Consider the following 56,922-nt stretch of genomic DNA (forward strand, 5'->3'; position numbering starts at 1 on the left):
ACCGCCGGCGGCGACGAACCCGCGGATCTGCTCGCACTGCTCCTCCGACAGGGCCGCGGTGTTGGGGAGGACGAGCGTCTTGAACCGGCCGAGGACCTCCGGGGTCAGCAGCCGGTCATGCACCATCTCGAACGGGATCCGTGCCTCGACGAGGGCGTGGTACATCCCCAGGACGTGGTTCTCCACCCGGTCCGCCGCTGCCGGGCCACCGTAGAACTTCGCGGTCTGCTGGGAGTAGACGACCGCGACCCTCGCCAGCGGCTCCTGGGTACGGAAGTAGCGCTCCCAGCGGTGGTGCCACTGATAGATCTCCTCGACGACTCCGAGCCAGCGGCGGTCGTGCAGGACGCCGCCGAACTTCGTGAACCACGGGCGCATCCCGTTGGCGATGCTGTCGGCGACCCAGACCCTGATCTCCGCGGCGCTTTGGGTGGAGTCCTTCCAACGATGGGATCCCTCGATCCCGACGCTGAAGATGCCGCCGACGGCCTTGTCCCTCATGGTCGCGCGGTATTCCTTGGCGTTCTTGCCCGCCGCCCACGGGACGACGGTCCCGGAGCGTCCCTGCCGGTCGGCGAACGCCGTCTCCGCCACCTGTCCGAAGATGCTCATGTCCAGGTCGCTCAGGCTGCCGCCCCCGGAGTTGGGCACGAACCGGGAGTCCGGACTCACCTGTCGAATCGAGGTGTCCCACTTCTCGCACAGCTCGAAGAGTCGGTTCTGGCGCCAGAGGATGTACTCCCGGCGGGCGGGGTCGCGCGGATCGCTCGTCCGCGGAAGCTCCAAGCCGGTCGCCTCGCGGAAGGCCGACCGGCAGTGCTCGCAGTAGCACATGCCCGAGCCGGTCCATCGGTTGCTGAAGATCCCGTCGACGTTGTAGCGCGCCATGATCTCGAGGTTGACCTCGGTCATGTAGTCGAAGTTGTACGGTCCGAGCGCACAGGTCACCCAGGCTCCGGACATGGCCCAGTGCCGACGGTGGTTGCCGTCGGAGTCGACCGCGATCCACTCGGGATGCAGATCGAAGACAGGCTGGTGGACGGCGTGCGGGTCGGTGCGTGCCAGGACGGCCATTCCGCGCTCCCGGCAACCGTTCACGAGCTTGCCGAGAGGATCGTCGTCCTTCATCCAGGCGCTGCGATGATGCAGCGGAACCTCGGTGGGGTAGTAGGCGATGTAGCCGCCCGCGCTCAGACACACGGCGTCGCACTTGGCCCGCTCGAAGTAGTCGAGCCAGAAGTCCGGATCGTATTCCTGCGGGTCGTTCTCGACGAGGGTCAGTTGGCCCCACCGCATCACGCGTCCGAACCACTTGCCCTCGGCCACGTCTCCAGGGGTTCGCTGGTCTGTGGAAGTGTCGGTCATGCCGATCCAATCTGTTGGGCGGGTGAGACGTCAGGTACGGATGAAGAACTGCTCCGGATTGCTGGGAGCGGGATTCGGATAGATGTAGGAGGCCGGCATCGTCTTCGGCACGTTGTGGAAGTTGTTCCGGACAACTCCGTAACCGTTCGCCTGGAGACTGATGCCGATGACGTAGAACTCCTCGGCGGCGATCTGGAGGATCTGTGCCATCAGGTCCTTGCGCTGGGCGGCGTCTGGAGTGAGGAGGAGTTGCCGGTACAACGTCATCTGCCGCTGCGCGGCGGCCGGCGGCTTCTCCACGCCGGCACTGGCGTCCTCGCCGGACAGGTCGTTGTACCACGCCTGCCAGGCGGCGGCGTACATCGAGTTTCCGCTGGAGGGGAAGTAGTACCTCGGGTCGAGGACGACCGCCTCTCCACTGCCGCCACCGAAGCGGTGGATGGTCGCGTCGAAGTCGGCGTTGTCGCGGACCCGCTCCTCCCACAGCGACCGTTCCATCGAGGTGATGCTGACGTGGATGCCCACTGCTTCCCAGTAGTCCTTCACCATCTGCACCATGTCGACGAAGATGGGGCGACCGCTGTCGAGGTCGATGCCGATCGATATGCGTTTCCCGTCGGGGCCGGTGCGGAAGCCGCCACCGTCGCGCTCGGTGAAGCCCGCCTTGTCGAGGTGCTGGTTGGCCTTCGCGACGTCGTACTCCGTGTACTGCGTGGCCAACCGCTCGTTGTAGTACTCAGACTCCGGCCTTGGTGCCGCCTGCCAGGGCTTGCCCTGGCGCAGCAGGACGAGGTCGATGATCTCCTGCCGGTCCAGCGCGTGGGACAGGCCGATTCGAAAGTCCTTGTTCTGGAAGATCTGACGTTTGACCGGATCCTTGTGGGTGAGGTTCAGCTGGATGACGGCTTCGTTCGCCTCGGTGGGACTCGTCGCGTAGAGCCGGTAGTCGCCCTTCTCCATGCCGTCGGCGATGACCGACTTGTTCTCGGGGGTGGCGAAGAACTGGTCCTCCATGTCGATCTCGCCACCGAGAACCATGAGCGTGAGCGTGTTGGTGTTGTCGCCCTGGAGGAAGTTGTACTCGACCCGGTCGAGGTAGGGCAGCTGGCGGCCCTGTGGATCGACCTTCCAGTAGTAGGGGTTCCGCTCGGCGATCGCGTGGGAGGAACCCCCTCGTGGTGGTGAGGTGAAGATCCACGGATGCAGGAGCGGCTGACTCTTGATGCCGTAACGGACGCTGTCCTCGTCGGAGCCGCCCTTGTTCTGGAAGAGCTGGACCCAGTCGGAGAGGTTGTTCTCCTTCACCAGATCATCGATCCGGTCGTTGTACTTCTTGTGGAACTGACTCAGGTAGTGCTTCGCATAGCGCACCGGTGCGTCCGCGCCCGGCTGCGCGAGTTGTGCCAGGAAGAGACCATGTGGCTGGGTGAAGTCGAATCTGACGCTGAGGTCGTCGACCTTCGTCACGGTCCCGAGTTTGCCTCCGACGACCATCCAGGACGGGGGCACCGGCGTGATCTCGGTGTTGCGGACGACATCCTCGTACCAGAACAGGATGTCATCAGCCGTGAAGGGTTTCCCGTCCGACCACTTCATTCCCTTTCGCAGCTTGAAGGTGTACGACCTTCCGCCACCGCCGATCTCGAAGGCCTCGGCGACGTTGGGAATGGGGCTTGGTGACCAGTCCGGCGTCCATCGGACCAGGCCTTCGTAACCCTGGAACCGATTCAACTGCGAGAGTGATCCGGACCCTCCGGTAATTCCCATCCGCCAGGCACCGCCATAATCTCCGGCGGACTCGACAGGCTTGACCACGAGCGGACTGACCGGCAGGCGGTCCTTCAACGGTGGAATTTCCCCCTTGTCTACACGGGATTTCAGTGTAGGAGCCTCTTTCGCGCCGACTTGTCCGGGCGAGTCACCGGCCGCTCCCTTCTGCTTCGGCTGCGTGGAAAGCGCGTCGCACGCCGTGCCGGAGGCCAATGCGAGGACGCCAATGGCACTTGCTTCCATGAAGCGCCGCCGACTCAGTGATCGGCCGGCAATCTGGTTCTCGGTCACGTCCTGACTCCTTCGGCTCTCCCGAACTGCGGGCAGGGGTGAGCTTGTTTCGGACCACGTCCGCGGGCGGAGTTGGTGTCAGGCAGCACAGTGCTGTCTGGTCATACGGAGAACAGGTTTGCGAATCGGAGCACTGGCTGCGTCACACAAGCTCTCGTGCCGACGCCGTGGCCGCCGCTGACGGCGCGCGCTGCCGGCTTTCACCCCGTGGGCCGGTCGACCTGCCGGTGGCTGGTGGAGTTGTCGAACGACTGCTGTCGATCGCACCGGTGTCGTTCTCGACCCTTCTGGTGTCGCGGACGCTAGTTTCGGGCCAGTTAGCTGTCAAGCACTCGCGTCAGGCGTGAGTGCACGCATGACAACTTCCGGCCAATCGCCACTGCTAGTGCCCTTTCGGCGCCGGCCGGGATCGGCGTCGCTCACGACTCCCGCCATCTCCTCAAGCAGGGAAGGGATCTGTGGCAGGAGCGAGCCGAACAGCCTGCTGTGGCTGGTGTTTGACGTCCGCAAGGGGACGGCGACATGTATGGGTTGTGGCGGCGTCACCCCGGTAGAATCCGCGACGTTCGACGAATGGGGGAGGGGCGATGAGAGAAGCCGTCCGGCCGGTGTCGATCGTCGAGGCGGTCTGTGCGGCGATCCGGGAGCGCATCCTCACCGGAGAGCTCGAGCCAGCGACGGTGCTCTACGAGCAGGCGACCGCCGACATGTTCGGCGTGGCGCGTCCGACTGCCAAGGCCGCGATCGATCGTCTGGTGAGCGGCGGACTGCTTCGCCGGTCGGCCAACAGACCGGCATACGTCCCACGGCTCACCGAGGAGGATGTGCACGATCTGTACTTCAGTCGGTTCGCGATCGAGACCAGGGCGGTCTCGTTCCTCGCGTCCAGTGGCGAGCGACCGGAGCGGGCCGAGCAGGCGCTGCGGGAGTTCGACAGCGCGGTCAGGGGCACGTCCGTGCAGGGGATCGTGAGCTCCGACATCGCGTTTCACCATGCCCTCGTCGAAAGTGTGGGGAGCCCAAGAATGTTGCGCATGTACGACTCGATCATCGGCGAGGCCCAGATGTGCATGGTGTTGAAACAAACCCATCGGCTGCTCAGTTCTCGGTCGATTGCCAGAGAGCACCGGCAGATCTTCAACGCGATCGTCGCGGGTGATGCGGACGGGGCGCAGGCGGCGCTGGAGCGCCACCTGGTCCGGTCCGAGCGGGTCATTCGCTCCCACGTCCGGGCCGCCGATTCCACGGGCTCGGGGACTCGGTCGGTCGCGGACTGAGTCTGAACGTGGGTCGGGCGGCCGCCGGCGCGAGTCCGCGCGGACGACTCGCTCGAGTCAGACGGCTGGGCGGGCGGCGTCGACCGGCGCCAGGTGCAGTGACCGCGGGTCGGCCGGGGTGACGGATTGGAGCGCGGGCGTACCAACCACGATCGGTGCTCCGCGAGTGGCCCAGGAGTCTGAACGGACCTGGGTCGTCGCCCAGTACATCGCTGGCCGGATCAGCGCCTTCTGAAACAGCGAGACAAGCGGTGTGAGGAACAGCCAGGAGAGGAGGCGGTCAGCCAGTGGGACGCCCTTGCGGCCGATGACGTAGGTGAACGACTGGATGTAGAGCAGAGTGAGCCAGTACAGCACGGGGGTGAGGTCGACGGACCGACCGGTCAGCGGCATCACCGCGACACTGTTGAACATGAAGATGGGGTACGCGAGGAACATGCTGAGGTTCCAGAGCCGGAAGGCGATCGGCACGCCCCGCAGGTTGCGGAACTCCCACGGCATGTAGCGGAACGAGCCCTTGAACCACCGGGTGCGCTGGGTGAACACCGCTCGTGGAGTAGTGGGCATGTCGGTCTCCACCACAGCCTCGTCGACGCTGACCACCCGCCCGCGCATGAGGGCGTAGTGGGTGAGCCGCCGGTCGTCGCCGTAGGTGCCTGAGGAGAGGTAGTCAAGGATGTTGTCGAAGAAGATCTCGGCGCGGTACGCCGCGAACGCACCCGACGTGGGCAGTACCGCGCCCAGTGCGCTGCGGGCGCGGCGGAGGGTCAGGCAGCCGTAGACGATCTCCATGTCGGTGAGTCGGGTGATGAGGTTCCTGGTGCGGTTGCGGAGCACCGGCAGCCCGGCGGCGGCCTGGATCCGCGGATCGGAGAAGGCGCGCATCAGTTTCTCCACACCATAGGGTGCGACGACGGAGTCGCTGTCGACGGTGACGATGAAGTCGGCCCGCCCTTCCTCGGCCAGCAGTCCGGTCGCCTGGGCGTGCCGCTTCCCGCCGTTCGTGGTGCGCTTCCAGTGCACCCGGGGGTCACGTAGGACCGGTGCCCGAGTGGTGCTGCCGTCGTCGACGACATAGATCGCGTCGACAGGATGCGTCTGGTCGAGGAGGCTTCTGATGCACGCGTGGAGTGTGAAGGGGTCCTCGTTGTAGGCGGGCACCGCGGCCACGACCCGGCCTTTCGGAACTGGCTTGTCATCCCATGACTGGTTACGGCTCGCGGTGAAAAGGATGAACATCAAGAAGCCGCCGACCAGTACGAAGACGGCGGTGGCAGCGGTGAATTCCGAATAACGATGCCAGTACAGCGTGACGGCGAGTGCGGCCACGGCGACCCCGCGCCGGGCGAGCCCGGCGAGTTTGTCTCCACGCCTCGTACGACGTCGCTGTCTGGGGCCTTTGTGGGCTGCCAGATGACGCCCATTGGGACGTGCGGGACTTCGCTTGGACACAGGTCTTCTCCACCAGGGACATCGCAGAATCAGAAGGGTGAGATCGGTGGCTCGGGGCGCTAGGGACGTTCCGATCGGGGAGGCTCAGGCGCGGCATTACGTGACGTGACGCGACCGTCCTCGTTGTCTGGTTGCGGAATCGCGCACGCGGAGGGTCGCCCGCGGCCCCGGCGTCCCGTGAGCGTGGGCCTGCGTTCGGTGACGGGGGCCAGTCGGACGACCGGGCGGGCCAGCGTGGCTGGGTGGTGGCTCACCACCCAGTTGCCGATCCCATCAGCCACATGGCCCACCAGGCTGCCCCCGCACAGACCAGAAGGCCGACCAGGGACGCGAACGCCAACACCAAGCAACGCAACTTCCCCCCACACGGGCCGGCCGAGGTTTCCGGATGGAGTAACGGCGCTCGAAACGCTTTCGTCACGTGCCGTCCGGACACTGTTTCCTCGTCGATGTGAGGGAGGGTGGGGAGGCGTGCGCGTACTATGTCGGGGTTTGCTCCGACAACACGAGAGGCCCCACCAGCGTGCCGTCACGCATCGGCGCGCGAGGGTGACCAGTCGTCGATCGTGGCGCGGGTATTGGTTCGATTTCGAGCCGGATTGTCCGGTTTACGGTTGGGGGGGAAGATGTCCCGATCCGGGATGGGCCCGGGTGGTGGCGATGTCGAGACGCTTGCCGTCGCGGCGTCGCTCGGTGACAGCGAAGCGCTCGCGGAGTTGTACCGCCTCCACGCAGATCGGGTGTGGCGCCTTGCCTTCTACCGGCTCGGTGAGCATGCCGCGTCGGACGACGTGGCGAGCGAGGTGTGGATGCGCGTCGTACGTGGCATCGGCTCCTACCGTCCCTCGGGTGCGGGTTTCCCCGCCTGGCTCTACCGCATCACCACCAGGCAGATCGCCGACCACTGGCGGGCGGTCGGCCGGCGGCGCGAACGCCTCACGGCGGACATGATCGCCCTCGCCGACGCCGTACCCGGTGATGGTCCCGACGACATCGCGCGGCGGACGGAGGAGGCCAGGGAGTTGGCCGACGCCGTCAACCGCCTTCCGGACACCCAGCGTGAGGTTGTGACCCTGCGGTTCTTCGTCGGGTTGACCGTTCCCGAGTGTGCGGTAGTCCTGGGCAAGTCCGAGGGCGCGGTGAAACAGCTCCAGCTCCGCGGGGTGCGGGCTCTGCGCGTCGCGATGCCGTCCCCCGAACGTGACGTTACGGCCCCACGCACCGTTACTCCGGTGGCGCAGGCGTCGGGTAGTGGCCTGCCGGGGCCCGAAGGGGTGAGAACGTGACTCCGTTCAAGGAAGCCAGGGAGAGGTTGGAGCGGGCGCTGAGCGATCGGGACGCGCCTGTCCACGACGCCGTCAGCGCGGACGGTCGCGACATCGCGGACGCGCTGCGACCGTCGTCGGCGACCCGTCAGTCCGAACAGCAGCGGGCGCAGACGCTGCAGCGGATGCTGCTCGAGGCGCAACGCCTCGAGTCCGCCCCACGTGCGGAGGTTCCCACGACGCCGAACGCGGAGGTGGGCGGCCTGCAGCACGAGGTGGAGGTCGACACCCCAGACGGGCCGGTGCGGATCAGGCACGTCGAGGCGTTGAGCGACGAGGAAGCCCGCAGGGTCGCGGAGCGTGCCGCGGACGCTGCCCGGCGGACCCGCCGCGCGCACAGGTCCTGAGGAGCGGACCGTTGATCCCACGCATCGTCGTGGAGGACGTCGGTGCGGACGCCGTCCTCGTGGAGGTCAACGGCGAGCCCGTACTCGTACTGTCACCGCATCAGTCGTTCGCGTCCGCGGTGGGTGCCGTCGAGCGTTACGTGCCCGAAATCGACCAGGACCGAGCACGGGCGCTGGTCCGTGCCCATCTACCGGATGCCCCCGACCTCGAAGTCGCGGGGGATACCCCCTCGGTGCCCGCTGCCGACCGGGAGGAGCGACGCTGGGTGCCGGCGAAGCTGGTCATCGTCGTCGCGGCCGTCGCGGCCGCCGGGGGAATCGTCCTCGGCCAACTGGGCAACAACCAGGCAGGTCCCACCACTGCGCAGACCGAGCTACGGAGCGCGAGCTCGCCGTTCGCCAGCGACACTTTCCGCCGGCTGGCTGCCGAAGGTGATCTGATGTGTACGCCGATCGGCACGCTACGGGCACGCTGCACGGACTGGGACGGGTCGGTGATGCTGGCCGAAGCCAACGTCGGCCCGGAGAAACTCACCGTCATCTTCTCCTACGGAAGGGAGCGGATCGGCGTCGCCGTGTTCCCATCCGGAGCGGCTGCCCACGCGTGGGTCTCGGAGCCCGCGACCCGGGCGATGTACCCGAGCGCGGGAACTGAGGGCAGGTTCGTCATCTGGGGGACCGACCAGGAGAAGGTCGCCTCCTACCTGGCGCGGATCAGCGGTGTCACCGATTCGTCGCTCCAAGGTCCGGTGTCGAGCCGCCTTGGGGGGCCGACCCTGCCGCCGGTGCGGATGCGGGCGGTGCCGGCCAGCTTGGAGGGGATGCTGATGGGTGCGCTCGGTGTGACGCCGGAGCAGGTCGACCGGGCGATCAGCGCAGGGCTGGATCGGACCTTCTCCTCGGTGCAGGCGTCCGCGGTCGCCCTGCTGCTCGGTATGCCTCCGGCGGGCGAGTCGGGACGTGAGCGCTCGACAACGCCGACGTCGACGCCGACGGCGGAGCCTGAGGGGTCGAAGCAGACGGGGAGCCACGCCGGGTCGTCGATCCCGCCCGGGCACGGCCCGCAGAACCCGGGGCCGCCTGGGCACCTGCCCGGGTCGGATGGGTCACCGACGGCGGACCCATCAGGGTCACCGAGGCTGCACACGCCGAATCCGCATGCGCAGCAGTCCAAGAAGCCGAAGCAGGAGAAGCGGTCACCGACTCCGCGGCAGACGACCCCCGCGACGCCAGCCACCACGAACGGTCCGGCGCGCACCCCTGGGCACGGCGCGGGGTCACCCTCCCCGGAGTAACGGCGCGGAACGGTCAGTTACTGGTCAGCCGCCACAGCGACGTGATCTCCGCGCTGCGGGCGGCGTGGAGGGGATCAGTGCTGTCCCTGGCGCGTGGATGTCGTGGGCTGGTGTCGATCTTGTCCATTACGGACAGCTCCGCTGCCTCGATGGCCGCCAGGAGTTTGCCACGCGTCCTGAGTCCGAGACGCTCGGCCAGGTCGGACAGGACCAGCCATCCTTCACCTCCCGATCGGAGGTGCGCGGTCAGTCCGTCCAGGAAACCGCGGAGCGGGGTGTTGTTCTCGGTCCAGTGGATCGTGGACACGGCGTACTCCTCGTGATCGAACGTGCAGGGACACGAAGAGCACTTCGACGAGGAGCAGGAGAAGCCGCCGTGCCGCAGCACGAGCGCGAGGGTCAGGGCAGGTAGGGCTACCGCTCCCGCGTCGAAGCGCGAGCGGGGAAGTCGCCGAGAACCATGCCGAGCGTCATGACCAGCCCTTTCAAAGAGTCACGTGAGAGCCTCGCACAGCACTCTCGCCGCAGGCACACCAGCCCATGGGGTGGGCAGGAAGGCTCAACCTGAGGTCGGTCAGCCGCGCCGTCGAGCGGAACGGGTGGGCCGGAACAGCCCCGACAGGATCCACCACAGTGAGGCAAAGGCGGCGGTCGCGGCGGTGAGAACCACGGCGAACCCGGTGGGCACCAACCACGAAGCGGCCGCACCGACTCCGGCCAGCGAGGTGATCGTCCACACCCAGCAGAGCGCCGCCAGGATGCCGAACATCGCGGCGGCGGAGCCCGCGAGCGCGCTCGCGCGGCGTACGTCCTCCGTCGCGAAGCCCGCTCGGGCGCCCCGCGCGGAGGCGGTCGGCTCGCGCACGTGGCTCCTCCTTACAGCGCGGTCTGGACGTGTCGACGATCGTAGTCTCTTCGGCTCGTCGCCGACCTTGGCCAGGAGTCAACGCCCACATTGACGCTTTATGTAACCGAGTTTAATATCTGCGAAGATCTGCATTCCGCGCTTTGCGCGAGTCATACTCGGCGTTCCTTCGTTGTGGAGCGACTGCACCAGAGTCCTCCAGGGTCCTCATAGATTCCTCCATTACCGACAGCCTCGATCGACCTCTTCCAGTGTTTGAGCGAGAAGGCGGGTCCGATGGACACATACACGATGCGCGGGTCATCGAATCTCCGGCCGACGTCTCGGCGGGCATTCCTGAAGACTGCTGGCACGTTGGGAGGGCTCGCCTCGCTCGGGGTGTTGAGCGCCTGCAGCCGAGAGGGATCCGCCGGCGGTGCTGTCGTCCTGAGGGTCGGCCCAGAGGGCACCTTCGCCGCCATGCCCTCCAAGGCTGAGCAGAAGGGCAGCGTCACGCTGCAGGCCTACGCCGACGCGCTGCAGGAGTGGTACGACGCCAATCCGGGTGTCGAACTCAGGAAGACCAGCATCGACATCTGGGACCAGGAAGCCATGGTCACCGCGGTGGCCGGTGGGACGGCTCCCGCCATCTATCCGAGCAACCCGCTCGGTGGCTGGAGCCAGCCCGAGATCAACTCCGCGTTCAAGCAGGGGCTGGCCGCCGACGTCACCGAACGGATCGACAACAGCGGGCTCGTCGGGAAGCTCTCCGACTACGTCCGGCCGGCCTTCGAGAGTGCCTGGAAGGTAGGCGGGAAGTACTACGGGGTGCCCGGCGGCTACTCGGTCGGCGACGGCATCTTCTATCGGCGCGACCTGTTCGCACAGGCGGACGTCGCGGAGCCCACGCCGAAGTGGACGTGGGCAGACGTCCAACGGATGGCGCGTGCGCTGACGGTGAAGGACCGCAAGGGGATCGCCGAACCCGCGTGGGCGTTGTCGATGAGGTTCACCAGTGCCGGGTCCGGACTTTTGACCGACCTTCCGGCGCCCGACACCACGTGGCACTGGAGGTCTGACTACACCTCCATGGCTGACAGCTGGGTCACCATCATCGAGGACTTCCGCCGCATGATGTTCGAGGAACGCTCGATCGTCTCCGACATCTCCTACAACAGCTGGAACGAAGTCACCGCGGCGTTCCTGCGCGACGACGTGGCGATGCGACCCGGTAACTCCACCTCCTACTTCGACAGCCCCGACAGTGACACGAGCTTCGCCAGCCTGGCGAAGCGCCTCGACAAACCTGTCGGCGACGTCGTCGGCTGGATGAGCTACCCGCTCGGTGAGCAGGGTCAGTTCCCGGGGCGGCGCTCGTTCATCACGGCGTACTCCTTCAACCCCGACCTCGGTTCCGAGGCGCTCGACGCGTGCTTCAGCCTGTACTCGTTCATGATCGGACCAGGCCTGGTCCAGCAGGTCAACGCGGTCTATGAGAAGACCAAGGACCTGCGGCAGGTCTACGACGCGGGCACGTTGACTCCGATCCTCGCCGAGACACGGGGCAAGCTTCCGGGCAGCCCCGAGGAGGCGTGGGGGAAACAGTTCGTCGACGCCGTGCTCGGGGCCGGGAGCAGGATGGTGGTGCCCGAACGTTCGAGCTACCTGCCCCCCGAGGAGAAGGCGGGACCTTCCTCCAAGGCGAGCGAGGACGCGTTCTCCCGTTGGATGTACGAGCGCGGGGACCTCGACCTGCGCGCCGACGTGCGCAGGCTGGAGGCGACGCTCAACAAGCAGGCGGAGAGTTTCTCCTCCAGCGTGGGGAAGGAGGAGTTCGTCGCGGGGGCGAAGAAGTACTTCGCCGCCCACGACGAGTTCTGGCAAACGGATGCCCCCGAGTTCCACGAGCAGATCTTCCGGCCCTGGTACGAGGACCGCGTGCTGCCGGCCCTCGGGGAGTAGGCCTCCTACCGCAGTAGGCGCCAGGTCAGGTCCGGGTGGGGTCAGCGTCAGCCGGTGAACCTGGGTGCGTAGGTGTTGTGCAGGAGCAGGGAGGCCGCCCCGATCGCGCCCACGTCGCTCCCGGCGTCGGAGATCGCCACCCTGGTCTCGCGCTGGCCGGGAAGCGGCACCCGCTCGGTGAGAGTGCGGTGGATCACGCTTTCGTAGATCGGTCGGGCGGCCTCCAGCCCCGCGCCGCCGAGCACGACGAGATCGGGGTCCAGAACCGCCACGACACCGAGCAGTCCGAGGCCGAGCATCGTGGCCGCGTGGACGAGGGCGTCCCGTTCGACCGACGGTCCGTTCACCGCGACCCGGCAGACGTCGCCGTAGCTGGACGGTGTCGGTGCGGCGCCAGGGCGGGACGCCGTGTGCCGTCGAACCTTCGACCGCCGGCGGACATCCTCGAGGATCGCCGCCGGTGAGGCGTACTGGCCGACGCATCCCCGGCTTCCGCACGGACACAGGGGTCCGCCGGGATCGATCGGCACGTGGTAGAGGTCGCCGCCCAGCCCCGCTCCACCGCGGTAGACCTGGCCGTCGAGCACCAGGGCGGTCCCGAGGCCCCACCCGATGTAGACGAACAGCAGATTGCGCACGTCGTGTGCCTTGCCGTTCCAGGTCTCGCCGACGGCGGCCGCGACGGCGTCGTTGTCGACCGCGACGTCGCAACCGATGCGTTCGACCAGCATCTTCTTCAGATGGACCCGACCCCACTCGGGCATGCCGCCAGGATTGTCGAGGATCCCCTCGCCCGGATCGAGCGGACCGGGAGCACCGACGCCCACACCGAGGACCTGGTCGCGCTCGACGCCGGAGCGCTCGACCAACTGGCGGGTCACCCGGGCGATCTGGTCGGCGCTGCGGGAGGGACCACCGCGTCGTGGTGTCCGCCGACGCTCGCGTTCCACCACCGTCCCGGCGAGGTCCACCAGGACGTACGCCGTCTCGTCCCGGTCGATGTGCACGCCAAGGGCGTAGGCGGCGGTGGGGTCGATGCGCAGGACGGTCGGGGGCCTGCCGGTACGTGCCGCCTCCCTGCTGGTGTCCTCCAGGAGCAGGCCGGAGGCGACCAGTCGGCGCACGATCTTCGAGATCGCCTGGAAGGTCAGGCCGGTGCGTTGCGCGAGCTCCGCTCGACTGGTCGCGGTCCGCGTGCGGACGAGTTCGAGGACGACCTGTTGGTTGTAGTCGCCGAGCCGAAGTGCACGGGTGCCTGTACGCACGCTGTCTCTCCTCGCTCGTCCGACCACCGCACAGGTGGAGACGGCGGTGGCCAACGATATCGCCCAGGTTTCGAGCGTGTGGGTACGTCATTCTGTGGTTGACGGGTTTTGCAACCACGTTTAGTATCTCGCGACAGACGAGCCGGCCGGGTAGTTCCGCCACCTGCGTTTCAGGTCGCCGCCCCGCGCTCACGTGCTCGTCCGCGACGCGCCAGCATCTCGGGTTTCACCAGATGAAGGGACGGCTGATATGCCGTGGGTCAAGCGTGTCCTCATGTTCTCTCTCGCGGTCGCTTTGGTGTGGTCGTTGAGCGCCACGCATCCGCGCGAGGCCGAAGCGACGAAGATCGAGGCGAAGTGTTCGAACTCCTCCTCGGACGCGGGCATGATCAACGCGGCCATCTCCGGAAGTGAGGTCGGAGACGAGATCGTCATCGATGGTCCGTGTCGGATCGACCAGACCATCAAGCTGCTGGGTAACCGTTCCTACCGAGGAGAGAGCCGCACCGGCACCGTCCTGCGGCAGGCAGACGGCGCCGACCTGAAGGCGATCCTCGCCTCCGACAGCTATCTCGACAACAGCGTCACGACCGGAACGCCGGTGTCGGTACGGCAACTGACACTCGACGGCAACCGGGCGAACAACACGGCGGCGACCGCGGGCTTCATCGTCCGTTCGTGGCAGACCGTCATCGACGATCTCCAGATCAGGTCCATGGGGGGCAACGGGATCTGGTTCAGCAATCGCAGTGCCAACGGCACGCTGCTGACGAACACCTCCGTGAACGGTCAGATCACGAACAACTTCGTGACCGACTCCGGCGGCCACGGCATCTACGTCGACGATCCGGGAAACTCGCTCACGGACTGGAACCTCAGCGGAAACTGGATCGCGTCCTCCGGACTGGACGGAATCCATCTCGACAACGCGGCCGGCTGGGTGGTGCGCAACAACCACGTCTACGGCGTTCCCGGTCACGCGATCTACGCCAACCGGCTCTGGGGAACCTCCATCACCGACAACTACATCGAGGACTTCGGCGGATCCGCGCAGGCCGGTGTGTGGTACGGCATCCGGGCGACGGTGCAGGGCGGCGCGGCCTCCACGATCTCCGACAACAAGGTCTTCAACCTCGGCGGTGAGTCCAACGCCGCTTCGACCTATCGATACATCGGCATCTCCAAGGTCAACTACGGCTCAGGTGTCGTCAGCGTGACCGGAAACGCGATCCGCGGCGGTGACCCACGGCGCGGGACGGGTCTCTACTACGCCCGAGGCACCGGCGAGAGCCTGATGGTGAGCTCCACCGGGAACATCGTCACCGACGTCCTGCGGCAGGTGCAGACGGAGGGCAGCCACGTGATCGTGACCGTCGGCAGGTAGGCCCGTCCCGTCTCAGGTGGATCGGTTCCGTCTCAGGTGGATCGGTCCCGTCTCAGGACAGGTCCACCCTGACCAGGTTGAGCCCCCGGGTGGTGAACAGCGTGCTGGTCCCGTCTGTCACCACCTCGGGGGCTCCGAACCACGACTGGCTCAGACCGGAGGCCAGGACGTCCAGCGTCGGTTGCGTGTGGCCGACGCTGACGCTCCACAGCCTGCTCCGGTCCGTACCGAACACGCGGTCGCCGATGACCGCGAGCTTGCCGCCCGCCGCGCCGGTGTCGACCTGCCAGAGGAGCGCCCGGGTGGTCACGTCCAGGGCGAACAGTTCGCCCTCGACGGTGCTGCCGACCAGTACCCGCCCGACCATCTTCAGGTCCTGGATCACGGTGCCGGCGGTCGGCTCGATGATCCACGACATCGTCCGCGTCGTGTGGTCGAAGTAGCCGAGCTTGGCGCGGGTCGTCGTGGGTGTGGTGCCGAACCCGTTGTTGACGCTTCCGCCGAGGTACACGCCGCGGGTCTCGGGCCAGACGGACTGGACGGTCTGGTCGGGGAGAACGCCGCGGTAGGAGCGGAACCGCCGGCCGTCGTAGATGTTCAGCGCTCCCTCCCATCGCCCGTAGTCCGGTTCGGTCGACATCAGGACGAGGTTGCGCCGCCGGTCGACGACCAGGGCGGTCGGACGTGTCTGCTCGTACTCCTCGGCGACCCTGGCGACCTCGGTGGCCTGGCGGCCGTCGGTGGGCATCCGGAGCAGCCGGGCGAGGGTGTAGACACCCAGGTAGACCGTGCCGTCACGGGTGTCCATGTCCTTCGCCTCACCACCGAAGGGGACGCGGTGGGACGCGAACGCCGGCGGGTTGTGCGTCGAGGTGACCTGGACACCAAGGCTGCCGCCGACGACGATCCGGTCGCCGGCGTAGAGCAGCGACATCGGCCGCTCCGGCATCGGCTCGAGGTCAGGCGTGGTCATGTCCATCGCCTCGGTGGTGCTGGTCGCGGGATCGTAGACGATCCCGCCGGCGCTCGTCACCGACCAGAGCCGGCCGTCCGGGAGAAGGCCGAGGCGCAGGTTGGACGCTTCCGCGACCGGGATGCCGACGAGCGTCGGCTCGGTGTCCCCGACGGTGAAGCGGTACAACGAGCCGCTGGGTCTGGTGGCGTACCAGACCTGGTCGCCCTCGCTGGTGAGGCCGACCAGGAAGGAGTCGTTGGGCGTCTGCAGGATCTGGTAGCTCGAGGGGTCGCGGGTGTCCATGACCAGGACCTCGGCGGTCGGTGAGATCCCGACGACCAACGTGTCGCCGGCGAGGTGGCAGATCGCGCCGAAGGTCCGACTCGCCAACTCCGTCGGGAGAATGCTGGTCCGGTCGCCGCTCGCCCGGTCGAAGGCCACCAGACCGGCCCGGGAACCGATGCCGCAGTAGACGGTCGTCTCGCTGGCCACCAGGTCGCGGACGTACTGGTCGTCGTCGTCCATCCGGCCGTGGTTGGTCGCCTGGCCACTCGCCGGGTCGTACTCCCACAGTTGTGCGCCGGGGTAGGTGCCGACGAACACGCGGCCGTCCGGGGACGCCTTCACGGTCCAGCCGACCTCCTGCGCCAGGTCGACGAGCCGCTCGACCTCCAGGGTGACGGTGTCGATCCGGAACAACCGACCCGGTGAGTACGACGACACGTAGAGGTCGGTGCCCACGACGTCGGCGCCCCACAGTCCCGGAACGTCGGGAATCACCGCAGTCTTGGTGATCCTTCCTTGTGTCAGGTCATAGGCGGCAACTTTGGTCGGCAGGATCTGACGCGTCACGAACCAGATCTCGTCCCCGATGCGTACGCCGTTGCCGAAGGTCAGCGCCCTGGACGCCGGCCCGAGGTCGGTGAGGGTCGCCTCGGGAACGTCGGTGGTCGCGGCGGCGGCTCGTCCGACATCGCCCCACATGCCCAGGACTCCGGCGGCGAGGCCCGTGGCGCCGGCGACGACGAGCCGTCGACTCAGCGCGGACGCGGGGGACGGGTTCGAGTCGGACATCCGTATCTCCGTTCGACCTCATTCAACCTGAACGTCAACCTGAACGTCACACCTGAACGTCAACCTGGACCTGCACCTGGTCGTCGCGGCACGTCACCGGCCGGCTCGGCCGGCGGCCAGCCGTCTCATGCTCGCGCCGACGTTCTCTTCGTCCTCCGGGCGCGAGGAGTCGAAGCCTGGGCGGTACTCCTCCCAGTGGCCGCGGGTGAAGTCGGGCACCTTCACCGGCTGTCCGCCTCGCTTCAGCGACTCGGCGCTGAGCGGCGTGGCCGCGCTCCACGCTGCGCCGTCGTAGACGTCCATGTCGGGAACCAGGCCGAGTCGCATCGTCTGCGCGAGCCGCCACAGCGAGATGTAGTCGCTTCCTCCGTGGCCCCCGCCACCGCCGCCGACGTCCTGCCAGAGCCAGTGGTCGTACTCCGCGTAGTCGTCGAAGTCGCCCCACTCGTCGTTGTTCATGTCCGGCTCGAGGTAGACCCGAGGTGGGAAGTCCTCGAAGAGTCCCTTCGTCCCGGCCAGGAAGTTGAGTCGGCTGTAGGGGTGCGGGGTGGTGACGTCGTGTTCGACGCGGATGAGTCGCCCCTTCGCCGTGGAGAGGAGGCAGATGTTTCGGTCGCCGGTGAGGTAGGTCTCGTCCCAGCTCTCGTGGTCGGGTGGGACGTTCGCCGCGCGATAGGCCTGCAGGCCGAGGGAGGGCGAACTGCTGGAGCTGATCGTGGTGAACCTGTCGCCCCGGTTGAGGTCCATCATCCCCGCGATCGGGACCAGTCCGTGGGTGGGGTAGAGGTTGCCGTCCATGCGGGTGTGCCACAGCCGGCGCCACCCCTGCGGGTAGTACTCGGGTCCCAGGCCGAACAGGTAGCTACGGAGGTCGTGGATGTAGGCGCCGGCACCGTGCAGGAGGTCGCCGAACACACCTTCGTGCGCCATCCGGAGCAGCCGCATCTCGTTTTGCGAGTAGCCGATCTGCTCCATCATTAGGCAGTGCCGCCGCGTCCGCTCCGACATCGCGACGAGGTGCCAGAGATGGGACAGATCCATCGCCAGCGGCACCTCCGTGCCGACGTGCTTGCCGTGCCGCATCGCCGTCATCGCCGTGGGGAAGTGCCACTCCCAGGGTGTGGGGGAGTAGACGAAGTCGACGTCGTCCCGCGCGCAGAGCCTGACGTAGGGCATGTCGACGTCCTTGCCGGACCGGGCGCGGCGGGACGCCTCCTGCGCCGCTTCGTAGCTCGGGTCCCCGCCGATGTACTTCGCCGGCTCCGGATGCCCCGCCGCCACCAGGCTCGCGGCGACCGCGTGCACCCGCTCGGCGCGGGAGTCGCAGATGGCCGTCACCCGGACGCCGGGCACCGCTGCCCACAGCTCGCTCATGCCGGTACCGCGGGCGCCGAGGCCGATGATGCCCACGCGTACCTCTTCGTGTCGTTCGAAGGGAACGCCGATCATCGAGCCACCACGACCCGAGAGGGTGGCGGGCACCCGGGCCGTGTCGTCATCCGCGTGCGCGGCGGGCGCGGTGCCTAACCCGGTGAGTCCGAGGGTGGCGGTGGCCGCCGCCCCCGAGGTCAGGAGCTGTCGACGCGACGGGTGGTCCTTCGTCATGGGCATCCTCTCGGCACAGACGTGTGTGCGCTTCCCCGATCGGGCCGTCTCAGCGGGTACGCGAGCGGCCGGCCGTTCTCGCCGAATCTGGGAGAGCGGTTTCCGTGCAGTATGAACAGGGCCTCGGAGTGCGGCAACACCTTCGGCTGGCCGCTTTCCGAACGTATCCGTGCGGTTTCGCGTGGAGACACCGCTCGCTTCGCCGGTCAGGTGGGGAGCCACGCCCTAGACTGAGCGCCTGTCGGAGGGCGCCGAACGGATCGGGGTGGCGACACATGAGGCAACGGGTTCTGGTCGTCGGGCTGGGAAACATGGGCATGTCGCACGCACTCGCCTATGCCCGCATCCCCGAGTTCGACGTGGTGGGGGTGTGCACCCGACACGTGACCGACCTGACTCTGCCCGAGCCGCTCCAGGACGCGAAGCGGTTCACGAGCTATGAGAAGGCGTTGGCGGAGCTGCGCCCGGACGTCGTCTCGATCAACACCCTGCCGGACACGCACGCCGACTACGCCATCCAGGCGATGGAGGCCGGCGCCCACGTCTTCGTCGAGAAGCCGCTCGCCGAGAGCGTCGAGTCCGCGCAGGCCGTGGTCGACACCGCGCGGCGTACCGGACGGAAGCTGGTCGTCGGCTACATCCTGCGACAGCACCCGTCCTGGACCAGGTTCGTCGAGATCGCCCGCCAGCTCGGCACCCCGCTGGTGTTCCGGATGAACCTCAACCAGCAGTCCAACGGCGAGACCTGGGCCTGGCACAAGCGGCTGATGAGCAGCTTCCCGCCGATCGTCGACTGCGGGGTGCACTACGTCGACGTGATGTGCCAGATGACCGCCGCGAAACCCGTCCGCGTGCACGCGCTCGGAGCCCGGCTCACCGACGAGGTGCCGCTGAACAACTACGGCATGCTCCAGGTCGCCTTCGACGACGGCTCGGTCGGCTGGTACGAAGCCGGCTGGGGTCCGATGATGAGCGAGACGGCGTTCTTCGTGAAGGACGTTGTCGGCCCGAAGGGGTCGGTGTCGATCGTGATGGCGGAGGCGAGCGACGAGGCCGTCCGCTCCGACGACATCAACGCACACACCAAGACCAACCAGATCCTCTGGCACCGTGCGGAGAAGGGGCCCGACGGCGCCTACGCCGTGCGTGACGAGCGGATCGACATGGCCGACGAGCCCGACCACGACCACCTCTGCGAACGCGAACAGCGGCACCTGCTCGAGGCGATCGTCAAGGACCTCGAGCTGGGCAAGGAGATGGACGACGCGGTGACGAGCCTGCGCATCGTGCTCGCCGCCGACGAGTCGATCAGCACCGGCCAGGTGGTCCAGCTCTAGGGCTGGTCCACAAGGGGAACCGACCTGCCCGTCCGGCTGTCCGACCCGGTCCGGCTGTCCGCCCCCGGCCGCGAGGCGTCCAGACGCTGTGGTGTGCTGAGGCGGTGATGGTTCCCGACGTTCCGGTCCTGTTGCTCGGCTACGGCCCGGTTGGTATGGCGTACGCCGAACTTCTCGCCCGGGTCTCGAAGGCGGCTGTCTCGAAGGCGGCGGTCCCGGATGTGACAGGGCAACGAGGCGGCGGGCTCCGCCTGGCCGCGGTGGTCGGACGGAGCGCGCAGTGCGTGGTCGGGGAGGACGGCGTCCGGCCGCGCGCGGAGTGGGAACCGCGTACCCCGCTGGCGGACCTGCTCGACCAGACCGGCGCGCGAGTCGTCGTCCAGGCGACGCCGTCGCATCCGGATCTGGCCGCGCCGGCCGTGGAGGACGCCCTCACCGCCTGGCGGCACGGCGCCCACCTGGTGACCGCGACCAAGTGCCACGTCCTCGCCGACTGGCGCAGACTTCGCCAGGTGAGTACGCAGGCACGGCTCGGTTTCGGGTTGTCCGCCACGACCGGCGCCGCCCTGCCGGCCGCGGACGTCGCACGAAGTGCCTTGCTGGGCTACGACGTCCAGGCGGTCCGGGCCTGTCTGAACGGCACGAGCACCTACGTCGTGGACCGGATGAGCGAGGGCATGACCCTCGCCGAGGCTGTCGGCGAGGCACGCCGGCGTGGCATCGCCGAGGCTGACCCCTCCGCCGACCTGTCCGGCGCCGACGCCGCCGGCAAGGTGCGGATCCTCGCCGGGCTGTTGTGGGACTGGGACGTCTCCACGCTCGACGTCGACCTCGCGCCCGTCGACGAGGGAACGGCAGCGGAGGCGGTCGCCGCGCGGCGGTCAGGAGCGCGGCTGCGACCGGTCGCCACCGCCTCCCTCGACCAGCCGGGCACGGTACGGGTCAGGCTGGCCCGGGTGGAGCAGGGGGATCCGCTCCATGCGATCAACGGCCCGGAGAAGGCCGTGTCGTACGACTGTGGGGAGGTCGGCGTCGTCACGGTGAGCGGTGGCGCGTCGAGCCCGCTCGGTGCCGCGACCGCGATGCTGAAGGACACCCTGAGGTACGTCACGGCCGACCCACTGAGGCTCGGCGCTCCATGAGACGCGCCGAGCCTCCCCGCGTCTGGTGCGGAGAGGCTCGGAACACGCCACGTCAGCGCTTGCGGGCGAGGGTCACACCGTCGCGTACGGCGAGCATCACCGACTCGACGCGGTCGTCCTGCATGACGATCTCGTTCACCCGACGGATCGCCACCTGGTTCTCGTCCTGGAACGCCGGGTCGAACGTACGTCCACCCTGGAAGACGTTGTCCAGAACGACGAGGCCACCGGGCCGAAGCCGGGGAACGATCTCCTCGTAGTAGTCCGGGTAGCTCGGCTTGTCGGCGTCGATGAACGCGAAGTCGAAGGTCTCGTCGGCGGGAAGTGCTCGAAGCGTGTCGATCGCCGGCCCGATCCGCAGGTCGATGCGGTCGGCGACGCCGGCGCGCTTCCAGTACTCCCGGGCGATGGAGGTCCACTCGGTGCTCACGTCGCAGGCGAGCAGGTGACCGTCGGCCGGGAGTGCCCGCGCGATGCAGGTCGAGGAGTAGCCGGTGAACACGCCGACCTCGACGGCGCGGCGAGCGCCGACCAGCTTGACCAGCATGCCGAGCAGGGCGCCCTCGTCCTGGGCGATCTGCATCCGTGCCGCCCCGCCGGCCGCCTCCCGGGTGGCGCCGGCCAGGTCGGTGAGCACCTCGTCGGCGGGAGTGCAGTGGGTGAGCAGGTAGTCGCCGACGACGGGATCGACCAACTGCAGGGCGTCGCCGGCGACCGGATCGGTCCAGTCGACGCTGGGCCCGTCCGGTGCTGCGACCTCGAGCAGGTGCCGGGTGACGACGTCCTGGACGCTGGCGAGGCTGTCGGCGTCGGCCGCGGTGGCGACCATGCTCAGGTGGTGGTCGCCGGCTGGCGTCAGGACGCACCGGCCCTCGGGCAGGGTGATGGTTCCCCTGCTGTCGCCGGCGAGGTCCGTGGTGGCGTCGTGGCTCAGGTGCGAGATCAGCTGCTTGATGGAGTGCTCGGGGCGGTCGGTGGTGACGTGTGCCGTCGAAGTGGGCATCGACATCCTTCGGCTGGGCGCGATGTGGGGCCGGTCGGGGGGCTCGCCGCGGGCTGGCGTCGACGGTCTGGAACGACGTCCACCCAGAGGCTGATTCTGGGGTTGGGTGTGCCGTTTGTCAAAGCGTCGAGATTTCTAGACACTTTGTCCGTGGACGACGAAGCGACAGGTGGGCGGTCCGCACCGGTGGCCAGGTCCGAGGATCTGCTGGTGCGCACCCCGGCGCAGTTCAAGGCCCTCGGACATCCGCTCCGCCACCGCATCGTGAACGTGCTGCGGCAACGGCCCGCGACGTTGGGCGAGCTCGCCTCGGCGCTCGATGGGAGCAAGGGAACGATCGGCTATCACCTCCGCGTGCTCCGCGAGGCGGGCCTCGTCCGGCTCGCTCACACCAGGCAGGTGCGCGGAGGCACCGAGCAGTCCTTCGACCTGGTCAGCGCCGTCCTCAGGCTCGACACCGGGGCAGTGGTCGGAGCGGAGTTCCTCATCAACGCCGCGTTGACGGAGCTGGCGCCCGCGGGTGACGACGAGGTGGAGCTCACCGTCCTGCGTCATGTCTTTCTCACCAGGGAGGAGGCCAAGGAACTGGTCGGACGCATCGAGGAGTTGGCCGCCCGCCCGTATCGGAGCGACGGGTCGCGCGGCCACGCGTACGGACTGCTGCTCAGCCTCCACCGCACCGACAGCCCAACGCTTCCAGCTGGGGAGGAGGAAGACGTTTGACGTCCGCTCGTGGAGCAGCCACAGCCCCGAGGGGCGTGGCTGGTTGCGGTCAGGTCGACCTTCGCCGCGACCACTCCTCACGCCATGCGGCTAGGTTCGAGGGCATGCGCCTTCCGGCTGAGGTGGTGGCATCCAGACGGCGGACGCCGTTCCCGAGCAGCCCGACCGGAGTGTCGTCACCAGCGTGCTCTCCGCCGCCCTGGTGAACGAGTGGCCCTGGCCCTGTCCGGTTCTCTCATCAGCTCGGCTGACTCTCGACTGGCGCAGGTGACGTGCGAACAAGCAGGTGACGTGGGAAGAAGGGGAGCCCGGATGGCCACGGAGAAGGTCGGTACTCGCATCAGCATCGAGCACATCGACCCGCTTGCCGCCTCGACCCGCTCGGTCTGGGCGGAGGAACTGCTGGCCAACGAACTCAGCCGACGAGGGCTGTCCGCGGTTTCGGCCGAGAACGCCGATCTGCGCATCATCCAACTCGACCTTTCCGACGAACGCGCGAGCGCGCTCCGCCAGCAGTGGCAGGCGAGGTTCGGTGCGTCGCTCGCCGACAGCGCGGAGTCGTTCGTCATGGCGCGCGAGGGCGCGACCGTTCTGGTCGTCGCCGCCGACCGACGGGGGTACGGGTACGCCCTGACCGAGCTCTACGACATCGTGCGCTACGCGGAGGACCCCTTCGCCGAACTGCGTTCGCTGCGCACCTATCTTGAGCGGCCCGCCAACCCGGCGCGCAGCATCACCCGGCTGTTCACCTCCGAGACGATCGACCGGGGCTGGTTCCACGACCACGCCTTCTGGGACGCCTATCTCAGCGAGCTCGCCGTCCAGCGGTTCAACCGGTTCAGCCTCGGCCTCGGGACCGGGTACGACTACCTGATCGATCGCAAGGTCGTCGACAACTATCTCTGCTTCGCGTATCCGTTCCTGGTGAGCGTTCCCGGATACGAGGAGGTCGAGGCGGTCGGTGTGTCGGCCCAGGAGCGGGCGGCCAACCTGGCGATGCTCAACTACATCGGACAGGAGGCCACCCGACGCGGCATCGAGTTCGGGCTCGGCCTGTGGAACCACGCCTACCGCTACGACCCCACCGCCGACACCGAGCAGTTCCCGATCCGCGGTCTGGACGCGACGAACCACGCCGAGTACGCCCGCGACGGGCTGGCCGAACTCATGCGGGCGTGCCCGGACATTCGCCGGCTCACGTTCCGCGTGCACTTCGAGGGCGGCGTTCCGGAGCCGACGCAAGACTTCTGGCGGGTCGTGTTGAGTGGGGTGAAGGGCAACAGCCAGTTGCTCGAACTCGACATGCACGCCAAGGGTGTCAGCGACGAGTTGCTCGAGGTCGCTCTCGGCGTGGGCGCACCCGTCGTGTTGTCGACGAAGTACTGGGGCGAGCACATGGGGCTGCCCTACCACCAGGCCGCGATTCGGGAGCGGGAACGCATCGGTGGCCGGGCGGCGACGGCCAAGGCTCTGGGCGAGCCGCTGGAGGTGGGTCCGAACGCCGGCACGTCGGGACGCCGGATCACCGGAACCGAGACGATGCGCCGGCGCAGTTTCACCCGGTACGGCTACGCCGACTTCGTGCGCAGCGAACGGCCGTTCGGGATCATGCACCGAGTCTGGCCGGGCACCCAGCGACTGCTGCTGTGGGGCGATCCGAGCCTGGCGGCCGGCTACGGGCGACTGGGCAGTTTCGGTGGTGCGCAGGGAGTGGAGTGGTTCGAGCCGCTGAGTTTCATGGGCAAGAAGGGATCGGCGGCGCTGGGTCTGGACTCCCCGCGGTCGGGCCGTGAGCTCTACGCCGACGATTCCCTGGACGCGGCCGCTTCGGACTGGCGCAAGTTCGCCTACTACTACCGTCTGCTGGGCCGTGCCGCGTACAACCCCGACCTCGACCCCGGCGAATGGCGGCGCTATCTGCGGGCCACCTACGGCTCGGCGGCCGAGCACGCCGAGAGCGCGCTGGCCGCGGCGTCACGGATCCTGCCGTTGCTCACGGTCGTGCACGCCCCGTCGACCGCCTGCAACGTCTACTGGCCGGAGATGCTCGACCCGACCCCGCTGGTGGCCCGCTCCACGCCGGTGGAGAACCACTACGCCGACTTCGGTGGCTCGGCGAACTCCGACTTCGACATGACGCCGCCGTACGCCTTCGGCAACGTGAGCCCGCTCGACCCGCAGCTCTTCTACAGCCCGGACGAGTACGCGGCGGACGTCATCGCGGGCACCCGCCAGGGCAAGTACTCGCCGATCGAGGTGGCCGGTTGGCTGGAGACTCTCGCGGCGACCGCACTCGACGAACTGGCGAAGGCAGTGAAGGTGGCCGAACCTTCGGCGCCCGTCTTCCAGATCCTGGTGGCCGACGTCCAGATCCACGCGCACATCGGGCGCTACTACGCGGCGATGTTCCGGGCCGCCTTCGCCTACGCGCTGCGCGAGGCGCGAGGGTCGGCGGCCCTTCAGGAGGCGCTCGAACACCACCGGACCGCGCGGGCCGCGTGGGCCGCCACCGCCGAGGTCGCGGACGAGGTGTACCAGCCCGACCTGCCGTTCGGTCGGACGCACTACGCCCGTGGCACCTGGGCCAGTCGGCTCGAGGCGATCGACCAGAGCCTGGCCGGGCTGGAAGCCGCGCTGGCCGAGCACGGGAAGGACGTGGGGGCATCGGCGGACCGGCCGGTCGTTCCGCCTGCGGAGCAACAGCCCAAGCCCGGGGCGCGTCACCAGCCGCCCGGCCGATTCGTTCCCGGTGAGGCGCTCGCCCTCGAGTGGTGCCTCGAGGACGACGTTGCCGTCGCGGAGGTCCGGCTGCACTTCCGTACTGTCAACCAAGCATTGACGTACGACACTCTGGTCATGGACGGCGGGGGCAGGACCTTCCGCGCGGAGATCCCCGCCGAGCACACACGCACCGGATACCCGCTCCAGTACTACTTCGAGGTCGTGGCTCCTCCAGCCGCCTGGCAGTACCCAGGCCTTCAACCAGAGCTCGCGAACCAGCCCTACTACGTCGTGCACGCCGACGAGGCCACCGCCTGGGGTGCGGTGTAGCCGGGCACGGGCGCGAACCCTGGTCAGGTGAGCGGCTCGCCGCCGTCGATGCGTAGCGTCGCGCCGGTCATGAAGGTGTTGGTCATGGCGAACAACACGGCCGTAGCGATGTCCTCGACCGTTCCGATGCGGCGCACCGGATTTCGCTCCCGCTGACTCTCGAAGTAGTCCCGCTTGCCCTGCTCGCCCAGACCGTCCCAGGCGCCGGTGTCGACCACGCCCGGCGAGACCGTGTTCACCCGGACTGGGGCGAGTTCCAGCGCCAGGGACCGGGTGAGGAAGTCGACCGCTCCGTTGGTGACGGCGACCCCCAGGTAGCCGACCGTCGGTTTGAAGGCGGCAACCCCCGAGAAGAGGACGAGCGATCCGCCGACACCGATGTGGGGGGTGAAGTGCTTGGCCATCATGATCGGTCCGATGACCTTCGTGTCGAAGGATCGGCGGAGTGCCTCGCGGTCCAGATCGCGGACGTGACCGCGGGCGCGTGCGGAGGCGGTCGACACCACATGATCGACGGCGCCGAGCCGCTGCGCGAGTGAGGCGATGCTCACCTCGTCGTTCAGGTCGACCTCCTCGGCCCGGATGTCCGGGTCGTCGTAGGCCCAGGCGAGGGCGGGACGGTCACGTCCGGCGACCACGACCCGGGCGCCGGCTGCCCGCGACGCGTCGGTGATGGCGCGGGCGATCCCGCTCCCGCGCCCGATGACGACGACAGTGCGATCTTGCAGCGATTGGATCGACGGGTTCATGGTTCCTCCTTCCGTACGTCAACGCCGAAATGCTAGACAGCTCGGGAGCGGAAACGGGGACTCGATCGCATGAAACGTTCGGTGCTCTCAGATAGATTTCGCGAATGACGACGCTACGCACGCTGGAGTGTCTGGTGGCCTTGGTCGAGGCCGGTTCGGTGACCGGTGCGGCAGCGGCACTGCACATGTCGCAACCGGCGCTTTCCCACCAGATCGCGGCGTTGGAGCGCGAGCTGGGCACGCCGGTGGTGGAGCGGCTCACCCGCGGCGTCCGCGTGACTGCCGCCGGTCGCGCGGTGGCGGAGGAGGCGCGGGTCGCGCTGGAGGCGGCCGACCGGGCCGTGCGCGTGGGCCGCCGCGTGGGCGTGGGCGCCGGCGGCCGCCTTCGCCTCGCCTGTGCCGAGACGATGACGGCCTGGCTGCTCGTCCCCGTACTCCGGCAGTGGAGGTCGCGGCGCCCGGACGTTCAGCTCGATCTCGCGGAGTTCACCAGCGCCGACGTCATGGCCGACGTGCTCGCGGCCGGCGGAACGGATCTGGTCGTGGGTCCACGGCCCACCGCCACCGACGCTCACGTCGAACTGCTGGGGCAGGAGGAGATGGTCGTGGTGGCGGCCGCCGCCCACCACTTCGCCGACCAGAGGTCGGTGGCCGTCGCCGACCTCACCGGTGAGCCTTTCGTCCACTATGACCGGGACAACGGTCTCGCGCTGTGGGTCGACCAGTTCGTGGCCCGCCACGGGGTCACGCTGACTCCGGTGCTGCGAACCCGCAGTCCGCGGACCGCGGCACAGCTCGCGGCCGCCGGGATGGGGGTCAGCATCGTCCCGGTCTCCGCCCTGGCCACGCGCCCCGCCGGGACCGTGCGCCCCCTGCGGCCCCGTGTTCGACGGGACGTGGTGGCGATTGTCGGGGCGCCCTCGGATGCGCTGGTGCGCAGGTTCGTGGCAGACCTGGTGCGGCGCGGACTTCCCTCTAGCGCCAGGACCACGCCGTAGCCAGAACCCGCATCGCCACCGACCGGGCGAATCGACCGGACGAATCCATCGGCAAGGGCGGATTGTCACGTAAGGGTGTGAAGCCGACGTACCACTCCTCCTCCGCACCGGGTGCGCCGGGCAGCTCGCGGCGTGGTCGAATCGGAGACAGGCACACGGTGGACGGACATCGTGAACCTGATCGGAGGAGGGAGTGCACCGTGCCGGTCACCCGTGGATTCGGCGGACGCAGACGTGATCATGCCCTGGACCTTCCTCCGGGGCAGTACCTCACGGAGGACTTTCCCGTTCTCTCGGCCGGGCCGACGCCCGACATCGACACCGCCGACTGGGAGTTCTTCATCCGGACCGAGTCCGGCGACGTGCACACGTGGAGCTGGGAGCAGCTGCACGCCCTGCCGATCGAGGACGTCACCAGGGACATTCACTGCGTGACGCGCTGGTCCAAACTCGGCACGGACTGGCGGGGCGTCTCCCTGGACACGCTGTTCGAGCGGGTCGAGACGGAGGCCGACTTCGTGATGGCCCACTCCTACGGTGGCTACACCACCAACGTGCCGCTCGAGGATCTTCAGGACGGCAAGGCCTGGATCGCCTTCGAGTTCGACGGCGAGGACCTGGAGCCGGAGCATGGTGGCCCGGCTCGCCTGCTCATCCCGCACCTCTACTTCTGGAAGAGCGCGAAATGGATCCACGGGCTGGTCATGACGGCCGATGAGGAGCCCGGCTTCTGGGAGCAGAACGGCTACAACAACTACGGGGATCCCTGGCTCGAGCAGCGCTACTCATGAGCCGGGGGGACAGCGTCGGCGCCTGGAAGCTGGGTGTGGTGGCGGAGACTCGAACGCTCACGAAGTCCGCGCGCAGCATCATGCTCGACGTGCCCGGCTGGGGTGGCAACATCGCCGGTCAGCATGCCGACGTCCGACTCACGGCGGCGGACGGCTACCAGGCGGTGCGTTCCTACTCGGTCGCCTCGGTCGGCACCGGCGACCGGATCGAGCTCGCGGTCGACAGACTCCCAGACGGCGAGGTGTCGCCGTACCTCGTCGACGAGGTCATGGTGGGGGACGAGCTCGAGGTGCGTGGACCACTCGGCGGATGGTTCGTCTGGCGCCCTGACCAGAGGGAGCCGGTACAACTCGTCGCGGGGGGCTCGGGCATCGTCCCGCTGATGGCGATGATCCGGTCACACCACGCGACAGGAAGCACCGCGCCGTTCCGGCTGCTGTACTCACTGCGCACACCGGAGGACGCCTTCTTCAGGGAGGCGCTGTTGGCTCCGCCGGCCGGAGTCGACGTCACCTGGCACTACACGCGCGAGGTACCCGCGGGGTGGGAACACGCGCCCCGACGCCTCACCGCGACCGACCTCGCCACCTCCACGTTCCCGCCCACCGACGAGCCCGCCATGTACGTGTGCGGGCCGACCGGCTTCGTGGAGACCGTCGCCCGCGCGCTCGTCGACCTCGGCCACGATCCGCAACGCGTCAAGACCGAACGGTTCGGAGGGACGTGATGAACGGCCACCTCGACGGCAACGTGCTCGCCGGTCCACTGACGGAGGTGTTCGCCTTCGACCCGACCACCGCGCTCGTACGCTGCGCGTCCTGCGGCGACGTCTCCGCGTTGGCCTGCGCGATGGTCTACGAGGACCCGATGGGGCTGGTCGTGCGTTGTCGACGCTGCGACAACGTGCTCATGGTCGTCGTGGACCGCCCGGATCGGACGTGCGTGGCGACCCATGGCATGTCCTGGCTGCAGGTCATGCGCTGACCTTCCGTCATCGACCTCACGAACCGGCCCGCCCGAGCGTCTGCAGGGGGAGAGACGAGAGCGAGGGCGAGTCATGGCCACACGTCACACCCTGATCGAGACGGAGCTCGGAGAGATCACCCTGGTCGCGGACGAGGGCAGGCTCGCCGGACTGTACTTCCGTCACCACTGGTACAAACCGCCGCAAGAGAGCCTTGGCGCCTACGTCGAGCCCGACACCGATCCGCTGTTCACCGCGACCGCCGCCGAACTCGAGGACTACCTCGCCGGCCGGCGTACGTCGTTCGACGTCCCGATCACGGCGGCGGGGGACGAGTTCCAGAAGCGGGTGTGGGCCCTGCTGGAGGAGATCCCGTACGGCCGGACGACGACGTACGGCGCACTCGCGGAGAAGCTGGGCGACCGGTCGCTCGCGCAGGAGGTCGGGCGGGCCGTGGGGCACAACCCGCTGAGCGTGATCGTGCCCTGCCACCGGGTCGTCGGCAGGGACGGCAAGTTGACCGGTTACGCGGGAGGGCTCCGGCGGAAGAAGCTCCTCCTCGATCTCGAGGAACCATCGCGGGCGAAGGCGGAAAGGCTGTTCTGAACGTGAAACGCGGTACGAGGAAGTCCGAAGCAACCGACCCAGCCACCGACGTGTGGAGGGACCGGGTCGGGTCCGGAGACTGGGCGGCCATCACCGAGGAGATCAACGAGTACGGCGGTGCCCTCCTGCCGAGGCTCCTGTCCGCCGACGGGACGCGAGAGGTCCGCGACCTCTACGGCGACACCCACGACGTGTTCCGGACCACCGTCGACATGGGCCGGCATCGCTTCGGGGAGGGCGAGTACCGCTACTTCAACGCGCCCTACCCCGAGCCGATCGAGCGGCTCAAGCAGGCGCTGTACCCGCGGCTGTTGCCGATCGCGCGCGACTGGTGGACGAAGCTGGGCCGGCCGACCCCGTGGCCGGACACCCTCGACGAGTGGCTGGAGTGTTGTCACCGGGCCGGACAGACGAAGTCGACGGCGATCCTGTTGAAGTACGGCGAGCGGGACTGGAACGCGCTGCACCGCGACCTCTACGGTGACCTCGTCTTTCCGCTGCAGGTCGTGATCAACCTCAACGAGCCGGGCGTGGACCACACCGGTGGGGAGTTCCTGCTGCTCGAGCAGCGGCCCCGCGCCCAGTCCCGGGGCACCGCGACGCTCCTGCCTCACGGTCATGGTTACCTCTTCACCACCCGCGACCGACCGGTCGAGTCCCGACGTGGCTGGTCGGCGGCCCCGGTCCGCCACGGCGTCTCCGCCATCCGCTCCGGGCAACGCCACACGCTCGCGCTGGTCTTCCACGACGCCGCCTGATCGCCATGGTGCGCACCGGGACCGACGACGGGGGCGTCCGGGCCTACACGCTGGTCGGCCCGGACGGTCGGCCCTACCGGTCAGACGTCCCCGGCGAACTCGGTGGCCACCGCGGATCGCGGATCTACGGTCGGCTGGACTGCCCGTCGGCGCTCCGTGCCCGTGCCCGCGGCGGCTACACACGCAGCCGGGTGTTCTTCGCCGACGAGGCGACCGCGATCGCCGCCGGATACCGGCCGTGCGGCGTCTGCCTACCCGAGAGGTACGCGCGGTGGAAGGCCGGACTGTGGCCCCGGTCACAGCGCGGTGCCGCCTCGCCGAGCGCGGGTCGGTCGGTGGATCCCTGATTCGAAGTTTCGCCGCGGGTATGTCGAAACCGGATCCGCTGCCCCGTCGTCCCTGGTGAGGCGTCGCGACGGGCTCGGAGGAGTTTCGTCGGTCGGCGCGGAAAGGACCAGCCATGCGACACCCCGTCGTGCACTTCGAGGTCATCGGTCGGAACCCGGAGAAGCTCCGGGGTTACTACGGCACCCTGTTCGGGTGGGAGTTCGACACGAGTTCGCCGGTCGCGGAGGAGGTCTCCGAGCCGGACAACTACGGCTTCGTCGAACGCGTCACGACCAGTGACGGCACCGGCATTCCGGGCGGTGTCGGCGGTGGTCCGGCCTATGAGGGACACGCCATCTTCTACGTCGGCGTCCCTGACGTGGAGGCCGCGCTGCGGGAGGCGGAGCGCCTCGGTGGAACGCGCCGGATGGGCCCGGTGCGGGCTCCGAGCGGGCTCGTGGTCGGTCACTTCACCGACCCGGAGGGCCATCTCGTCGGGGTCGCCGGCTCGGCCTAGGACACGACCTGACTACCGCCGTCGGGGCGACGACGGCACGAAGGACGTGCGGCGGGAGGCCAGAAGGAGGGAGGGCGACCCAGGTGGGCGGCCCTCCCTCGCTGTCTTTGCTCTCCGGGATCTCATCGCCGGAGGGGCGCTACAGCTAGGGCATCAGTCGAACGGCAGGCGTTCAACCGACCAACCCGGCGTCAGGGTCATCGACCGTCCGGCCTGCGCCACCTGCGGCCCGGCCGGCGGTCCGGCGTCAGGTCCAGTCGGCACCGGAACGCCCTGACACCCACTCGCCCCGGGCTTTCCGGTCCTGAAGTAGGCGACGACGTGTGCGGCGCAGTCGGGCGCGTCGATGACGGAGCCGTGCACGTCGTCCTCGACGGTGAACGTCGTCCCGCCGACCGCGGCCTTCATGTCATGGGTCCACCGGTAGACCGAGACCGACTCGTAGCGGTGTCCGGACAGGACGAGTGGGGCACGGTTGAACCGCAGCCGCACCTCCTGCACCGGCAGCGGCCAGCCCGCGCACGGAGGCAGGAACGAGCTCAGCCGGCCGGTGATCGGGAGACGCCGCAGGCGCTCCTGGTAGGCATCCCAGGCGGACTCGAAGTCGCGCGCGCCGCCGTCGCCGTTGCAGAAGATCGCCTGGTTCGCCGTGGGATTGCTTCTCGCGGGAAGCCCTGCCGGCGGCTCCATGGGTTCACCGCCGAAGACCTCCGCGACTTCCGGTGGTGCGATCGGGCCGGTCGCGTCCCGCAGCTCGGCGAACACCTGCGCGGCCTGCGGCCAGACCGGGGACGGTTGGGACCCAGCGAGTGCGACGACGGATCCGTCGAAGACCACGGGGATTCCGGTGAACTCCTTGGGATGAGCGTCAAGGTCCCTTTGCAGCGCCGTCAAGGATGCCTTGACCTGACTACCGGTCGTGCCGAAGCCGTAGGTGTCGTCGAAGCGCGCCATCCAGGTGGCCATCCGGGAGAAGTCCCTCTCGGTGGCCGCGGCCCGCTCCGCCACGAAGGTGTCCAGCCTCGGATCCGGCGGGGCAACGCTGTCCACCCACATGCGGCCGACCTTGCTGGGAAAGAGGTTCCGGTACACGGGCCCGAGCCAGCTGCCCCAGGACACGCCGTAGTAGCTCAACCGTCGTTCACCCAGGCCGGTCCGGATCCGGTCGAGGTCGCGGGCGATGTTCTGTGTCGTGAGCTGCCCGATGAACTCGGGGTCGGTCGAGGCGCATTCCTGGTTCACGCGTACCAGCTGCGCGTAGACCCGCCTCGCCTCCGCCTCGGTGATCGTCGGCGGAGCGCCGACGCCGTCCTCGGCGCAGTCGACGGTGGTGCTTGAGCCGACTCCGCGCGGGTCGAAGCCGATCAGGTCGTACTGCTTGTTCAGATCCGCCGTCGGACGATCCGGCTGTGCGAACCGGAACGGCATCAGATACCCGCTGCCACCCGGACCGCCGGGGTTGAGCGCGAGGCTGCCCAGGCGATGCGCCTTGTCGGTGGCCGGCAGTCTCGTCAGCGCGACGCTGATCCACCGGCCGGAGGGGTCGGCGTAGTCCAGTGGAACGTCGAGCGTGCCGCAGTCCGCGCGGTTCATCGCCGCCTTGAACCACGCGTGGTCGGGGAACCCGATCCAGTCCAGTACGTCGTCGGAGTAGTCGGGGCAGGCGTGCCAGTCGATCCTCGCGTGCCGCAGGGTTTGGCTGGTGGACGCGGTGGACGCGGCGGTCGTGGCGGAAGCGGTGGACGTCGTGGACGCGGTGGTTGTCGCGGTTGCTGTGCCGCCTGGTGTGAGGGTCGACCCGACGACGGCCAACGGAGCCGCCGTCCAGGCCAGGAGTCTTCGTAGGTTCATGCGGTTCAGAGTGCGCGACGGGGGGCTCCCTCCGCGTCTGCCCGAGGCCGTGACTCCGCTCATGACCTCAGGACCACAAGGGCGGCCAGGAGGTGGTCGACACCTGTCCACGGTCATGGTCACGACCATGACCGTGGACAGAGCCGAGGCGGCTCTACGACGAATAGGCTGCAGCGGACATGGACAGCACGAGACACCACGCCGCCGCGCTCCTGGCCTGGTCGCGCCGACCGATGGTGATGGACGCCGGCCTCGCTGTCCTCCTGCTCGCCGCCACGGCAGCTGTGAGGAATCCGTCGTTGCCGGGGTTCTGGTGGGTGGCGACCGGGGTCTGCGTGCTCACGGTCCTGACTCGCCGGCGCTGGCCCATCCCGTCGCTCGCGGCCGCCCTGGTCGCGACGCTCGTCCAACTGTCGCACGTCTCGGGACCGGCGGTGGCCTGCCTCGCCGCACCACTCGCCCTCTACACCGTCTCCCTTCGCTACCGACGAACCGTCTCCCTCGCCGTTCTGGGAGGGGCGCTCCTCGTGGCGATCGGCTGGGGCGTCTTCGCCGGTGCCGTGGTCAGGCCCGCCGGCCCGTCGGCGCCCGTCCTGCCTGGGCCACCGCCCCCGCTGAGGGCCGAAGCGGAGCCGCGACCGCCCGCGCCGGTGCCGCCTCCTCGCCCTCCGAGGCCAGCGCCTGATCAGCCCGAATCGGTCGGCCGGGGTGCGCTGCCCATCCTCGGCTCCGTTCTGGTCGCCGGCTGGGCCATCGGCTCGGGCGCCCAGAGTCGTCGTGCGTACCTCGACGAGCTCAGAGCACGGGCACGCGACCTCGAACGCGAACGCGACCAGCAGGCCGCCCTCGCCGCGGCGGCCGAACGCAGCCGGATCTCCCGGGAGCTGCACGACGTCGTCGCCCACGGTCTGTCGGTGATCGTCATGCAGGCCCAAGGCGGAGCCGCGGCGTTCGAGAAGCGCCCCGCGGACACCCTCGCCGCCCTGGCCACCATCGTCGAGACCGGCCGGGCGTCCCTCGCCGACATGCGCCAGGTGCTCACGGCCGTCGGCTCGGTCGACGGGACACATCCCGTACCCGGGCTGGACCGGCTGCCCCATCTCATCGACCAGGTACGCCAGGCCGGAACCACCGTTCTCTTCCACGTCGAGGGCACGCCAGGAGTTCTGCCCGCCACCGTCGACCTGTCGTCGTACCGGATCATCCAGGAGGCGCTGACCAACACCATGAAGCACGCCGGACCGGGCGCCTGCGCCCAGGTCATGCTCGCCTACGGCGCGAGGGATCTGCGGCTCGAGATCAGCGACAACGGTGCCACGACGCCGGCACCCGACGGTGTCGGCAACGGCCTTCGCGGCATGCGCGAACGCGTAGAGTTCCTGCGCGGCGACCTGGACGCCGCCCCAGGTCCGCGGGGCGGCTTCGTCGTACGTGCCCGGCTTCCCATCGCCGAGGAGGCGGTCGCATGATCCGGGTCCTCCTCGTCGACGACCAGGCGCTGCTTCGCGCCGGCGTCCGGATGATCCTCGAGAACACCGACGACATGGACGTGGTGGGCGAGGCCGCCGACGGCGCCGAGGCGACGACCATGGCGGCGCAGGTCGCGCCGGACGTGGTGCTGATGGACATCCGGATGCCCGACATCGACGGTGTGGAGGCCACGCGTCGCATCCGCGCCGCCCAGCCGGACGGACCGAGGATCCTGGTCCTCACGACGTTCGACCTGGACGAGTACGTCTACACCGCGCTCCGGGCCGGGGCCAGCGGCTTCATCCTGAAGGACACGCTCGCGCCCGACCTGCTCTCGGCGATCCGGGCGGTCGCGAGAGGCGACGCGATCGTCGCCCCGGCCGTCACCAGGAGGCTGATCGAGCGTCACATCGGAACCAACGACAGCCCGCTGCCGCTCACCGACGTCGAACTGCGCGTCCTCACCGAGCGCGAACGCGAGGTGCTCGAACTCATCGCCCGCGGCCTGTCCAATGCCGAGATCGCGGGTGCCCTCCACCTGACCGAGGGAACCGTCAAGGGCCACGTCAGCCGCATCCTGACCAAGCTCAGCCTGCGCGACCGCGTCCAGGCCATCGTGTTCGCCTACGAGTGCGGCCTCGTGCGGGCCAGTACGCGGACCGGCCCGACAACCGGCTGACGCCGCGGCTACCCGGTGCGACCGGTGGCCGTCCAGGTCGTACCGACCGGTTGCCGGACCTTCTCACCGGCAGCCGGCGGGATCACGAAGACGGGGCATTTCGCGTTGCGTACGCAGTAGGTGCTCACGGAACCGAGCAGGGCGGCGAGCACCGCGCTGCGTCCGTTGCTGCCGACGACGAGCGCCGACGCCCCCGCGGAGAGGGCGCACAGCACCCGGCCGGGCTCACCGTGAGCGACGCTGGCCTCCACCCGCACGCCGCGGGCACCAGGGTCCGCCTGCGAAACGGCGCGTCTGAGCACGTGCTCGTGTCCGAGCGCGTCGGCATCGGGGTCCACGTAGTGCGAGGGCACCGCCAGGGAGCGCGGCGTGGGGATGAACACGCAGGCCGACACGGCGTGCACGGTGGACCCCGTGCGTTCCGCGAGCCCCACCGCCCAGTCCAGGGCCCGCTGAGCACCGGCCGAACCGTCGACCCCCACGACGATGGCGGCGTCGTGCTCATCGCGCATCGCGATCATCTCCTTCGGGTGCGGGCGGGCTCGGTGTCGCCGGCGAGCGCGGTGCCTTCTGCGCTTCGGGCTCGGTTGGTTCCTCCGCCAGGAGAGTCGCCACCTCGTCGGAGGTCAGGAGCCCGACGATGCGGCCCTCGTCCGCCACCAGAACGGCGTCGCCGCCGCTCAGGAGGAGTGCGGTGGCCGCCTCCCTGACGGTGTGGTCGGACGGGACGACGGGAGGAGGTTCGCGAACGAGATCACGGGCGGTGGGCGGCCTGTCGTGAACGGACCAGCTCGCGAGGTGCCATACCGCGTCGGTCTCGGACAACAGACCCACACAGTGGTCGTGCTCCATCACCGGGAGATGGTGGACGCCGGCCCCGACCATCAGTCGCAGGGCGACGTCGACGCCGGAGCCGGCATCGACCCCCGGCACGTTGGGCGTCATCACGTCGCCGACCGGGCGGTCCCCGACGCCGCCGTACGCCTGTGCCGAGGACTCGCCGGCCGTGGGGACTCCCAGCTCGGGGATGTTCGCGGGTACGACCGCGACCGGACAGGCGGCGTTGCGGAGGCACCGTGATGTCGTCGAGGTGCGCAACGGATCCCGGCCACGGCGTCGACCGAGTACCAGGAAGCTCGCCCGGCGCGACTGCTCGGTGAGGACGGAGGCCGGCTCGCCGCGCGACACCCGATGTGAGAGCGGCTGGCGGCGGCGCCACGTCGGAGGAACGGCGGTCTGGATCAGGGCGGTCAGCAGCGCGTCCGGGTCGATCTCCCCTTCGTCCCGCCGTTCTTCGGGGACCGCGAAGACGGCCTCGACCGGCAACCTGAGACGCTCCGCCTCGGCCACGCCCCAGCGCAGCGCGGCCGCGCTGGCGGCCGAGCCGTCGACGCCGACCACGATCGGGCTCTGGTCCACAGCGCACCCCCAAGGCCGCGCGACACGATCGCGATGCCGGGCCACGTCCTCGACGGCGCCCAGACGTCCACTCCACGGCCACCATGGCGCGGTCAGGTGACCACGATGAGCCCGCAAGGGTCCTCGAATCCCGCGGCCAAGGTCCCAAGGGCACGTCGTATGTCCCGTCTCGTGGCGATGGGGGAACTTGTCGCGAGTCGCTGGTGAGGCCTGGATCTTCCACAGACGCCGGGGGAGTCGCCGGCCGGCAGGCCGGTTTCGGCCGGTCGGTCGGGGTGCACGGGCCTGTGGCCAGGGCGAAGTTCGACAGCGTGAACGCGTACGGTCGCGTCACGTTTGCCCAGCGGGTCGATGATCACGGGAGACAGCACCGACCGACCCGATGAGGCCTCTCGATGCGATCCGCGTTCCCCGGCCGTACCGCCGGCCCCGGCCTTGTCGCCGTCGCCCTGCTCGCCCTGGTCCAACTCGGTGTGCTCCTGGCTCCGGCGGGCACCGCTTGGGCCCAGCCACTCGGCGGCCACTCACCGGGTAAGCACCAGGTGGCACTGCATCCGCTGGGAAACTTCAGCATCAACCGGTACGACGGACTGACCGTCACACCGGACCAGCTGCGGGTCGACCACGTGCAGGACTTCGCCGAGATCCCCACGACCCAGCTGCAGAAGACCGTCGACACGAACGACAATGGGATCCTCGCCGAGGAGGAGCTCGCGACCTGGGCCACGCCGCGCTGCCGTACGGCGGCCAGGGAACTCGAGGCACGGTTGGACGAACGTCCCGTCCGCTTCGCACTCCAGACCGCCCGGGCACAGACCCGGGACGGCCAGGCCGGCCTGCGGACTCTCCGCCTCGAGTGCGCCTTCGCCGCCCCGATACCGCCGGCCGGTGCGGAGGCCCAGCTCGTGTTCGTCGACCGGGCCAGCACCGAGGGGATCGCGTGGCGGGAGATCAGCGCGCGTGCCGAAGGTGCGAGTCTGGCCGCGTCCGACGTGCCTGAAGATTCGGTGAGCAACCGGTTGCTCACCTATCCGGAGGCGAACCTCGACTCACCGCTCAACCAGCGGGCGGCGAACCTGACCATTCGAGCCGACGGTGGCCGCACCTCGATCGAGCCCGCCCCGGAGCAACCGGCGAACTCCGTCCTCGAAACAGTCCTCCCGAGGGGCGCCGACCGGCTCACCGTCGGCTTCATGTCGATGATCTCCCGGCAGGACCTCACCCTGGGGATCGGCCTGACCGCCATCATCTCGCCGCCATCGCCCTGGGCGCCTCGCACGCGGCGGCACCGGGCCACGGCAAGACCATCATGGCCGCGTACGCCGCCGGTCGCAGCGAGCACTCGCTGCGTGCGGTGCTCGCGCTCGGAGCCACGGTCACCGTGACGCACACCGCCGGCGTCTTCCTGCTCGCGCTGATCGTCACCGTCGGAACGGCTGTCGCGCCGGAGTCCCTGTTTCCCTGGTTCGCCGCGGCGAGCGGCGTCCTCGTCGTCCTCGTCGGCGTGACGCTGCTCGTGCGCGCTCGGTCGGCCTGGAGGCACGGCCACGGGCATGGACATGGACACGGCCACGGCCACGGCAGCATCCTCGTGATGGGCATCGCCGGCGGGATGGTTCCGAGCCCTTCGGCGATCGTCGTGCTGCTCGGAGCGGCCGCGCTCGGGCACGCGTGGTTCGGTGTCCTGCTGGTGCTCGCCTACGGCGCCGGAATGGCCCTCACCCTGATGCTCGCCGGTCTTGTGATCGTGCGACTCAGTGAGCGCATCCAGCAGTGGCTTCTCTCGCGCGGAAGGGCCCGTTGGGTGGGTGTCGTGCCCACCGTCACCTCGCTGGTCGTGATCGTCCTCGGGGTCGTCATCACCGTGCGCGGCGTGGGTAGCGCCCTCGGGACCGTGTCGTAGCGTCGCGGGTCAGACGTCGGTCACGACCTCGTTGAGGAACCACGTCCTGCGCTCGCTCTCGTCGATCCAGTTCTCGATCAGGCTGGCGGTCGCGACGTCGTTGTACTTGTCGCAGATCTCGTGCGCCGAGCGGAGGGAAATTGTCAACTGACGGTTGTCGTCCCGCAGTTCCTTCATCATGTCGCGCGGGGCGACGAACTCCTCGTCGTTGTCCTTGAGCCGCTGTTCCCGTGAAACACCGCCGATCGAGCGAAGCGTGGTGCCACCGATCTTCCGTGTTCTTTCGGCTATATCGTCGGACATCGCGAATATCTGGTCGGCGTGCTCGTCGAGGAGCAGGTGGTAGTCGCGGAAGTGCCGGCCGGTCATGTGCCAGTGGAAGTTCTTCGTCTTCATGTAGAGCGCGAAGACATCGGCGAGGAGTACGCGTAGTTCACGCGAGATCTCCACCACACCACCGTGACTCAGATCGGTGGGTACGCCGAGGACGTCGGTTCGGGACTGTTCGGAACGCGTGGTGCTGCCCTTTGCCATCGTTGTGGCCTCCTCCCGGATCAGATCTCCCGGTGACTTCGACCCTACGTGCCCGCACGCTCCGTCTCGCGGGACGAAACTCACCAACCGAACGTGATCCCCGCGCAGTAACGCCAGGGACATCGACCGGTCGCGACCAGCCGGATCCGCGTCAACGGAGTCTTGCCCGAGTACGCGCGGAAAGGCCGCTTTCGCCGCGGTGTCCAGGCCGCCTTGCCTCACCCGTCGGTCCGCCCGCGCACCCGGCGCGGATGTGAAAGCCTGGCATGGCCGCGGAACCGCAGCGGGCAGGGAGCGCGGGGTTGAGCAGCCAACCAGCCGGACAGCAGTGGGACGACATCGAAAGCCGACGCGGCATGGGTCCAGCGGTGCCGATCGCCGCGTACGCGTTCGCCGTCGCCATGTCCGGCACCACTCTTCCGACGCCGCTCTACACGCTGTACCAGGCGCAGTACGGGTTCTCCTCGCTGATCGTCACGGTGATCTTCGCCGCGTACGCCGTCGGTGTCATCGCGACGTTGTTCCTGTGCGGCCAGCTGTCGGACACGATCGGCCGGCGGCCCGTGTTGGTGGCCGGTCTGGTCCTGGCCGCGGCGAGTGCCCTGTGCTTCCTGTTCGAAGGGGGACTTCCGGCGCTGTTCGCCGGCCGGGTGCTGTCGGGCCTGTCCGCAGGCCTCTTCACCGGCTCCGCCACGGTGGCCATCGTCGAACTCGCACCGGAGCGACTGCGCGGCCGGGCCACGTTGGTCGCCACGGTCGCCAACATGGGCGGCCTGGGCGTCGGCCCGCTGCTCGCCGGGCTGCTGTCGGAGTACGCCCCCGCCCCGCTCGGTCTGGTCTTCGTGGTGAACCTCGCACTCGTGGCGGTGGCCATCGTCGGGATTCTGCGAATACCGGAGACCGTCCGAGTCCAGCACGGTGCGCCGATGCGTCCGGGCCGGCTGCGAGTCCCGCGGTCGATACTTCCCACGTTCGTGCCCGCGGCCCTGGCGGGGTTCGCGGGTTTCGCGATGTTCGGCCTGTTCACCGCCGTCACACCGACCTACATCGATGAGGTCGAGGGGATCGGCAACCGGGCTGTGCAGGGCGCGGTCGTCTTCTCCGTCTTCATGGCGTCGACCCTCGGTCAGCTGACGATGACGAAGGTCGGTGTCCGACGGGCGCTGCCCTGGGGAACCGTGCTGCTCGGGGTCGGGATGGTCCTCATCTTCTGCTCTCTGCTCCTCCCGAGCCTGGCCCTGCTGGTGCTGGGCGGCGTGATCAGCGGTAGCGGGCAGGGACTGTCGTTCCGCGCGGCGGTGACGGCCGTTGGCCGGCGGAGTCCGCCCGACCAGCGCGCGGAGGTCACCTCAGCGTTGTTCGTCGCGTGCTACGTCGGCATCTCGATCCCGGTCGTGGGGATCGGTGCGCTCGGCGTGGCCACCGGACTCCGTACGGCCGGTCTGGTCTTCACGGTGTGTGTGGCACTGCTCGCGGCGGCCACCGCCGCCTGGCTCGTCCGTAACCCCGCCGGTGACGAGGAACGTCGTCCCCCGAGCGACTGAGAGCGACTGGGGTGGAGGCGGTGGACACGCCACACCGCCTCCAACGAAGTTGGTGGGCCCGCCAGCCGGTTGCCGCACCGGGTTGCCGGGGCTGGCCCACACGCAGACTCTCACCGCCACCTGAGAGGTCCCTGAACGCCCGCTGAATATCTCCCCCGCACAAATCTCGCGGGCGCGGACTGGGGCCGTGGGGTCGGCCGCCGCGCTACACGTGCAGGAACGTCGCCTGGACGACGACGAAGGCCGCGGCGGCGACACCGACCCCGGCCGCCAGCGCGAGCAGCGCCCAGCACCGGTCTCGCATCGAACGCGCCAGCACGACGGGAAGCAGGACGCCGACGGCGATGTAGCACCATCCGGCGGTTGTGCCCGGCCCGCTGTGGGAGGTCGCGTCGGTGGCGAGCCAGAGATACCGGAGTCCCTCACACAGCCATACCGAGCCCGTGATGCCCACCGCCGCGACCCGGATCGGCCGACGAGGTGTACGCAGCAGCGCGCCGGACAGACCGTAGGCCGGTCCCGCGACGACGCCGGTGCCGACCCAGATGATCACCGCGGTCATGCTGGCGGCGTACCCGCGCGCCTCCGTGGCCGCGTAGTAGCCGACGACCAGACCTGCCTGGGTCAGCAGGCCGGCCACGGCGGCCGTTCGCCACCGCCCCGCGGCTGCGAGGCCGACCAGGAAGGCGATCGTGACCCAGGTCGAGGCCGAGTTGGCCAGCGCGGACCAGCCGCCGGGCAGAACCGTCTGCCCGAACGACGTGAGCACCCCTCCGACCAAGCCGAGAGCGACGGACATGGTGAGCAGCAGCCAGGTCCGGGAGGACGCGGCGGACGACCCGCGCGTCGCCGCCGGGTGCTCGGTCGTGGACACGTCGATCGGCTCCTTGAGACTCGTCGGTCGTGGACAGGTGGAGTCACGTCTCTACCAGGGTGTCGACCGATCGCGCCCGGCGGGCGCGAAGGTCGGCCCGTCGGCAGGGCGTGCCGGCCGCACACCATCCGCGGTAAAGCAGGTGAGAGCGCTGACGGGACACGGCTACGCTGCGGCGGATGAGTGGCCACCTGATCCCCGTGCTGTGGTTGTGCGGCCCGCCCGGTGTCGGCAAGTCCACAGTCGCCTGGGAGATCTACGCCGACCTCACCCGGGCCGGCGTCCCGGCGGGCTACGTCGACATCGACCAGGTCGGGATGTGTTACCCCGAGCCGGCGTGCGACCCGGGCAGATACGTGCTGAAGGCCGACAACCTCGCCGCGATGGTGGCGTCCTTCCGGCACTCAGGTGCCCGCTGCGTCGTGGTGTCCGGCGTGGCCGACGTCGCGTGCGCCCGGCTCCATGCCGACCGGACCCCTGATGCCGCGGTCACGCTGTGTCGGCTTCGGGTGGCGCCCGACGAGCTGAGGGAGCGGCTCGCGCGACGGGGAGAGCACGGCCCGATGGTGGAGGAGGCGGTACGCAACGCCGAGGAGTTGGACCGCAACGACGTCGCCGACGTGTGTGTCGAGACCAGCGGACGCTCGGTCGCCGAGGTGACGAGGCTCGTCCGTGAGCAGACCGGTGAGCTGTTCGTTCCCGTCGCCGCGCCGAGTCTCCCCGACGGTGATGCCGCGAGGGCGCTCGCGCCCGCGCCGACGGTGAACGATGCACCTGGGCCGGTCCTGTGGGTCTGCGGGCCGAGGGGTGTCGGCAAATCGACTGTCGGCTGGCTGGTCTCGGAGGCGGTGAGGCGGACCGGGGTCACCACCGCCTTCGTCGACCTCGAGCAGATCGGGTTCAGTTGGCCGGTCCCGGCTGATGATCCCGGAAACCACCGGCACAAGGCGCGGAGCCTCGCCGCCGTCTGGCAGAGCTTTCACGCGAGCGGGGCCCGCTGCCTGGTGGTCAACGGTGCTGTCGACCGGCCGGCCGATGTTCGGTCCTACACCGACGCGTTGCCCGCCTCGACGTTCACGGTGTGCCGGTTGCACGCCGGGCCGGAGCAGCTGAGGGAACGGGTCATGCTGCGGGGACAGGGCCGCAGCTGGGCGGCTCCCGGAGACCCGCTGCGTGGACTGCCCGCCGCGAGGCTGCACCAGGTCGCCGACAACGCGATCGCGACCGCCGCGGCCCTGGAACGCTCCGCCCTCGGCGACCTCCGTGTCGAGACCGACGGGCGTGGCGTCGACGAGGTGGCCCAGGCGATCCTCGCCGAGACCGGCGGGTGGCCGGGCCTCGGCGACCTCGCCGGCGGTGCCGCCGAGGCCGGACGCGGGATCCTGGAACGGGACTGACGCCCGCTCGCGTCAGGCGTCCCCGGCCCGTTCCTCGGCGAGTACCAGGGCGAGCAGGCCCGGGAACCGTGCCTCGAACTCAGCTCGTCGCAGCCGGTTGAGTCGGCGCGGCCCCTTGTCCACCTGCTCGAGGAGGCCGGCGCTTCGCAGGACCGCGAAGTGGTGGCTCGCGGTGGCCTTGGACACGGGCAGGTCGAAGGTTCCGCACGACCGGGTGAAGTCCGGTTCGCCGGCGAGCTCGCGCAGGATCGAACGCCGGACCGGATCGGCGAGCGCGTCCAGCGCGTCCTGCAGGGGGACGGCGGCCGGGTCGGCGTGAACCAGGGATCTGCCGCGACGAGTCGTCCCCTCGGCCATCGTGGGTCCTCCGTCTCCGTCTGCCAGCTTGACTTGTTCGACCACGATCGTACACTCACTGGTGTTCGATTTCCATCAAACAAGAGCCCTGGGCGGAGTGAGTGAGGAAGCATCATGGCTGGGTCGGACGACACATCAGCCTGGGTCGCCGTGGTGACCGGAGCCAGTCGCGGTGCGGGCAAGGGCATCGCCGTCGCACTCGGTCAGGTCGGAGCGACCGTGTACGTCACGGGGCGTAGCCAGCAGGCGGCCGACTCGCCATACGGCGGAACCATCGCGGAGACCGCGGATCTCATCACCCGCGCCGGTGGCACAGGCATCCCCGTCGTGGTCGACCATGCCGACGACGCCGCCACGGCGGAACTCTTCGCCCGCGTGGCGCACGACCACGGCCGGCTGGACATCCTCGTCAACAACGCCGCGAAGGTGCCGTCGGTGCAGCCCGGAGGGTTCTGGGAGAGGCCGCTCGAGGCGGCCGACCTGATCACCGTCGGGCTACGGTCGCACTACGTGGCGAGCTACCACGCGGCGCCGTTGCTGATCGCGAACGGCCGCGGTCTCCTCGTCAACACTGGTCACTACGGCGCGGTCTCCTACTACCACGGACCCGCCTACGGCGCGCAGAAGGCGGGCGCCGACAAGATGGCGGCCGACATGGCGAAGGAACTCCGACCCCACAACGTCGCCGCCGTCTCGATCTGGATGGGTGGGCTCGACACCGAACGCGCCCGCGCCCACCTCGCCTCGGTGCCGCCCGAGGCGAGGCCGTCGACCCGGCGGGAGTCGCCGGAGTTCACCGGTCGGGTGATCGCGGCTCTCTACGCCCTTCCGGATCTCATGACGTACTCGGGCCGAACGCTGATCGGCGCCGAGATCGGCGCGACGCTCGGCGTCACCGACATCGACGGCGCCGCACCCGTGTCACTGCGCTCCACCCTCGGTGGGCCGCCGGAGCCGCACGCCAGCCTGCGCTGACGTCGCGTTCCGTGATCATGAAGGATCGGGGGCACGTGGAGCCCGGAATCGTTCATGATCACGGGGTCTGGGCGGTGACGGGGCTCGGTACCTCGACCGCGGCAGGCAGCCCGACCGCACCTGCACGGGACGTCTGTCTCTTGTGAGGGCTGCGGGGCGGCGCAAGCGTTGAGGAAAAGGTCGTTGGTGCCGTATCGGGCGGCGAGGCGACATCCTGCGTGACGTCGCTCCCGCCCACGATCAGGACGTGGGCAAGAGATGCCAGAGAGTTCCAGAGTCCCTCGACAACGCCCCGAGGAAACTGAGCCGGACTCCCGTGGTCAGGAGCGGGCGGCGCCCGAGCGTTCCGAACGTGGGGAGCGCAGAGTGAAGGAGGGCGGTACGAACCGCTCGCCGGCACTCGAGGACGCGACCGCGCAGGACTGGCTCGGCTCGAACCAGGACCCCGACGTGCTGCTCAGTGTGCCGGACCTCGGCGTGGACAGGATCAGCCTGAACGTCGAGGACCTGGAGGCCGACGTGGACCTGCACGCGAGGGTTCTCGACGTTGTGGAGCTGCACGTCGGTGCGAAGGTCACGCTGGGACGGGTGGACCTGGAGATAGAGAACGTCCACGCGCAGGCGATGCTCAAGGTGAAGCTCGACAAGGTGGCGGAGATCGTGGACCGCGTACTGGAGACCATCGAGAGCAATCCCGAGATCGTGACCAGCCTCACCACGCCCATCGGCAAGGGTGTCGAGGAACTCGGCCGAGGTGCGGGGCAGGGGGTGCGTGAACTCGGCAGTTCGTCGCCAACGTCGGACGAACGTCAACCGATCGAGACCGCCCACAACGTCGAGTACGACGAGGCCGACCGCGACGCCGAAGCCGAACGGGACGACTTCGATCAGGACGAGGCTGGTCGCGACGAGTTCGACCGGGACGAGTCCGCTCCCGCCGACGAGCGTCACCGCGCCGACGCGCGTGACGGTGACCGGGACCAGGACGAGGACGACGACCGCCCCCGCAGAAGGCAGCGCTTCTCGCGATCCCGCTGACGATCCGCCCGCCGAATCGGGACGGTCTGGATTTCTCCTGCCCACCCGTCCGTGGCCGTAAAGGGCGACTGACGTCGACGGACGGCAGCGAGCATTGTTTACCTCCTTGGGCGGTGCCAATTTCGGTGCAATTCATGGCGCACGGCGTGGTCCGGAAGGATCCGAAGTGCTTGGTAACGCCATGCGAAGGGCACCGGGGCGAGGTCGGCGTTTGGCCATCCTCGCGCTCGCGTTGCTGGCCGTCGCACTCGCGTCGTGCGGTGGTCCGGCCGCCGCCGGACGCCAACCACTTGTCGTCGTGGTCGACTCCACCCGGCTCGAGGGTGTGCAGAAGTACCAGAAGCTGCATCCCGACGTACCGCTGCGGATCCAGGTGTTCGCCGACCGGAGCGCCATACCGACCAGGGTTCTCCTGGACAACTACGCGGCCGACGGTGGCTGGCCGGACGTCTTCTTCGCCGAACCCAACATCGTGGCGCGGACGGCGGACCGCGTGCACGACTATCCGCTCGACCTGCGCCCGTACGTGTCGGCGAAGGTGCTGGACGGTTTCTTTCCGGGTTCGCTCTCCTCGTGTGAGGTCGATGGCAAGCTGGTCTGTCTCCGTAACGACCTGGCGCAGGGAATGCTCTGGTACAACGCCGATCTGATGGCGAAGTTCGGCTACGAGGTTCCGACCACCTGGGAGGAATACCAAAAGCTGGGGCTCCGGGTGGCGAAGGAACACCCGGGTTACGTCACGGGGCGTTCGGCGACGCGCAGGCGCTCACCATGTACTTCTGGCCGAGCAGGTGTCCCGTCGCCCAGATCGTCGGCCGGGACAAGGTCCGAATCAACCTCGACAAACCCGAATGCACCCTGGTCGCGAGATTGTTCGAACCGCTCGTCGAGGCAGGAGTCGTCACGACCGTCAACCCACTCGACGCGTCGTTCGTGCAGAAGTACGGCACCACCAACAAGGTCCTGATGCTGCCGGCCGCTTCGTGGTTCGCGGAGTACGTCTTCCGTGAGGTCTACAAGACACCGCCCGGCCAGCTCGCCGCCGCCATGCCGCTGCGATGGGAGTCCGAGCGCGAGATCCGCACCGGTGCACACGGTGGCGCCGCCTGGATGGTCTCCCGACACACGAAGAACGTGCGGGCGGCGGTCGATCTCGCGGTGTGGATGAGTACGGCGACCGAGTACCAGGGCACGGGTCCGACGTTTCCCGCCTACATGCCGGCCGCCGACGCCTGGGCCGAACACCTCAGCGACGGCGACTTCTTCGCGACGAATCCCTATCCGGTGATGCGAAGGGCCGCGGGCCTGATCGATCCGATCTTCGACAGTGTTCGCTACGACGCTCCGGCGTTGTTCGAGACCGACGTGGTGGGACCGGTCATTCGCGGGCACGCCATCGACTCGGGTTTCGCCACCTACGAATCGCACCTGACCCAACTCGCGCAGGCCTACGGCTACACCGTCGTGAGATAGGAGCCGGCCATGTCGACGTCCACGGTGGCGAGGTCCGCGACGGCGGCACCCGCCAGGAGCCGTGCCGCAGGAGCGCGCCGGCACGGACTCGCGCCCTATCTCTTCGTCCTGCCGTACGTGCTGCTGCTGCTCGCGTTCGGCATCCTGCCCTCGCTGTACTCGGTCCTGATCAGCTTCGACGACCCGTTCGTCCCGGGCCTGAGCTTCCACGGGGTGGAGAACTACCTGGTCGCCTTCCGGGACTTCAGGTTCGCGCCCGCCTTCGGGAACGTCGCCCTCTACCTGCTGATCTGGCTGCCGTTCATGACCGTCGCGGTCCTCGGTCTCGCCCTCCTCCTGCACCAGCGCCCAGGACGCATGTCCGCCCTCGCCCGGCTCGTCTACTTCCTGCCGGGCGCGGTCACCGGATCGGCCGCCGTAGTGTTGTGGCTGTTCGTCCTCGATCCGACGGTGAGCCCGTTCGGACCGTTGCTCCGTCTGTTCGGGATCGAAACCCTTCGGGAGGCGGTGGACGGCTCCAACCTGGCGTTCTCCATCGCCCTGATGGCGTTCTCGATCGGAGCCGGTGGCTGGATCGTCATCATCTTCGGCGCGTTCCAGAACATCGATCGGGAGATCGTCGAGGCGGCGAGGATCGACGGGTGCAACGCCCGGCAGGCGTGGCACATCAAGCTTCCGCTGATCCAGAAGTACGTCGTGTACATGCTGGTGTTGAGCTTCGCCGGCGGAACCCAGTTGTTCGTCGAACCTCAACTCATCGGCCGTGCCGCCGGCCCTGGAGTGGTCAGCCCGACGTGGTCGCCGAACCTGTTGGCGTACGACTTCGCCTTCAACATCGGCAACTTCGGGGCCGCTGCGGCCATCTCGATGCTCCTGCTGGTCATCGGCCTGCTCGGGGCGTGCCTGCTGATCTTCCGGACGAAGTTCTTCGACGTGCGTTGACGCCGGCCCAGGAGGGTTCGCTCATGGTTGCTCAGATGGGGACGCGGCCGGATCCGCGAACGGACGCGCGACCGGCTCGCGAGGCTCGTCCCGCGGTCGCGGTGGCCACGCGCACCGCGCGGATCGTCGTCCTCGTCGGTTTCATGATCTTCTTCGGCGTACCGCTGGTGTGGCTGCTGCTCGCCGCCACCCGCACGAACGACGACCTGCTGACCGGTTTTCCGCTCGCGTTCGGATCCGTGGACAACCTGGTCACCGCCTGGCGGCACCTGCTCTCCTACAACGACGGCGAACTGCTGGCCTGGATCTGGAACTCCGTCGTCTACTCGGTCGGCGGACTACTGCTCACCCTGGTGGCGTGCATTCCCGCCGGCTACGCGATGGCCACCATGCGATTTCGGGGCCGCTACGCCCTGCTCCTGACGACCCTGGTCGTCATGATCGTTCCGGGTTCGACGCTGGTGCTTCCGCTCTTCATCGAGGTGAGCAGCATGCGGCTGCTCAACACTCCCTGGGCGGTGATCCTGCCGATGGCGTTCTTCCCGTTCGGCGTCTACCTCACCTACATCTACTACGCCACGAGTCTGCCGGTCGCGCTCCTCGACGCCGGACGGGTGGACGGGTGTTCGGAATGGCAGCTGTTCTGGTCGATCGCGCTTCCGTTGGCGCGTCCGATCGTGAGCCTCGTCGCGTTCTTCGCGTTCGTCGCCAACTGGAACAACTACTTCCTTCCCTTCGTCATGCTCACCGACGACCAGAAGTACAACCTGCCCGTGGGGCTCGCCGCGCTCATCCAGAGCGCCCCCGGCGTGCACCCGGTGTTCGCGTCCGAGCTACCGATCTACGGCCCGGAGATCGCCCTGGCAGGGGTCGTCACCGTCCTGCCGATCGCGGTGATCTTCCTGTTCTCGCAGCGTTCCATGATTGCCGGAATCTTCGGGGGAGCGGTCAAGGACTGAAACATGTGCCGGGGTCTCTCGCAGGTCCCGGTGTCCCTGGCAGGTCCCGCGGATGTCTTGGTCCGCCTCCACGGGGAACAAGGACGTACATGCGACTCGAGGGCAGTGTGGCGCTGGTGACCGGAGCCAACCGAGGCATCGGGGCGGCTTTGTGTCGGGCGCTGTTCGAACGCGGTGCCAGGAAGATCTACGCGGCCGTCCGTTCTCCGCAGACCGTCACCGATCCACGGCTCACGCCCCTGCGCGTCGACGTCACCGACCAGGCCAGCATCGACGCCGCGGCGACCTCGGCCCCGGACGTGTCGATCCTCGTCAACAACGCCGGCCGGGGCGGTGGAGGCACGAAGGTGCTGGGCGGTTCGCTCGACGACGCGCGCGCGACCATGGAGGTCAACTACTTCGGAACCTGGACGGTCTCCCGAGCGTTCGCACCGATCCTGGCCGCCAACGGTGGGGGAGCCATCATCAACGTCCTGTCGGTCGCGTCGTGGTGGGCGCTGGACATCGCGCCGGGGTACTCCGCGTCCAAGGCGGCGGGCTGGTCCCTCACCAACTCGATGCGGGCCATACTCCGCGACCAGGGCACCCTCGTGGTGGGCGTCCATGCAGGCTTCGTCGACACCGACTTCAGCGCGTGGACGGACGCGCCGAAGATCAGCGCCGACAGCGTCGCGGCTCAGACGATGGCGGCGCTGGAGAACGACGCGGACGAGGTGCTCGCCGACGACTTCACCAGGGACACGCGCGCCGCCCTGTCCGGTGACATCGCAGGCGTGCACCGCATCACCCCGTGGTGACCCCCATCAGCGGCAGGCACGGAGCGAGCCCTTCGATGGTGACCGCCGTGGTGCGGTGTCGCTCCCAGTTGGCGCGGGTCAGGCGCAGCCGGTGCTCGACCGACATGGCGTCGCGGACCACCCGGCGGTGGATGCCGTCCGGCTCGTAGCCGAGCTTGCGGGAGACTCCGCTGGACCTCAGGTTGTGCTCGAACGCACCGGAGGTGGCGTGCTCCGCGCCCAGGCCGTCGAAGGCCAGCCGCAGGACAGCCGCCCGCATCTCCGTACCGATCCCCTGACCCTGGTGACGCAGTCCCAACCACGAACCCGTGTGCACCCTCACGACTGACGGCGAGGTCGCGTGCGCCGATGCTCTGCATCCCCACGACGTCGCCGGCACGGAAGACGGTGAGGTTGAGCGACCAGTGTTCCGGTGTCCAGGTGCCGAGCCGCAGCCAGTGATGCTGAACGACGCTTCGGGCGACGTCCGCCGGCGGCTGGTCCGTCCAAGGCACGAAGAACGGCATGGTGTCCGGGGCGTGGATGCCCTTGGCCGCGAGGTCCGCGAGGGCGGCGAGTTCCTCCGTGTCGGGAAGACGGAGTTCGAGTCGCGGCGTCCGGAGCCGCAGTCCGAGGAGTGGAAAGTGATCGACCAGCATGCCTCCATCCTGGCCACCTCACGCACGGTCTTCATCCCAATTTCGCGCGTGAGGAGCCGCGGCAACGGCACGGCCCGGACGGACTCCGCCGATCCAGACCCCTGCCCGTAGGCTTACCGATCGTGAACGCCCGCACGGTCACCACCTCGGCCAGCCACTACGCCGGACAGTTCCTCTCAGGAGTCGGCCTGCTGATCCGCGGAGTCAGGACCTACGCCGGAAGTCCCGGGCTGGTCCTGCTCGGCATCCTCCCCGCGTTCATCACGGGGGTGTTGTTCGTCGGGGCGTTCGCGACCCTTGCCTACTTCGTCGCCGACCTCGCGAGCGTCGTCACACCCTTCGCGGACGACTGGTCCGGTGGTGCCCGAGGCACGATCCGGGTGTTCGCCGCGGTCGCGATGCTCGGGGTCGGTGCCCTGGTGGGCGTGCTGACGTTCACCGCGGTGACACTCGCCGTCGGCGATCCCTTCTACGAGAAGATCTCCGAACAGGTGGAGGAGTCGCACGGCGGCGTGCCGAACGCTGTCGAGGTCCCGTGGACACGGTCGCTGGCGCGAAGCGTGGCCGACTCGGCCCGCCTGGTCGCGGTGTCGGTCCTCGTGGGCATCCCGTTGTTCGTGGCCGGCTTCCTGCCGGTGGTGGGACAGACCGTCGTGCCGGTCGTCGGTGCCGCCGTGGGCGGTTGGTTCCTGGCGCTGGAGTTGGTGAGTGCCGCGTTCTACCGACGTGGGCTGCGGCTTGCCGAACGTCGCCAGGCGTTGCGGAGCGTTCGGCCGCTCGCACTGGGCTTCGGGGTGGCTGTGTTCGTCGTGTTCCTGATCCCGCTTGGTGCGGTGTTCTTCACCCCGGCCGCGGTCGCGGGCGCGACGTTGCTCGCTCGTCACTCTCTCGGCGAACCCACCGCGGAGGCCTGAGGTCCGCGACTGGGCACGCGGCGACGATGTCGGCACACGTCATGAAGACGTGAAGGAACCAAACGCGGCCGTCAAGATCGTGTGGGTGCGCCCGGCCGCGTCCCGCTGTCCGGCCTAGTGTCGCGATCATCGTCGGTTCTCTCTGCCAGGAAGTAACACATGGACGCCCGCTGCCCCGGACAGCCACCGCCTGTCCAGGCACCCGCCTGACGGTGTGCCGGAGGAAACGTCAACGCAGCCCTGCGCCCGGCGTCGTACGGTGCCACGCCTTTTGGGTCGGGTGGGAACCGACGCCCTCATCCTCACGTCGAAGTTGACGCTCGTCGCGATGCGTGCGCGAGTCTTCGCCCTGGCGTGGTGACGAGGTTGCGTTCCGTCGGCCAGGTGCCCCGCGAGCGTCTGGTGGTCAAGCCTTCAGTCGGCGTTACCCGGCGCGACACGATCCCGAAAAACCACGCGGTCAAGATCCTCTCAAGAAATTCTCCGGCGCTGGAAAAGCCCGCACGCTCGCCCTGGCGCATGAATTCGTCATGCCACAAATCGCGACATGAAGCTCATCGACTCTCGAAAGAACGGGTGCAAGTGACATGCGGGACGAAGTCCGCGCGAACGTGGTGCGTGACCTTGCGAACTACTTCGAAACAATGTCACTGCGGTCGCGGCTACGCTCCTATCCCTCGCCGTTGTTTTTTCTCGACGCCGAGCAGGTGAAGCGGCAGTACCGCGCTCTCGAGAACGCGTTGCCCATGGTCAGGCATCACTTCGCGATCAAGGCCCTGCGTCACCCGGCGGTCATCGCCGCGGTGGACGAGTGTGGCGGCTACTTCGACGTCATGACCAACAGCGACGTGGACCTTGTACAGGCGCAGAAGGTCGCGCCCGAGCGTTGCATCCACACGAACCCGATCAAGAAGCCGCGTGACATCAGGTACGCGCTCGCCGCGGACCTGACCACCTTCGTTGTCGACAACGCCTCCGAGGTGGACAAGTTCGTTCCGTACGCCGTCCGGGTTCAGCTACTCGTCCGGCTCAGTTTTCGTAATGTCGACGCGAAGAGCGACCTGTCGTTCAAGTTCGGCGTGGCTCCGACGGAGGCCGAGAGCCTCGTCCGGTACGCACGGCGGCAGGGCCTGAAGGTCGCGGGCTTCTCCCTGCACGTGGGTAGCCAGATCCACTCCGCGCAGGCCTACGTGGAGGCGATCCAGAAAGCCATCCAACTGATGGACGCGGTCGAAGCGACCCAGCACGTCACGCTGTCCGTTCTCGACATCGGTGGCGGGTTTCCGGTGGACTATCTCGCTCCCGCGCCGACCATCGAGGAGATCTCACACGCCATCAGCCCACTGCTCGAACCACTGGTCGGTCGGGTGCGGATTCTCTCCGAGCCCGGTCGTTTCCTGGTGGCTCCCTCGATGACCCTGGTCACCCAGGTCGTGGGCAAGAGCATGCGTGGCGGCAGGCAGTGGTACTACATCGACGATGGTGTGTACGGCAGCTACTCCAACGTCATCTTCGAGAACGTCACACCGCACGTCATCGCTCTCCGCGAACTCGAGGCCGGACGCGCGCTGCCCCTGTCGCCGAGTACGGTCGCCGGCCCCACCTGTGACAGCGTGGACGTCGTGACGACCGAGTGTCCACTGCCCGAGTTGGAGGTGGGGGACTATCTGGTCAGTCCGATGATGGGTGCGTACACTGCGGTTTCCGCCACGGACTACAACGGGATCGCCCGCACGCCGGTCATCGAACTGCGGTGATCTCGGCCGCCGCGCGCAGCCCGGAGGAGATCGCTCCGTCGATGTAACCGTTCCATCGCACCGCCGTCTCGGTGCCGGCCCAGTGGATGGAACCCACCGGTTCACGGAGCGCGGGACCGTAGCTGGTCCAACCTCCGGGTCGGAAGTGGGCGGAGAAGCAGCCTCGCGTCCAGGGGTCGGTGCTCCAGTCGTGGTGCACGATGGTCAGCGGGTGGCGCGCGCTCTCACCGTAGAGCGTCGCCAACCGCTCGAGGACGAGTTGTCGCTGCTGTGGGACTGCGAGCTCACGAAGCCGGTGCGCCTCGCTGCCGTAGACGAACGCCACGAGGATGCCGCGCGGGTTGCCGTTCTCGTCCGGCTTGGAGTTGTCGAAGGTCTCGGAGATGACACCCTCGTCGTAGATGCCGATTCCCGACAGACCCGCCTCGCGCCAGAACGGTTCGGCGTAGACCGTCTGCCACTTCATGGCGTAGCCGTGCGGCATCGCGTCGAACAGACCAGCACGTCGAGTCGGCAGGGACGGCGTGTAGTCGATCCGCGCGGCCAGCGCCGGTGGAACGGCGACGACGACATACCTTGTCCGGTAGCGACCCTTGGTCGAGACCACGACAGTCTGGTGGCCGCCCTGCTCGATCCGGACCACAGGCTCGTCGAACCGGATGGTCTCCGCGCCCAAGGTGTCCGCGATCGCGTTGGCGACCCGTTGTGCCCCACCGTCGATGCGGGACTCCTGGGCACCCCCTTCGCAGCTGGCCAGGGACGCGACACCGCCGCCACTGCGGATGTAGAAGAGCACGTCCAGGGTGGACACGTCCTCGGCGCCGCAGGCGAGGAAGGCGCCGGCGACCGCTCGGTCGACGAAGCGGGCGGTGCTCGCCGTCGCGTGCTGACGCAACCAGGCGGCGAAGGGGAGTTCGAGTTCCTCTGCCCGCGGGTGGGTCCACGGGCGCTCGAGCGGGACGTCCTCGCTGAGTCGGTCCAGCTCGTCCAGAACCCGCTCGACGTCGAGGGGGAGTTCGGGGAGGCGCTCCCCGTCGAAGAGGTACGTCTCGGCACCTGCGGCCGGCGTCGGCTGGGTCCTGATGCCGAACCGGTCGAGCAGACCGAGGAGGTGGTTCTGGGTGGGACCGACCCACTGGCCACCAAGGTCGAGCTTGATCAGGCTGCCGTCAGGGAGTGGTTGCGGTGCGCTCCAGATCCGCCCACCAACGCGATCGCGTGCCTCGAGCACCAGGACGTCGTAGCCGTCCCGCCGCAGTCGCTCGGCACTACTGAGGCCGGCATATCCAGCGCCGACAACGACCACGTCATACTGGCGCTCGCCCATGGATGATCGTGCCTCACATCTCACTTGCCGACGTCTTCGTCGCCACGGCGGGGAAATCGGGATCGATGCTACGCGAGGTGCGGGGCAGTTCCGCCCTGAGGTCAGGGCTCCTGACGCGCGATCCGACCCATGCCGAGGGGCGGGTGACGGCGTGATGGACGTCGGGTGAGCGCCGGCTTGACCGCTGGTTTCGTCGGCACGGAAGGTGGTCGCGCGGGTGACCGTCAGGAGGCGGGACCCGCGTCGTCAAGCTCACCTGGACACCACACCGCGGCCGGAGAACCGGCCGCGGTGTGGTCGAACGCTCGGCTCAGCCGCGTCCGTGCCCGGCCCTGACGGTCACCTCCGTCTCGGTGGTGTAGCGGGAGCCGGCACCGACGGCGGTGACCGGGGTCTTCCCTACCGTGACGTCGGAAGGCACCGACGCGACGTACGACACGGTGCCCTGCCGGTCGGCAACGGCCCGGCCGAGCGAGGTCGAGCCGAGGAGGAACTCCACGCTCTCCCCGGACCGGTAGCCGCCCGCCGTGAGCGCCATCGTCTCGCCGACCCTGACGCTGCCTCGGTTCACCTTCAGCTTGCCCGGCGTCAAGGTGGCGGCGTACTCCCGGCAGGCGTCACCGGCCATGCCGACCTCGGGTGCCGGGGTGCCACCGACCACTCCGTCGTCCTCGCGAACCGTGAGCGTTCCGAGACCGTTGTCGCCCATGACCGCCCCGGCCACGTTCGTCGCCGAGACCTTGAAGGACGTGGACGGGGTGGCGCTCGGAAGTGTGTCGCCGTAGGTGGGGACGGCCACGGGTACGCACACCTGGCCCGGTGTGAAGGTGACCTTGCTCATCGTCAGGCCGGCCTTGCCGGTGGCGGCGCCGAAGACGCTCACGTAGGCGCTGACCGGGTGGTCGACCGGACGGGACAGGACCGCCGCCACCTTGGCGGTACCGGGTCCGGCGGCCTCCTCCACGTTCGCCGGCGCGACGTCGACGGTGGCCTGCCGCGCGGGAACTCGTGCACCGACCGTTCGCCTCTCCGCCGAGAGGTCGGACAGGTAGACGCCTCCGGACTCGGTCCCGTCCGCTCCCGGTGCCGCGGTGAACCGCACCTCGCGGATGTCCTTGCGGTCGAGTCCGGACAGCCAGGAGGTCGGGATCGTCACCTGCTGCAGGATGACCTTGCGCAGCCAGGGCGAGTTGACACCCGGCATCCGGGTGACCGCGTCCGGGTTCAGGTCGGAGACGAGCGCGGACCAGGTGTGCCCGGACCCGTCGAGGACGCTGACGGTGACGTCCGTTCCGGTGGCGACGAACTCGTCCGCGGCCATCTTCACCGAGATCTGGTCGTAGGAGTTGACGTTGCGTGCCTTCGCGGGAACGCTGACTCGTACCTCACCGTCGCCGGAGGTCCAGCGCACGTGCAGCATGGGGGAGGACGGGGTGTTCGGCGACCACAGCGCCGGCGACCAGTGGGGGAGGGCGGCCTGGTTCAGCGTGGTCGAGCAGTACGGCATGGTCTGCGGGACTGCCAGACCGGCCATGCTGGCACAGACGTCGGCGGTGGCGCCGCCGTAGAGTCGCACGGCGGAGCTGGTGCGCTCGAAGGTGTTGATGTCGACGCGGGACTTCGCGGGCTGTGTCGCGACCACCTTGACGTCGGCGAACGGTGTCGAGGGCGCGATCACGTCGGAGCCGTCGAAGAGCGGCTGGAACTCCTTCTCGTCACCGAGCACCAGCCGGAAGAAGCCCGCCATGTAGGCGGTGCCGACCTCGACCTGCTCCGGCGCGGTGAGGCGGGTGGTGTCCGCGGCGGTCGGGGCGCACACCGGGTCGTCGGCACCGCTGGCACCGGACACCCAGTCGTCGGCCGTGCCCGAGGGCCAGCCGCCGGGTGTCCAGATCGTGTTGAAGAAGTTGTGGTTGGTACCCATCACGAGCACGGTGGAGCGGAGCACGTTGTCGTCGAAGTTGTGCCTGGAGTCGTCGACGATGTGCTGACCCATGAGGTTCTCGACGTCGCCGTCGCAGTACGGCAGGATCGTCGCGGTCGCCGCGTTGGGCAACGACATCCGGTTGTAGTCGACGGGCGCCAGCGGGAGCACCGCCTTGATTCCGAACTGCTGGGCGACCGGGAGCGCGTCGTTCAGGTTGGACGCGGCGACGACTCCCTCACCACCGCGGGAGTGGCCCATGATCCCGACATCGTCGAGGTCGAGCCGGCGCACGAGGTCGGAGGGTCGGATGTCACCGTCGAGGGCCTCGCCGAGGCTGACGTCCTGGTCGGTGAACGCGTCGTGGTAGACGACCTGCTGCCCGGCGTTGGCCTTCTTCAACATCCGCAGGGTGTCGAGGATCAGCTCACCCCGGGCCTGGGCGCCGTAGTCGGCGGCGAGCTGGTTGTCGTTGGCGTTGATGGCGTTGGCCGAGACGGACACCACCGCGTAGCCGTTGCTGGCGAGGGCGCGTGCCGGAGCGTCGTAACCGAGGTAGCTCGGGATCGACCAGCGCTGCTCGGTGCTGTCGGGGGTGGCGAGGCAGGGCCAGCGCGCCGGGTTCGCGGCGCCGGGGCCATAGCAGGAGGAGTGCCGGCCGTGCAGCAGGATGACGACCGGCTTCTCGCCCGTGCCGTCGGGCAAGTAGATCTTGCCCTCGAACTCGCCGCGGATCCCGCCGAAGTTGAGCAGCGGAAGCGCTTGGTCGCCAAATGCGTACGTGGCCTCGGAGACGTGGTAGGAACCGAGCTTCGCGGGATCGGCCCGCAAGGTCCTGGGCGTGATCGGGGGTGCGGGCTTCTTGGCGCGGGGCGTCGCGGGAGTGCCTTGCCTGGCGTTCGTCTGCACCCCGAAGGCATCGGTGGTGACCGCGTTGGCGTCCGCCACGGACGGGTCGGCGGTGACGAGCGT

At 68.7% G+C, this 56,922-nt stretch carries 52 protein-coding genes and 1 pseudogene (2 of these 53 only partly in view); 34 read left to right on the plus strand and 19 right to left on the minus strand.

Annotated elements, in window-relative coordinates; translation table 11 throughout:
* Together HEB94_RS29120 and HEB94_RS29125 are read right to left on the minus strand one after the other, a co-directional pair.
* On the minus strand, positions 1-1,365 hold the 5' portion of the coding sequence (locus HEB94_RS29120) for an alpha-amylase family protein (protein WP_202896615.1). The gene continues 807 nt to the left of window position 1, outside the view; the window shows 1,365 of its 2,172 coding nt (coding positions 1-1,365); its start codon is at positions 1,363-1,365; its stop codon lies off the left edge, out of view.
* Positions 1,366-1,395: 30 nt separating this feature from the next.
* Positions 1,396-3,096, minus strand: a complete 1,701-nt coding sequence (locus HEB94_RS29125) for an ABC transporter substrate-binding protein (protein WP_192752840.1) — start codon at positions 3,094-3,096, stop codon at positions 1,396-1,398.
* 917 nt (positions 3,097-4,013) lie between these two features.
* Between HEB94_RS29125 and HEB94_RS29130 the strand changes: the two genes are divergently transcribed.
* Entirely contained in the window at positions 4,014-4,703 is a 690-nt protein-coding gene (locus HEB94_RS29130; RefSeq protein WP_192752841.1) for a GntR family transcriptional regulator, read from the plus strand.
* A gap of 57 nt (positions 4,704-4,760) precedes the next feature.
* On the opposite strand, the gene HEB94_RS29135 is transcribed toward HEB94_RS29130, so the two are convergent.
* Positions 4,761-6,032, minus strand: a complete 1,272-nt coding sequence (locus tag HEB94_RS29135; RefSeq protein ID WP_192752842.1) for a glycosyltransferase — start codon at positions 6,030-6,032, stop codon at positions 4,761-4,763.
* 749 nt (positions 6,033-6,781) lie between these two features.
* Here HEB94_RS29135 and HEB94_RS29140 point away from each other — a divergent pair.
* The 3 genes from HEB94_RS29140 to HEB94_RS29150 are packed head-to-tail and all read left to right on the plus strand — an operon-like array spanning position 6,782 to position 9,122.
* A complete protein-coding gene (locus HEB94_RS29140; RefSeq protein WP_192752843.1) occupies positions 6,782-7,441 on the plus strand; it encodes an RNA polymerase sigma factor in 660 nt (219 codons plus the stop codon).
* Complete coding sequence (locus HEB94_RS29145; protein ID WP_192752844.1) at positions 7,438-7,827, plus strand: hypothetical protein; 390 nt, start codon at positions 7,438-7,440, stop codon at positions 7,825-7,827. The genes HEB94_RS29140 and HEB94_RS29145 overlap by 4 nt, the downstream gene beginning before the upstream one ends.
* 11 nt (positions 7,828-7,838) lie before the next feature.
* Positions 7,839-9,122 carry a hypothetical protein gene (locus tag HEB94_RS29150; RefSeq protein WP_192752845.1) on the plus strand — a complete coding sequence of 428 codons (1,284 nt, stop codon included), beginning with the start codon at positions 7,839-7,841 and terminating at the stop codon, positions 9,120-9,122.
* 13 nt (positions 9,123-9,135) lie between these two features.
* On the opposite strand, the gene HEB94_RS29155 is transcribed toward HEB94_RS29150, so the two are convergent.
* Together HEB94_RS29155 and HEB94_RS29160 are read right to left on the minus strand one after the other, a co-directional pair.
* On the minus strand, positions 9,136-9,429 hold the full coding sequence (locus tag HEB94_RS29155) for a hypothetical protein (protein ID WP_202896616.1): 294 nt from the start codon (positions 9,427-9,429) through the stop codon (positions 9,136-9,138).
* Between the two features lie 267 nt (positions 9,430-9,696).
* Positions 9,697-9,987: a hypothetical protein gene (locus HEB94_RS29160; RefSeq protein ID WP_192752846.1), complete on the minus strand. Its 291-nt coding sequence runs from the start codon at positions 9,985-9,987 to the stop codon at positions 9,697-9,699.
* A gap of 459 nt (positions 9,988-10,446) precedes the next feature.
* On the opposite strand from HEB94_RS29160, the gene HEB94_RS29165 reads away from it, so the two are divergent.
* Entirely contained in the window at positions 10,447-11,928 is a 1,482-nt protein-coding gene (locus HEB94_RS29165) for an ABC transporter substrate-binding protein (protein WP_192752847.1), read from the plus strand.
* A gap of 47 nt (positions 11,929-11,975) precedes the next feature.
* On the opposite strand, the gene HEB94_RS29170 is transcribed toward HEB94_RS29165, so the two are convergent.
* Positions 11,976-13,193, minus strand: coding sequence for an ROK family protein (locus HEB94_RS29170; RefSeq protein ID WP_192752848.1), 1,218 nt, complete (start codon positions 13,191-13,193; stop codon positions 11,976-11,978).
* 274 nt (positions 13,194-13,467) lie between these two features.
* Between HEB94_RS29170 and HEB94_RS29175 the strand changes: the two genes are divergently transcribed.
* Entirely contained in the window at positions 13,468-14,577 is a 1,110-nt protein-coding gene (locus HEB94_RS29175) for a right-handed parallel beta-helix repeat-containing protein (RefSeq protein ID WP_192752849.1), read from the plus strand.
* A gap of 52 nt (positions 14,578-14,629) precedes the next feature.
* Here HEB94_RS29175 and HEB94_RS29180 read toward each other — a convergent pair whose 3' ends face one another.
* Together HEB94_RS29180 and HEB94_RS29185 are read right to left on the minus strand one after the other, a co-directional pair.
* Positions 14,630-16,606, minus strand: a complete 1,977-nt coding sequence (locus HEB94_RS29180; protein WP_192752850.1) for an NHL repeat-containing protein — start codon at positions 16,604-16,606, stop codon at positions 14,630-14,632.
* A 93-nt stretch (positions 16,607-16,699) separates the two neighbouring features.
* Positions 16,700-18,211 (minus strand): Gfo/Idh/MocA family protein, encoded by a 1,512-nt coding sequence (locus HEB94_RS29185; protein ID WP_192752851.1) that lies wholly within the window; start codon positions 18,209-18,211, stop codon positions 16,700-16,702.
* A 275-nt stretch (positions 18,212-18,486) separates the two neighbouring features.
* On the opposite strand from HEB94_RS29185, the gene HEB94_RS29190 reads away from it, so the two are divergent.
* Complete coding sequence (locus HEB94_RS29190) at positions 18,487-19,548, plus strand: Gfo/Idh/MocA family protein (protein WP_192752852.1); 1,062 nt, start codon at positions 18,487-18,489, stop codon at positions 19,546-19,548.
* 107 nt (positions 19,549-19,655) lie between these two features.
* Entirely contained in the window at positions 19,656-20,690 is a 1,035-nt protein-coding gene (locus HEB94_RS29195) for a homoserine dehydrogenase (RefSeq protein ID WP_192756735.1), read from the plus strand.
* Positions 20,691-20,742: 52 nt separating this feature from the next.
* Here HEB94_RS29195 and HEB94_RS29200 read toward each other — a convergent pair whose 3' ends face one another.
* Entirely contained in the window at positions 20,743-21,693 is a 951-nt protein-coding gene (locus tag HEB94_RS29200; RefSeq protein ID WP_238361667.1) for a DUF2218 domain-containing protein, read from the minus strand.
* Between the two features lie 150 nt (positions 21,694-21,843).
* Here HEB94_RS29200 and HEB94_RS29205 point away from each other — a divergent pair, with 150 nt between their 5' ends.
* Both HEB94_RS29205 and HEB94_RS29210 read left to right on the plus strand, forming a co-directional pair.
* Entirely contained in the window at positions 21,844-22,416 is a 573-nt protein-coding gene (locus HEB94_RS29205; protein WP_192752853.1) for a helix-turn-helix domain-containing protein, read from the plus strand.
* 312 nt (positions 22,417-22,728) lie between these two features.
* The gene (locus HEB94_RS29210) at positions 22,729-25,467 is read left to right on the plus strand and encodes a hypothetical protein (RefSeq protein ID WP_192752854.1); all 2,739 of its coding nucleotides are present in this window, start codon (positions 22,729-22,731) and stop codon (positions 25,465-25,467) included.
* Between the two features lie 23 nt (positions 25,468-25,490).
* On the opposite strand, the gene HEB94_RS29215 is transcribed toward HEB94_RS29210, so the two are convergent.
* Positions 25,491-26,216, minus strand: a complete 726-nt coding sequence (locus HEB94_RS29215; RefSeq protein WP_192752855.1) for an SDR family oxidoreductase — start codon at positions 26,214-26,216, stop codon at positions 25,491-25,493.
* Between the two features lie 104 nt (positions 26,217-26,320).
* Here HEB94_RS29215 and HEB94_RS29220 point away from each other — a divergent pair, with 104 nt between their 5' ends.
* The 8 genes from HEB94_RS29220 (at position 26,321) to HEB94_RS29255 (ending at position 31,178) form a co-directional block, all read left to right on the plus strand.
* Entirely contained in the window at positions 26,321-27,214 is an 894-nt protein-coding gene (locus tag HEB94_RS29220) for a LysR family transcriptional regulator (protein WP_192752856.1), read from the plus strand.
* Between the two features lie 200 nt (positions 27,215-27,414).
* Positions 27,415-28,005, plus strand: coding sequence for a molybdopterin-dependent oxidoreductase (locus HEB94_RS29225; protein WP_192752857.1), 591 nt, complete (start codon positions 27,415-27,417; stop codon positions 28,003-28,005).
* On the plus strand, positions 28,002-28,733 hold the full coding sequence (locus HEB94_RS29230; protein WP_192752858.1) for a ferredoxin reductase: 732 nt from the start codon (positions 28,002-28,004) through the stop codon (positions 28,731-28,733). Before HEB94_RS29225 ends, HEB94_RS29230 begins: the two co-directional genes overlap by 4 nt.
* Entirely contained in the window at positions 28,733-28,990 is a 258-nt protein-coding gene (locus HEB94_RS29235) for a DUF6510 family protein (protein WP_192752859.1), read from the plus strand. The genes HEB94_RS29230 and HEB94_RS29235 overlap by 1 nt, the downstream gene beginning before the upstream one ends.
* Before the next feature lie 73 nt (positions 28,991-29,063).
* Positions 29,064-29,576 carry a methylated-DNA--[protein]-cysteine S-methyltransferase gene (locus tag HEB94_RS29240; RefSeq protein WP_192752860.1) on the plus strand — a complete coding sequence of 171 codons (513 nt, stop codon included), beginning with the start codon at positions 29,064-29,066 and terminating at the stop codon, positions 29,574-29,576.
* A gap of 2 nt (positions 29,577-29,578) precedes the next feature.
* Positions 29,579-30,334: a 2OG-Fe(II) oxygenase gene (locus tag HEB94_RS29245; RefSeq protein ID WP_337918039.1), complete on the plus strand. Its 756-nt coding sequence runs from the start codon at positions 29,579-29,581 to the stop codon at positions 30,332-30,334.
* A 5-nt stretch (positions 30,335-30,339) separates the two neighbouring features.
* Positions 30,340-30,681 carry an Ada metal-binding domain-containing protein gene (locus HEB94_RS29250; RefSeq protein ID WP_192752861.1) on the plus strand — a complete coding sequence of 114 codons (342 nt, stop codon included), beginning with the start codon at positions 30,340-30,342 and terminating at the stop codon, positions 30,679-30,681.
* A 113-nt stretch (positions 30,682-30,794) separates the two neighbouring features.
* On the plus strand, positions 30,795-31,178 hold the full coding sequence (locus tag HEB94_RS29255; RefSeq protein WP_192752862.1) for a VOC family protein: 384 nt from the start codon (positions 30,795-30,797) through the stop codon (positions 31,176-31,178).
* A 153-nt stretch (positions 31,179-31,331) separates the two neighbouring features.
* Here the strand turns inward: HEB94_RS29255 and HEB94_RS29260 are convergent, their stop codons facing one another.
* Positions 31,332-33,029, minus strand: coding sequence for an alpha/beta fold hydrolase (locus HEB94_RS29260; protein ID WP_192752863.1), 1,698 nt, complete (start codon positions 33,027-33,029; stop codon positions 31,332-31,334).
* A gap of 179 nt (positions 33,030-33,208) precedes the next feature.
* Here HEB94_RS29260 and HEB94_RS29265 point away from each other — a divergent pair, with 179 nt between their 5' ends.
* Both HEB94_RS29265 and HEB94_RS29270 read left to right on the plus strand, forming a co-directional pair.
* A complete protein-coding gene (locus tag HEB94_RS29265; RefSeq protein WP_202896617.1) occupies positions 33,209-34,498 on the plus strand; it encodes a sensor histidine kinase in 1,290 nt (429 codons plus the stop codon).
* Positions 34,495-35,178, plus strand: a complete 684-nt coding sequence (locus tag HEB94_RS29270; protein ID WP_192752864.1) for a response regulator — start codon at positions 34,495-34,497, stop codon at positions 35,176-35,178. Before HEB94_RS29265 ends, HEB94_RS29270 begins: the two co-directional genes overlap by 4 nt.
* Positions 35,179-35,186: 8 nt before the next feature.
* Here the strand turns inward: HEB94_RS29270 and HEB94_RS29275 are convergent, their stop codons facing one another.
* Together HEB94_RS29275 and HEB94_RS29280 are read right to left on the minus strand one after the other, a co-directional pair.
* Positions 35,187-35,690 carry a universal stress protein gene (locus HEB94_RS29275; RefSeq protein ID WP_192752865.1) on the minus strand — a complete coding sequence of 168 codons (504 nt, stop codon included), beginning with the start codon at positions 35,688-35,690 and terminating at the stop codon, positions 35,187-35,189.
* The gene (locus HEB94_RS29280) at positions 35,680-36,597 is read right to left on the minus strand and encodes a CBS domain-containing protein (protein WP_192752866.1); all 918 of its coding nucleotides are present in this window, start codon (positions 36,595-36,597) and stop codon (positions 35,680-35,682) included. The genes HEB94_RS29275 and HEB94_RS29280 overlap by 11 nt, the downstream gene beginning before the upstream one ends.
* Positions 36,598-36,992: 395 nt before the next feature.
* On the opposite strand from HEB94_RS29280, the gene HEB94_RS29285 reads away from it, so the two are divergent.
* Together HEB94_RS29285 and HEB94_RS49575 are read left to right on the plus strand one after the other, a co-directional pair.
* Positions 36,993-37,982, plus strand: a complete 990-nt coding sequence (locus HEB94_RS29285; protein WP_202896618.1) for a hypothetical protein — start codon at positions 36,993-36,995, stop codon at positions 37,980-37,982.
* Complete coding sequence (locus HEB94_RS49575) at positions 37,952-38,500, plus strand: sulfite exporter TauE/SafE family protein (protein WP_238361670.1); 549 nt, start codon at positions 37,952-37,954, stop codon at positions 38,498-38,500. Before HEB94_RS29285 ends, HEB94_RS49575 begins: the two co-directional genes overlap by 31 nt.
* 9 nt (positions 38,501-38,509) lie before the next feature.
* Here the strand turns inward: HEB94_RS49575 and HEB94_RS29290 are convergent, their stop codons facing one another.
* Positions 38,510-39,034, minus strand: coding sequence for a Dps family protein (locus tag HEB94_RS29290; RefSeq protein WP_192752867.1), 525 nt, complete (start codon positions 39,032-39,034; stop codon positions 38,510-38,512).
* Between the two features lie 302 nt (positions 39,035-39,336).
* On the opposite strand from HEB94_RS29290, the gene HEB94_RS29295 reads away from it, so the two are divergent.
* Positions 39,337-40,578, plus strand: coding sequence for an MFS transporter (locus HEB94_RS29295; RefSeq protein WP_202896620.1), 1,242 nt, complete (start codon positions 39,337-39,339; stop codon positions 40,576-40,578).
* A gap of 205 nt (positions 40,579-40,783) precedes the next feature.
* On the opposite strand, the gene HEB94_RS29300 is transcribed toward HEB94_RS29295, so the two are convergent.
* Positions 40,784-41,452 (minus strand): DUF6518 family protein, encoded by a 669-nt coding sequence (locus HEB94_RS29300; protein WP_192752868.1) that lies wholly within the window; start codon positions 41,450-41,452, stop codon positions 40,784-40,786.
* Between the two features lie 179 nt (positions 41,453-41,631).
* Between HEB94_RS29300 and HEB94_RS29305 the strand changes: the two genes are divergently transcribed.
* Entirely contained in the window at positions 41,632-42,849 is a 1,218-nt protein-coding gene (locus HEB94_RS29305; protein WP_192752869.1) for an AAA family ATPase, read from the plus strand.
* A 12-nt stretch (positions 42,850-42,861) separates the two neighbouring features.
* Here HEB94_RS29305 and HEB94_RS29310 read toward each other — a convergent pair whose 3' ends face one another.
* Entirely contained in the window at positions 42,862-43,206 is a 345-nt protein-coding gene (locus HEB94_RS29310) for an ArsR/SmtB family transcription factor (RefSeq protein WP_192752870.1), read from the minus strand.
* Between the two features lie 114 nt (positions 43,207-43,320).
* Here HEB94_RS29310 and HEB94_RS29315 point away from each other — a divergent pair, with 114 nt between their 5' ends.
* The 7 genes and pseudogenes from HEB94_RS29315 to HEB94_RS29345 all read left to right on the plus strand — a co-directional run bounded on the left by HEB94_RS29315 (position 43,321) and on the right by HEB94_RS29345 (position 49,390).
* Positions 43,321-44,181 (plus strand): SDR family NAD(P)-dependent oxidoreductase, encoded by an 861-nt coding sequence (locus HEB94_RS29315; protein ID WP_192752871.1) that lies wholly within the window; start codon positions 43,321-43,323, stop codon positions 44,179-44,181.
* A gap of 366 nt (positions 44,182-44,547) precedes the next feature.
* Positions 44,548-45,219 carry a hypothetical protein gene (locus HEB94_RS29320; RefSeq protein ID WP_192752872.1) on the plus strand — a complete coding sequence of 224 codons (672 nt, stop codon included), beginning with the start codon at positions 44,548-44,550 and terminating at the stop codon, positions 45,217-45,219.
* Between the two features lie 181 nt (positions 45,220-45,400).
* Positions 45,401-45,943, plus strand: a pseudogene (locus HEB94_RS54840) (extracellular solute-binding protein); the annotation flags it as partial.
* 47 nt (positions 45,944-45,990) lie between these two features.
* Positions 45,991-46,692, plus strand: coding sequence for a type 2 periplasmic-binding domain-containing protein (locus tag HEB94_RS29330; protein ID WP_238361671.1), 702 nt, complete (start codon positions 45,991-45,993; stop codon positions 46,690-46,692).
* Positions 46,693-46,701: 9 nt separating this feature from the next.
* Positions 46,702-47,634: a carbohydrate ABC transporter permease gene (locus HEB94_RS29335; protein ID WP_192752875.1), complete on the plus strand. Its 933-nt coding sequence runs from the start codon at positions 46,702-46,704 to the stop codon at positions 47,632-47,634.
* Between the two features lie 35 nt (positions 47,635-47,669).
* On the plus strand, positions 47,670-48,593 hold the full coding sequence (locus HEB94_RS29340) for a carbohydrate ABC transporter permease (protein WP_192752876.1): 924 nt from the start codon (positions 47,670-47,672) through the stop codon (positions 48,591-48,593).
* An 89-nt stretch (positions 48,594-48,682) separates the two neighbouring features.
* Positions 48,683-49,390 carry an SDR family oxidoreductase gene (locus HEB94_RS29345; RefSeq protein WP_192752877.1) on the plus strand — a complete coding sequence of 236 codons (708 nt, stop codon included), beginning with the start codon at positions 48,683-48,685 and terminating at the stop codon, positions 49,388-49,390.
* On the opposite strand, the gene HEB94_RS49580 is transcribed toward HEB94_RS29345, so the two are convergent.
* Positions 49,377-49,706 (minus strand): GNAT family N-acetyltransferase, encoded by a 330-nt coding sequence (locus HEB94_RS49580; RefSeq protein WP_202896621.1) that lies wholly within the window; start codon positions 49,704-49,706, stop codon positions 49,377-49,379. The two genes, HEB94_RS29345 and HEB94_RS49580, sit on opposite strands and share 14 nt — an antisense overlap.
* A 202-nt stretch (positions 49,707-49,908) precedes the next feature.
* Here HEB94_RS49580 and HEB94_RS49585 point away from each other — a divergent pair, with 202 nt between their 5' ends.
* From HEB94_RS49585 to HEB94_RS29360, 3 genes are all read left to right on the plus strand, one after another.
* On the plus strand, positions 49,909-50,139 hold the full coding sequence (locus HEB94_RS49585; protein ID WP_202896622.1) for a hypothetical protein: 231 nt from the start codon (positions 49,909-49,911) through the stop codon (positions 50,137-50,139).
* 11 nt (positions 50,140-50,150) lie between these two features.
* A complete protein-coding gene (locus HEB94_RS29355) occupies positions 50,151-50,942 on the plus strand; it encodes an EI24 domain-containing protein (protein ID WP_192752878.1) in 792 nt (263 codons plus the stop codon).
* A gap of 587 nt (positions 50,943-51,529) precedes the next feature.
* A complete protein-coding gene (locus HEB94_RS29360; RefSeq protein ID WP_192752879.1) occupies positions 51,530-52,699 on the plus strand; it encodes a type III PLP-dependent enzyme in 1,170 nt (389 codons plus the stop codon).
* Here the strand turns inward: HEB94_RS29360 and HEB94_RS29365 are convergent.
* Positions 52,683-54,026, minus strand: a complete 1,344-nt coding sequence (locus HEB94_RS29365; protein WP_192752880.1) for a flavin monoamine oxidase family protein — start codon at positions 54,024-54,026, stop codon at positions 52,683-52,685. The two genes, HEB94_RS29360 and HEB94_RS29365, sit on opposite strands and share 17 nt — an antisense overlap.
* Before the next feature lie 310 nt (positions 54,027-54,336).
* On the minus strand, positions 54,337-56,922 hold the 3' portion of the coding sequence (locus tag HEB94_RS29370) for an alpha/beta hydrolase (protein ID WP_192752881.1). Its footprint extends 282 nt past the window's final position; only the last 2,586 of its 2,868 coding nucleotides appear in the window; its start codon lies beyond the right edge, outside the window; it ends in the stop codon at positions 54,337-54,339.

The organism is Actinopolymorpha pittospori, assembly GCF_014873875.1.
Lineage (GTDB): Bacteria > Actinomycetota > Actinomycetes > Propionibacteriales > Actinopolymorphaceae > Actinopolymorpha > Actinopolymorpha pittospori.

Bases quoted from the DNA above. Each gene is read 5' to 3' on its own strand.
- HEB94_RS29130 (WP_192752841.1), top strand. From the start codon at position 4,014: ATGAGAGAAGCCGTCCGGCCGGTGTCGATCGTCGAGGCGGTCTGTGCG.
- HEB94_RS29140 (WP_192752843.1), top strand. From the start codon at position 6,782: ATGTCCCGATCCGGGATGGGCCCGGGTGGTGGCGATGTCGAGACGCTT.
- HEB94_RS29165 (WP_192752847.1), top strand. From the start codon at position 10,447: ATGCCCTCCAAGGCTGAGCAGAAGGGCAGCGTCACGCTGCAGGCCTAC.
- HEB94_RS29175 (WP_192752849.1), top strand. From the start codon at position 13,468: ATGTTCTCTCTCGCGGTCGCTTTGGTGTGGTCGTTGAGCGCCACGCAT.
- HEB94_RS29180 (WP_192752850.1), bottom strand. From the start codon at position 16,606: ATGTCCGACTCGAACCCGTCCCCCGCGTCCGCGCTGAGTCGACGGCTC.
- HEB94_RS29185 (WP_192752851.1), bottom strand. From the start codon at position 18,211: ATGACGAAGGACCACCCGTCGCGTCGACAGCTCCTGACCTCGGGGGCG.
- HEB94_RS29190 (WP_192752852.1), top strand. From the start codon at position 18,487: ATGAGGCAACGGGTTCTGGTCGTCGGGCTGGGAAACATGGGCATGTCG.
- HEB94_RS29195 (WP_192756735.1), top strand. From the start codon at position 19,656: ATGGTTCCCGACGTTCCGGTCCTGTTGCTCGGCTACGGCCCGGTTGGT.
- HEB94_RS29200 (WP_238361667.1), bottom strand. From the start codon at position 21,693: ATGCCCACTTCGACGGCACACGTCACCACCGACCGCCCCGAGCACTCC.
- HEB94_RS29210 (WP_192752854.1), top strand. From the start codon at position 22,729: ATGGCCACGGAGAAGGTCGGTACTCGCATCAGCATCGAGCACATCGAC.
- HEB94_RS29215 (WP_192752855.1), bottom strand. From the start codon at position 26,216: ATGAACCCGTCGATCCAATCGCTGCAAGATCGCACTGTCGTCGTCATC.
- HEB94_RS29220 (WP_192752856.1), top strand. From the start codon at position 26,321: ATGACGACGCTACGCACGCTGGAGTGTCTGGTGGCCTTGGTCGAGGCC.
- HEB94_RS29230 (WP_192752858.1), top strand. From the start codon at position 28,002: ATGAGCCGGGGGGACAGCGTCGGCGCCTGGAAGCTGGGTGTGGTGGCG.
- HEB94_RS29235 (WP_192752859.1), top strand. From the start codon at position 28,733: ATGAACGGCCACCTCGACGGCAACGTGCTCGCCGGTCCACTGACGGAG.
- HEB94_RS29240 (WP_192752860.1), top strand. From the start codon at position 29,064: ATGGCCACACGTCACACCCTGATCGAGACGGAGCTCGGAGAGATCACC.
- HEB94_RS29250 (WP_192752861.1), top strand. From the start codon at position 30,340: ATGGTGCGCACCGGGACCGACGACGGGGGCGTCCGGGCCTACACGCTG.
- HEB94_RS29255 (WP_192752862.1), top strand. From the start codon at position 30,795: ATGCGACACCCCGTCGTGCACTTCGAGGTCATCGGTCGGAACCCGGAG.
- HEB94_RS29260 (WP_192752863.1), bottom strand. From the start codon at position 33,029: ATGAACCTACGAAGACTCCTGGCCTGGACGGCGGCTCCGTTGGCCGTC.
- HEB94_RS29265 (WP_202896617.1), top strand. From the start codon at position 33,209: ATGGACAGCACGAGACACCACGCCGCCGCGCTCCTGGCCTGGTCGCGC.
- HEB94_RS29270 (WP_192752864.1), top strand. From the start codon at position 34,495: ATGATCCGGGTCCTCCTCGTCGACGACCAGGCGCTGCTTCGCGCCGGC.
- HEB94_RS29275 (WP_192752865.1), bottom strand. From the start codon at position 35,690: ATGCGCGATGAGCACGACGCCGCCATCGTCGTGGGGGTCGACGGTTCG.
- HEB94_RS29285 (WP_202896618.1), top strand. From the start codon at position 36,993: ATGCGATCCGCGTTCCCCGGCCGTACCGCCGGCCCCGGCCTTGTCGCC.
- HEB94_RS29290 (WP_192752867.1), bottom strand. From the start codon at position 39,034: ATGGCAAAGGGCAGCACCACGCGTTCCGAACAGTCCCGAACCGACGTC.
- HEB94_RS29305 (WP_192752869.1), top strand. From the start codon at position 41,632: ATGAGTGGCCACCTGATCCCCGTGCTGTGGTTGTGCGGCCCGCCCGGT.
- HEB94_RS29310 (WP_192752870.1), bottom strand. From the start codon at position 43,206: ATGGCCGAGGGGACGACTCGTCGCGGCAGATCCCTGGTTCACGCCGAC.
- HEB94_RS29315 (WP_192752871.1), top strand. From the start codon at position 43,321: ATGGCTGGGTCGGACGACACATCAGCCTGGGTCGCCGTGGTGACCGGA.
- HEB94_RS29330 (WP_238361671.1), top strand. From the start codon at position 45,991: ATGTACTTCTGGCCGAGCAGGTGTCCCGTCGCCCAGATCGTCGGCCGG.
- HEB94_RS29335 (WP_192752875.1), top strand. From the start codon at position 46,702: ATGTCGACGTCCACGGTGGCGAGGTCCGCGACGGCGGCACCCGCCAGG.
- HEB94_RS29340 (WP_192752876.1), top strand. From the start codon at position 47,670: ATGGGGACGCGGCCGGATCCGCGAACGGACGCGCGACCGGCTCGCGAG.
- HEB94_RS29345 (WP_192752877.1), top strand. From the start codon at position 48,683: ATGCGACTCGAGGGCAGTGTGGCGCTGGTGACCGGAGCCAACCGAGGC.
- HEB94_RS29360 (WP_192752879.1), top strand. From the start codon at position 51,530: ATGCGGGACGAAGTCCGCGCGAACGTGGTGCGTGACCTTGCGAACTAC.
- HEB94_RS29365 (WP_192752880.1), bottom strand. From the start codon at position 54,026: ATGGGCGAGCGCCAGTATGACGTGGTCGTTGTCGGCGCTGGATATGCC.